Raw genomic sequence first — 57,671 nt, 5'->3', positions numbered from 1 at the left:
ACTATTTGTAAGCTATTTTGATAAATTCTAGATTGTATTTCACTTAAAAGGACTTAAATCAATGAAAATACAATTGGTAATATCGGCATTAGCTATTTTATTGTTTCCGCCACTCGCGCTAAGCAATCCAACTAGTAAAATGCAAAACAACATAACTGAATGTCAATCTCAAGAGTGTACTAACCGATTTTTACAATATAAGCGCCTATCTAAAGCTGGACATTCCGATGCAATGTTTATGTTAGGCGAATTTTATTATCGCGGCTATGGCACAATTCAGAACACGAATTTGGCGTTAAAATGGTATCGAAAAGCAGCTAAGTTTGACTCTCCATTAGCTCAATATCGTGCAGGATTAATTTATATTTCTGATGTTGATTATCAAGATACACCTAAAGGTATTCAATATCTGGAACAAGCTGATAAAAATCACATGTCAGCAGCATCGCATTTATTAGGTTTGCTGTATTTTGAAGGTATTAAAGTCTCTCAGAATACCCAAACTGCGAGTGAATATTTCTCACACTCATACCAACTCAATTACCCCGAAACTCAAAAATTTATTACACAAAATAAATCAATCAAAGAGTTTAGTACTTTATCCCAAAGTCAGATTGTAAGTGATAATACTTCCGCTCCTACAAATGAAATGGAAACCATTCAGGTAACATCCCCAACCCTAGAAGAATTATTTGATTATCAAGTGGCTTTTTTAGAAAACACACTGCCTGATGCTGCGGTTTCAACTGGCTCTCGTATAGCCGGCAGAAATTGTAATGAATTGATTTCTTGCGGAACCCAAATGAACCGACACAGAATTCAAGACTTCCTAATGATAATGTGGTTTTAATCTGTATTAAGCAAGATGGTAAGTCTTAATTAAGGCTTACCATCTATCTAGAGCTGGCCACACTTAATTTTACCCAAAAACCAAATAACACACTTAACACTCAGCATAAATAATCCCCCTTGCTATCGAATTAATCCGCTCAGAACATCGCTAATAGCTAAGATCTGTTGCCCTAAAATGCCGAGTAAAATACAATGCGGCAACATATTTAACACTTTTTACACGGATTGTTTCATGCTACGTATTTTATATCTTACTTATATTATTCACTGTACAGGCCTTTGCCAGCCCATCTATTAAAAATTTCAGCGCTGATGCGGAGTTTTCAGAAGTAAAAATTTCACCCGATGGTAAGCATCTAGCTGTCATTCTTATCGAGGATGAAAAGCGCACATTACTAATTTTAAACCTCGAAAAAATGCAACCTACCTACGCTGTAAAATTTGATGGCGAAGAAGAAGTGGGTAGTTATTACTGGGTCAATGATGAAAGGATTGTTTTACAAAAACTTTATAAGAAACCTCGTCAAGAGTCATCTGTTTATTACGGTGAGCTTTTAGCTGTTAACTACGGTGAGCTTTTAGCTGTTAACTACGATGGCAGTAAATCAAAATACTTGTTTGGTTACAATGGTCGGGGAAGTTCAGGCAGTGCCAACATGTCTGATAACGAGTCTATTCAGGCAAGTGCATTCGTGTTAGATACGTTAAAAGATGATGATAAATACATTTATGTGATGGCTTATCCTTGGAATAGTCTCAACTATGTATATACCCTTGTTTACAAAGTAAATGTCTATTCAGGCAAGCGCAAGCGCATCACCACCTCCCCTGTCGCTAACGCTGGTTTTTTAGTAGATAACAATGAAGAAGTGCGTTTTAGCTTTGCTCGTGATAGCAAAAATAATGACCAATTATTTTATTATGATAATAACGAATGGATTGATGCCAGCAGAATTAAAGGCAATTTAACTGATTTTTATCCAATTTCATTTACCGAAGACAACAAATCAATTTACGCAATAGCCAATAGCGAAGGGGCGACTCGCGCGATTTACGAAGTTGAACTTGCCAGCGCTAAACATAAAAAAATTATTCAGCATGATGTTGTCGATCCATTGAAAACCTGGATAAGCGATCAAACAAATACACTTTACGCGGTTGAGTTCGAAAATGGTTACCCTGAATATCGTTTTATCAACACCGAAAGCAACAAAGCTAAAGTATTACAGCAACTCATGGCTGCTATTCCCGATCATAGAATCCGAATTGTTAGTGAAACAATTAATGGTAATACACTTATCGTCATGGCGATGAATGACAAAAATTCTGGTGACTATTACTTATTTGACCGTCAAAACCTCAAGTTAAAGTTTCTATTCGCAGGAAATGCCGTACTTGACCCTAATGAGATGTCAGAAGTTCGCCCAATTAGCTTCGTCAATCGTGATGGTGTAACCATTCATGGTTATTTAACTTTACCCCGTGGTATTGAACATAAAAACATGCCGCTTGTAGTTAATCCCCACGGTGGACCGCACGGCCCTCGCGATTTATGGGTATTTAACCCCGAAAATCAATTATTAGCACAAAACGGTATTGCTGTATTACAAGTGAACTTCCGTGGCTCTGGTGGATATGGAATTGATTTTGAGGAATCAGGTTATCGTGCATGGGGCAGTAAAATTCAATACGACATTATTGATGCAACACAGTATGCAATAGACCAAGGTTATGCCGATAAAAATAGAGTGTGTATCTCTGGCGCGAGTTTTGGTGGGTATTCTGCTTTAATGAGTCCGATGCTCGCCCCCGACATGTTCAAGTGCGCTATAGGTGTTGCTGGAGTATATGATTTAGAGCAAATGTTTGAAACGGGTGATGTTCCAGAATCATACGGTGGTAAAGCATTTTTAAAAGAAGTGCTTGGCAGTGACGTAGCACAATTACGTGCGATGTCACCAACTCATAACGTTGATAAGCTTAAAGCCAATGTGTTATTGATTCATGGCGAAGAAGATGAACGAGCACCAATAGAGCAATTTGAAGCGATGGAAAACGCATTAAAACAAGCAAATTACCCATACCAAAAACAAGTATGGGATAAAGAAGGACATGGTTTTTACAATGCTGAAAACCGTGCTAAGTATTATGAAATTATGCTTAAGTTCTTAAAAGAAAACTTAAATGTAAAATAACCTTTTGAGTTTTAAATCCCCCCTCCAAAGCCGATACTTGACTAAAAAGGTCGGCTTTTCTATTTCAACAATACTATTTTAAAGCAAATAGCGTTATGATCCCCGCCCTGCTGCAGTTAGCAGCACCCTCATTTTTATCGTACACTGATGTGATACTTGTTGTTGGAGAATGTGATGGCACTATCTGAAGCCGCAAAGAAAGTTCAAGCCGCCTTAGCTGACCGTGGGCTAGAAACCCCAATGTTGCCAAAAACGTCAACACCAGAAGAACGTAAGGTCAAAATTGAACACCACATGCGTGAAATTTTAACACTCATGTCATTAGACTTAAGCGATGACAGCCTTGCTGACACGCCTCGCCGTATTGCTAAAATGTATGTTGATGAGATTTTTTCTGGTCTAGATTATGAAAACTTCCCCAAAATCACCGTCATCGAAAACAAAATGGGCGTTGATGAAATGGTCAGGGTACAAGACATCAGCTTAACTAGCACCTGCGAACACCATTTAGTGACGATTGATGGCTTTGCTACCGTTGCCTACTTGCCACGCACTAAGATTATCGGTCTATCTAAAATTAACCGTATAGTGCGATTTTTTGCTCAACGACCACAAGTGCAAGAACGATTAACCCAGCAAGTGTTAGTGGCATTACAAACCTTGTTAGAAACCAAAGATGTGGCTGTTAAAATGGATGCGGTGCATTATTGCGTTAAATCTCGTGGCGTAATGGATTCGACTAGTTCAACCACAACCACAGCATTAGGCGGAATTTTCAAATCTAACCCAGCCACCCGTGCTGAATTTTTGCATCAGGTTAAATAACTTTAGCCTCGGATAATAACGTTTTATCGATTTGTCATCGTTAATGCCACAATAAAAAGCTGCATCAATATCGCTATTGAGCAGCTTTTTTAATAATCAACATTGTGATGAAATGAATTAAATTCCGTATTGTTGGCGATACGCGCTAACTGATGCTAATTCGGCTTCCATTCCAGACTTTTCAGATAAGTAACTAATCAAATCAGCCAGTTTGATAATTGATACTATGTCACAACCAAAATCACGCTCAACTTCCTGAATAGCCGATAGCTCACCTTTACCTTTCTCTTGGCGATCTAACGCAATCAACACGCCCGCAAGCTGCGCATTATGGGCATTAATGATTTCCATTGACTCACGGATCGCGGTGCCAGCAGTAATCACATCATCAACCAACATCACCTTGCCTTTAAGCTCGCTTCCCACAAGACTGCCGCCTTCCCCATGAGTTTTAGCTTCTTTACGATTAAAACAATAAGGCACATCAACGTCATGGTGATCACAAAGTGCCACTGCCGTTGTAGTGGCAATCGGAATGCCTTTATAAGCAGGACCAAATAATAAATCAAACTCAATACCCGCATCCATTAATGCTGCGGCGTAAAAGCGTCCTAAGCGGGCTAAATCCTTGCCTGTATTAAACAATCCAGCATTAAAAAAATACGGGCTAGTACGGCCAGATTTTAAGGTGAACTCACCAAAACGTAATACTTGGCGTTCTAGGGCAAATTCAATAAACTCGCGTTGATAAGCTTTCACTTTTAATCCTCTATTGACTATTTTTACTTAAAAAAAGGGACCGTAAACGGCCCCCTAATTTTGGAATTGATTTTAGCTCAATGCGGCTTTTTGCACATCGACAATTTCACGAATACTGTTTTTAGCTAGCCCAAGCAGCTCAATTAACTCTTCATGGCTAAATGGCTCACCTTCTGCAGTACCTTGAATTTCAATAATCTTGCCTGTTTCAGTCATCACGACATTCATGTCAGTTTCAGCGGCACTATCTTCGATATACTCTAAATCGCTGATCGCTTCGCCTTCAAAAATACCAACGCTCACAGCAGCAATTAAAAACTTAAGTGGGTTAGCTTTAATAATACCTTTACCGCGCGCCCAGTTTAACGCATCAACTAAAGCAACACAGGCTCCAGTAATCGCCGCGGTACGTGTGCCGCCATCAGCTTGAATAACATCACAATCGATAACAATGGTATTTTCGCCTAGTAGCTTCATATCTACCGCGGCACGTAACGAACGACCGATAAGACGTTGAATTTCTTGCGTACGACCAGATTGCTTACCACGAGCAGCTTCACGATCCATACGGCTATGGGTTGAACGCGGTAACATACCGTATTCAGCCGTCACCCAGCCTTGACCCTGGCCTTTTAAAAAGCGCGGCACACCTTCAGTAAAACTGGCGGTACAAAGTACTTTAGTATCACCAAACTCAACCAATACAGAACCTTCTGCATGGGCAGTAAAGTTACGGGTAATAGTAATAGGGCGAGTTTGAGCGGGTGTACGATTGCTTGGGCGCATGAAAAGTCCTGTAGTCGAATTCGTATTTAATTTGGGACGATATTATAGTCGTATAAGCTTACATATGCCATGCAAAGGCATCATTCTGTGAAGGAATCCTTTAACCCCTGGTGATAAAGCCGCTATAATCGGTAATCAATTTGATAAATCACACACAGGACACTTCATGATCCAAAGCATGACAGCGTATGCTCGCATAGAGCACAAAGCACAATGGGGTACCGCCTCATGGGAAATCCGTTCCGTTAATCAGCGTTACTTAGAAACCTACCTACGCTTGCCTGAACAGTTTCGCAGCTTTGAACCTGTACTGCGTGATCGCCTTCGAAAACGCCTAAACCGCGGTAAAGTAGAAGTTAACCTACGTTATGAACTAGCCGACAATAGCAGCAATGAATTACAGCTAAACCAAGATCTCGCCAAGCAATTACTTAGTGCCGCTAACTGGTTAAAACAAGAAGCAGGCCAAGGTGAACTTAGCCTCACCGACGTACTACGCTGGCCTGGTGTATTAGCATCGGCAGAACAGGACATGGATTCGATTGGCGCTGAGTTGATGAAAGCCTTTGATAGCGCTATAGATCAATTTATTGAAGCGCGAGGCCGTGAAGGTTCCGCCATTAAAGACATGTTACTTACGCGCTTAGATGGCGTAATGGAGCAAGTCAACATAGTACGTGAGCACATGCCAACCGTTATGCAATATCAACGGGAAAAGTTAACCAACCGCCTAGCAGAAATTCAAGGCGAGCTAGACCCTGCACGCATTGAGCAAGAAATGGTATTATTGGCTCAAAAACAAGATGTTGCAGAAGAGATGGACAGGTTAGAAGCCCATGTCACTGAAGCTCGCAGAATCCTTAAAAAAGGCGGAAGTGAAGGTCGCCGTTTAGACTTTATGATGCAAGAGTTTAACCGCGAATCAAATACCCTAGCCTCAAAATCTATCAGCGCAGAAATCACTTCTGCTGCGGTTGAATTAAAAGTGTTGATAGAACAAATGCGCGAGCAGATCCAGAACGTGGAATAAGATTTGAGTTTTAAAACAATAAATACAAAAAAACCTGCCGTGGCAGGTTTTTTGTTGAACATTATAAATGTTAGATATCCATGCAGCTTTTAAGCTTATTCATGGCATTTTTTTCTAACTGTCTAATGCGCTCTGCTGAAACCTGGTAAGTATCGGCAAGCTCTTGTAGCGTCACTTTATCATCGTCTAACCAACGCGAGCGCAAAATGTGCTGGCTGCGTTCATCTAAGGTTTTAATGGCTGATAATAATCGATTCTGTGAATCCGACTCCCAGTTGTCATCTTCAATGTTTTGAGCGACGTCTGATGAATGATCTTCCAAATACAAAGCTGGGGCAAAATCGGTTGCGTCATCATCACTGTCATTGGTTAAATCAAATGCAGGATCTTGAGCCGCCATGCGTGACTCCATTTCGGTCACATCGGACTTAGACACACCTAAGTTTTCAGCTACCATTGCTACTTCTTCTTCGCTAAACCAGCCTAAACGATTTTTAGATTTACGAATATTAAAGAATAGTTTTCTTTGCGCTTTGGTAGTGGCGACTTTCACGATACGCCAGTTTTTTAAGACATATTCATGAATTTCAGCTTTAATCCAATGAACAGCAAATGACACAAGACGAACGCCAACATCGGGATCAAAACGTTTTACCGCTTTCATCAAACCAACATTGCCTTCTTGAATTAAATCCGCTTGTGGTAGCCCATAGCCTGAATAGCCTTTGGCTATGTGAGCTACAAAGCGTAAATGCGACATAATAAGTTGTTTAGCCGCTTGAAGATCGCCGGTTTCTTGTAAACGCTTGGCAAGATCAAACTCAGTCTTAGCATCTAACATTTCAATTTTAGATACTGACCGAATATAAGCTTCTATGCTGCCACTGCTTTGTGGTAACGCTAGCGCCATTGATTGCGTTTGATAAGTCATTCGCTCTCCTACTACTTATTCTTTGGATAAAACATGCTATAAAATCTTGTAATTCAATGAAATAAGTTAAAAAACTTACAAGATACTAGCTAATGAACCTACGGTATCTAAGACATCTTATGTCAAAAATAGTTCATTCGAGACGTTATTTAACCCGTTAATGCACTACTTTGCAAGTAAACAAAGTTTCATATGCTTATTATAGCCCGATTAACGCTATCGGTTATTCCTATTGAGATATCTAAACGTTTGAGTTTGTTCAAAACACATTTAGCATGTTATGAAGGCTCGATTTTACGCAAGTGTTGACGTACAGACAGATACGACCCTAACCAGCCTAAAAATGACGCGAGTAAGACGAGCTGCCCCAACTCTGCAAAGGTCAACGACTCTAAACTTAGCTGGCTGCCATATAAACCCATCAAATCAGCCAACGCGCCATCTAAATACCACACAAGTAAATTGATAATCAGCCAAGCCAATAAACCGCCGATAACGCCATACCAAATACCAGTATAAAGAAAAGGTCGTTGAATGAAGGCTTCGGTCGCACCCACTAATTTCATGATTTCAATTTCTGTTCGACGATTCATAATAGCCAAGCGAATCGTATTACCAATGACCAAGACCACGGCTAGAACCAATAAAGCCGCGATGGCTAGGACAGTTTTTTCTAGCAAGCGAACCAGCGCCTGTAAACGCTCAAGCCATTCTATGTCTAAACGACCAAAGCTCACTTCAGGTTCGCGTTCCAATTTACGAAGGAGCTCACGTGCACCTGTGGGACTTGAATACTTTAACGAGGGGGTCACGCTGACGACTGCTGGCAGCGGGTTTTCATCTAAATAAGATAATGCTTCACCAAATCCTGATAAGCGCTGAAACTCTTCCAGTGCTTGTTCTCGACTAATGTAATCAACTGAGGCGACTTCACGGAATGATTTTATCCGTGAAATTAAACTTTGAATCGACTGCTCGCTTCGTCCTTCATTAATGAATAACGATATTTCGGCAGCACTGTTCCAAGATTGAGTGATATTTTCAGCATTTTTAACCAGCACTTGTAGTGCAGCAGGTAAGCTTAAGCTTACCCCTAACACAGCCATGGTCATAATCGATGAGACTGGGTTGCGCCATAATTCACCAATACTAGACATACCTTGCTGCACGTGGCGAATAAAAAACATCACAATTCGACCTGAAATTGGCAGCTTACTTTGGGTTATATCATTTTGCTTGGCCATTAAGCACCACCTACTCGACTCGTGTGCTGCTCACCACCAATCATTTGTCCTTGTTTTAACGTAAATGTGCGGTATTTCATCCGTGCGATTAAGCCTAGGTCATGGGTGGCGATTAGTACACTGGTACCCGCATCGTGAAACGTTTCGAATAACCGTAAAATATCCATAGAAAGTTTAGGGTCCAAGTTACCCGTCGGTTCATCCGCTAGCAAAATAGGCGGCTTATTCACAATCGCTCTGGCAATACCCACACGTTGCTGCTCACCACCGGACAACATTATAGGATTATGGCGCTCTTTGCCGTATAGCCCGACCATATCTAAAGCACCAGCAACCCTTTTTTTAATTTCACCATGGGAGAAACCTTCAATAACTAGAGGTAACGCCACATTATCAAATACGGTTTTTTCCAGTAACAAATGATGATTTTGGAAAATCATTCCAATATTACGGCGTAAATAAGGGACATGTTTAGGACTAACATTGGCGATATCATGTCCGTTGATTGACACTCTGCCTGCGGATGCTCGCTCAATAACAGTGATCAACTTAAGCAGCGTACTTTTACCTGCGCCTGAATGACCGGTTAAAAAAGCCATCTCACCTTGTCGTAGGTGAAAATTAACATCCAGCAAGGCTTTTTGCCCGCCTGGATAGACTTTACTTACCTGCTCAAATTGGATCATGTGTTATTTTTCTGCCTTTTCTTGACTAAATAATGCCTCGATAAAATCATTGGCATTAAAAGTACGTAAATCATCAATTTGTTCGCCAACACCAATATGACGAATTGGAATATTAAATTTATCTGCAATCGCGAAAATAATACCGCCTTTAGCAGTACCATCAAGCTTACTTAATGTTATGCCGGTTACACCAACCGCTTCCTGGAAAAGTTGCGCTTGGCTAATGGCATTTTGGCCGGTGCTGGCATCAAGGGTGAGCATGACTTCATGTGGTGTATTAATATCGAGTTTTTTCATCACTCGAACCACTTTCTTCAACTCTTCCATTAAATGGCCTTTGTTCTGTAAGCGCCCCGCCGTATCGGCGATTAATACATCAACCTTACGTGCTTTAGCGGCTTGCAAAGCATCAAAAAGCACCGATGCGCTATCTGCACCAGTATGCTGAGCCACTACGGGAATATTATTGCGTTGCCCCCACACTTGTAACTGCTCAACTGCTGCAGCACGGAAAGTATCACCCGCGGCTAACATGACAGATCTACCTTGATTTTGGTACTGTTTTGCTAATTTTCCTATGGTGGTGGTTTTACCAACACCATTAACGCCCACCATTAATATTACAAAAGGGCCATCGGCATTATCTGGGACCAAGGGGATAGCTACAGGCTCTAACATCTTGTGCATTTCATCGCGCATAAGCTCATAAAGTGCTTCAGCATTTTTCAGCTGTTTGCGTGATGCTTGTTCCGTTAGGCTATTAATTAATTTAGTCGTGGTTTCAACACCTACGTCAGCGATTAACAATTGTTCTTCAAGCTCTTCAAATAAGTCATCATCGATTTTCTTGCCACGGAATAATCCGATAAAGCCTGAACCAATGTTTTCGCTTGTACGCATTAAACCGCGCTTTAAACGAGCGAACATGCCTTCTTTTTTCGGCTTTTCCTGCGGCTCAGGTTCAATCTGACTAACCACGCCTTGAGCGTTATCTTCTGCGGCTTGCGCTTCTGCAGCAATACGAGCAGCTTCCGCGACCTGTGCCTCTGCTGCAACACGAGCAGCTTCCGCGGCCTGTGCCTCAGCAGCAATACGAGCATCTTCTGCGGCTTGCGCCTCAGCAGCAATACGAGCAGCTTCTGCAGCCTGTGCCTCAGCAGCAATACGCGCAGCTTCTGCAGCCTGTGCCTCAGCAGCAATACGCGCATCTTCAGCAGCCTGTGCCTCAGCAGCAATACGGGCATCTTCTGCGGCTTGCGCCTCTGCAGCAATACGAGCAGCTTCTGCGGCCTGTGCCTCAGCAGCAATACGAGCAGCTTCTGCGGCCTGTGCCTCAGCAGCAATACGCGTATCTTCTGCGGCTTGCGCCTCTGCAGCAATACGGGCATCTTCTGCAGCCTGTGCCTCAGCAGCAATACGGGCATCTTCTGCAGCCTGTGCCTCAGCAGCAATACGGGCATCTTCAGCACTCGTATCAGATGGCGCCTCATGGGTTACATCTTGAGTTGTTTCTTTCGAAACCTGTTCAACTTCTTGCTCACTCTTATCTTTACGGAACCAAGAGAAAAAACCTTTCTTTGCCATGTTTGCTACCAGTGCTAAATATAAAATAGGATCAATAACAGCTAATTTTGCTCGCCAATATAAGGTATTGGAGAATACTCAGTAATTTTGCTGAGTTTAATATAAAATATCAGCTGTTTAAGGTGAGCATAGTCTACCACTTTCTTTTTCTTTGTTCAGGCAAAATCACGAGGAACACATGGCGCGACAAAATACCAGTAGCGGGCAAGTCAGAATTATTTCAGGACAGTGGCGCTCTCGTAAGCTTCCCATCCATGATTTAGAAGGTTTACGCCCAACCACTGACCGTGTGCGAGAAACACTTTTTAACTGGTTATCAACTGATATTCGTGGTGCTAGAGTATTAGATTGCTTTGCGGGAAGTGGAGCGTTAAGCCTAGAGTCTTTATCGCGTTATGCTGAATTTGCCTTAATGTTTGAATTGCAAAAAAGCGCGGCTAATCAATTAACTAAAAATCTCCAAACATTAAATTGCACCAATGCAAAAGTGGTTAACGGAGATAGCTTACAATTATTAGCCAAAGGAACAGACACAGGTTTTGATGTGGTGTTTATCGATCCTCCTTTTCGTAAAGGTTTAGCTAAACACACGATTGAACTGTTGATGACCCATGGTTGGCTAAATAATGATGCACTCATCTATCTTGAAACCGAAAATGATGTTGCTGATATTGTGTTGCCTGCTAGCTGGCAGCCATTAAAGGAAAAAAAGGCCGGCCAGGTCAGTTATCGCTTATTTACTTATCAAGCTGAGCGTTAATTGATGGCACAACTGATTAAGTGTGGTTATGCCACCACGGCCATAGCTTGGTTAGTTATGGTTTATAATCTGGTGCACCCGTTTGAAGGCTCGATTGGTTTCGCCTTTACGATATTGTTGCTGCTAACCGTAATAATGCATGCTTTACAAATAGTCATATTTCACATGATGTTTAAAGATACGCTCACTTTAAAACTTAAAGACTATTTAGTGGTGTGTTTTTTTGGGCTGTTTGGATTGTTAGCTTATCGGCAAAAAGTATTACAACAATAATCTATGATTGCTCTGCGGAATATTAAGCATAAAAAAACCTCGTTAAATTAAACGAGGTTTTTTATGTTGTCGGTTCAATCTACTTACTTTTTAGGGTAAGGATGTGCGACACCTTTGTGACAATCTACACAAGTTTTTCTATCTTCAGGCGCTTTCTTGAAGTTGTTTTCATGCATCTTCTTGGCCATTTTCTTCATGTCTTCAGGCTGATTCTCATAAATACGAGTATGACAGTGACGACAGTTAGCTGAGTCATTAGCCTTAAAATACTTTAACGCGATATCAGCTTGCTCTTTACGATTCTCATCTAACCAAGCCTGAGTGTTAAAGTCATCGATCATTATGAAACCATATAAGTCTTTTGATACGATGATTTTTTTGATCAAGTAATCAACTGGACCATGAGGTAAATGACAATCTTGACATTGAACAGTAATACCTGCTTTACCGCCACCATGGGCAGAAGCCAATACTTCATCTTTTAATGAATGATTGCTATGACAAGACATACAGAATTCGTCTGTACTTGTTGCATGTAAAGTTTGCTGAGTCGCAAAGTAGCCAACGACACCCAAAATCACACCGACAACAATCAGTACAATAATGGAATATTTCGCGCTTGGTTTAAATAGTGCACGCCAGTTCATCACACATCTCCGTTTTACAGAATTTTACGTTTTTAATTTTCGGCAAGTGTAGAGTGTTTTGGCGCCAAAAAAGCAGATATGACTCTAGGTTTAAGTGTATTGGGTTGTACAAATAACTTAAACTTTGAAGTCGATCAATAATCGACTGAGTTTATTCACTCCAAACTTAAATTAAACTTAATACATAAAAGGCGATTTAACAACAAAACACAAAAAATCAACGGCATAATTGCAACGCAGATCTCAAATAGGTCATTATTCTTGCAATAATTTATACATCTGTAGCGAGGAGGCTCTTTTTCTCCATGCCGAGCTTAAACATATTCACCGCGCCCCAGGCCATGATTACTCCACCGACTACCAGCATGCTGTAAACAATAGTTTGGTCGGCTAACATAGGTAAAAAATCGTTGCCAAAACCGACGAAGATACCGTACAAACCTAAACCGAACAGTAAACTACCAGGAAAATCGATAATGCCAACCAACAGCATTTTTCTTTCAATTTGTTTCATTTTTTGTAGCTTATTATCTGTCATATAAACCTCATCCATGATCAAAAAAACAACATAGCAAATTCAACGCAGACACAACAGTAGCGTTCAGGTTCTAAGCAGTTTATTTCCACCGTAGGGCTATTGATGCAGGTTCCCTTAATAATAACAGCGCAAGTCAATATCAATTGATTCAACTTTGGTTCATTTGATCAAGCAAATGCCTTTTCATTCGCTATAAAATAAAAAAGTCTTCCGTAGAAGACTTTTTTACTTTTGAAGCGCTTATTTATAAACAGGCAAAATATCCGCCATGGCAAGCAAGTGACATATTGCCGTCACAGCACCAAACATCACCACGATAACGATTAATGCATTTCCGCCAGGTACTTTAAACCCTTGACTGTCTGGATATAACTGACGCGTTTTATACGCCAATAATGCCGGTACAATCACTGCCCAAATGGTCGCAGCTAACGCAGCAAAACCAATCGCCATCAAAAAACCATTAGGGAACAATATTCCCAATACCGTAGGGGGGATAAACGTTACTGCAGCGGTTTTTAAACGACCTATACGTGTGTCATCAAAACCGAAAAGATCGGCAAGATAATCAAATAAACCTAAGGTTACCCCTAAAAATGAAGACGCTACTGCCAAATTTGCAAACAGGGTTAACACGCGGGATAAGTTTTCACTTGAAATCGATTCAGATAATGCACCGACTAACACCCCCATATTACCGCCTTGGGCAATAATATCCGAGAACATTCCACGAGAAATATTACCCATAGTGACCACTAACCAACAGGCATAAATCACCAACGCGATTGACGTGCCTAACACTAACGCTTTTACAATGGTCTTAGCATCTTTGCCGTAATACTTCACCAAACTAGGTACATTACCGTGATAACCAAAGCTGGCTAAACCAAAAGGCAGCGCAGCTAACATGTAAGGTAAATAGCGGGTTTCGCCATCAGGCTCAAACAAACGACTGGGCTCGATTTCAATCAGTAAATTACCCGTCGCCAGAAAGAAGGTAATGACCATACCTCCCAGCATAATAGTGGTAATTCTATCAACCGCTTTGGTACTGGTTAACACAATCAAGGCTAACACTGCAGCAAACACCAAACCGGCAATACTTTGCGGCAGCACAATACCAACGGCCTGCAAGCTATGGTTAACAATTGAGCCACCACCACTAATGTACGCATAAGTTAAAATATACAATACAAACGCAATTGATAAGCCGTTCACAATACGCCAGAACTGGCCTAGCGTATCGCGGGTTAATGTGTCAAAACTGGCGCCAGGCTCGAAATGAAGATTAGCCTCTAACAGTAATAATCCTGACATCAGCATACAAAACCAAATGCCGACCAACATCATCATTGAATAACTAAACCACATTCCGGCACCAACAACCGGCAAAGAGAACATCCCTGCACCAACGGTTGTTCCTGCAATAATCATCGCACCGCCAATAAGCGATTTACTTTTGGGGCCATTTTTTGCCGCATTCATATGGTTGGCCATTAACTTAAATGCTCCGCATTGACGCTATCTTGGATGGTTTGTTTAACAGATGAGCGTAATAAGCTATTAGCATGATCACGAATACGAGAGACCTCGTCTAAATGCTCATTACTGCTTAAATAACCTAGCTCTTTCAATTTAACACTTAAGGTGTTGTATAATTTTTTGTCATAAAACTCTGGCGCAGTAATACCGTGTAAAGCACCTAAACGTTGCGCCAATACATGACTCTCACACTCAAGCTCTGAGCGTTCTAGATGAGGTTTTATCGCCAAAAGGTTGAAGATGATGGCATAACGCTGCATTGTTTCACTGACGGTTTCAGCGAGAAGCTCTAATTGAGTAATGTTGGCATCAACGACAATACAACTGTCACCGCAAGTCAGCAGGTTCTCCGCCACCATCTGTGCCAACACTTGATCGACATAAATTGGAAGATTTTCGATACCCATAAATAATTCGGCTTTCAGCAATGGATAAAAATCTTCCACTACCGCCAATATTTGCTCACGATTACATTCTTCATAGCGCACCAAGCAACTGGCGATCAGCGAAGGAATAATCATTAAATGGATAATGTTATTACGGTAATAACTTAAGGTGATGGCATGTTTTGCATCAAGTGCAACAATGTCACCTAAAGGATCGGTCTCAAGGGTGAATTTATTTAAAGATAAACAATGCTCCACAATCGAGGCACCATTGCCTTCTGCAACCGAAGTGTAATTAGAATACGGGGCATTTTTGAGCAGTTTGAGATAAAAATCTAACTGACGCTCTAATTGATGACGTTCTAATGCATTTTGTTCAGAAGCCAATAACACTAGGCTGGTTAACGTCACAGAACTTGCCGCTGCCGCGCCATTAATTTTAGTCATCACCTGATTAGCTAAAAGGTTTACCGCAGGCGTTACCCATGAAGGCTTTTGTTCAGGGTCTTTAGCCACTTCTTCACGCCAATCTGGCGCTTGTTGCTTTAAAAAGTTTTGTAAATTTATTGGCTCACCAAAGTTGACATAACCTTGACCAAAATTACGTAATTTTCTGATTGCCCCAAACACTTGCCAAACAGATTCTTTTTCTTTTTTCTTACCGCTTAATTCTTTATGGTAAGTAGCCACTTCCATCACATGGTCATAGCCCAAATAAACTGGCACTAAAGTAACAGGACGTTCAATACCACGTAATACACTATTGATTGTCATCGCCAGCATACCCGTTTTAGGCGCGAGTAATCGTCCAGTTCGAGATCGTCCCCCCTCAGTAAAGTATTCGACTGAATAACCTTTTGCGAAAAGTTGATCTAAGTATTCACGGAAAATGGCGGTATATAACTTATTGCCATTAAAGCTGCGGCGAATAAAGAATGCGCCACCACGGCGGAACATTGGCCCCGCAGGCCAAAAATTAAGGTTAATACCCGCTGCAATATGCGGTGGTACCATACCTTGATAATATAAAATATAAGACAGTAGCAAATAATCCATATGGCTTCGATGACAAGGCACATAGACAATTTCATGGCCATCATGGTGTAACTGACGTACTTGTTCGGCGCCTTTAATGTTAATACCGCTGTATAGTTTGTTCCAAAGCCAAGTAAGGAACCGCTCTGCAATGCGCACTAAACTGTCAGAATAATCAGCAGCAATTTCATCCAAATATTCAATCGCGGTTTCACGTGCTTTTTCTTTAGATATCTTTTTATTGGTAGCTTCTTCTTCAATCGCTTTAATAATGGATTCAGACGCTAATAACGAAGCAAACATGGCCTGACGATTAGGCAATTGCGGTCCTGTCATCACTTTGCGTTGTCGACGAAAATGCACACGCGCAACACGAATTAATTTGTGCGCAATGGCTTTATCAGTGCCATGCTCATCCGCCATGTAACGTAAAGACATGGCATTAGAAAACTGCACAAAGCTATGGCGACCTAAAAAGAGAATCATTAACCATTTGCGAAGCCAAGTTGGGCTTTCACGCTCAAGCACTGCAGCTTTCATGGTGTCATCTTCTTTACCTGGGGTGCGCCCCCAATAAAGACTAACCGGCACTAGCTGAATATCGAGTTCAGGTTGTTGACGATGAAGGGCTAATAAACTGGTAAAACAGCTTAAAAACTTTTCACCGCCTTCACGTTTACCGATTATCGGCTTACGACCTTCTAAGCAAACCACTCGAGGCACTTTCAGTCCATCAAGCTGTAATGGAGAGTATGGGCTAGGTAATCCTAGATCCTCAGTCATCTCACTTAACGCTGCAGTGTCACTAATCGACTCTGTTTTCATCACATAAACAATAGGTTTTGCTGGATCAAAATTTAAATCCGCAAACGGATCTTGGGGTACCACGATGGTATTTACCATCAATTTTTGAACCCAACGCAATAGCCTAAGTATGATTGAATCTGGTTTTGACATAGTAATATTCGCAATAAAGCCCTTTTAATATGGGCGCATAGAATACCAGAAACTGGTTGCCTTTCACTAACTGCTGTACAAACCAAACTCAGCTTTGCAAGCATAATACATTTTTTACACTCTATACCTATGAAATATATAACAAAAAAATCACATTTAATTATAAAATTAAAAAATAATTGGTGAATACTTGCGCAAAACAAAACACTGTATATAATGACAGTTACTGTATAGAAAGACAGGAAGCAACATGAGACCCTTAACACCACGCCAAGCTGAAATTTTAGAGCTGATTAAAAACAACATCTCTGAAACTGGGATGCCACCTACTCGTGCTGAAATTGCCACACGCTTAGGTTTTAAAAGCGCCAATGCGGCTGAAGAGCATTTAAAAGCTTTGGCTAAAAAGGGGTTTATTGAAATTATGCCCGGCACGTCTCGTGGCATTCGCCTGACCCAAGAGGATGAACCAGAAGAAAATGGCTTACCGTTAATTGGTCAAGTGGCTGCTGGCGAACCCATTTTAGCCCAAGAACACGTAGAACAATACTATCAAGTCGATCCAAATATGTTTAAACCTGCCGCTGACTTTTTATTAAGAGTGCGTGGTGACAGCATGAAGGATATTGGCATTTTAGAAGGCGATTTATTGGCTGTACATAAAATGCAACAAGCCCGAAATGGTCAAGTTGTTGTTGCGCGTGTTGAAGATGATGTCACAGTGAAACGGTTCGAGAAAAAAGGCAATGTGGTTTACTTGCATGCTGAAAACGAAGCGTATTCACCAATTGAAGTGGATTTAAGTTACCAAAGCCTAACAATTGAAGGGCTTGCTGTTGGTGTTATTCGTAATGGAGAGTGGTTATGAACAAACTAATGGGCACAGCCCCGCGTCATCCTGGATTATGGATGGATATGCCATCAGCAGATATGAATCTGGCACAACCCATTACTACGCTTCAAACTCAGACCCACGGCAAACTAGAACTAAGCCAATATGCTAGCCAGTTAGCACAATTAAGTCAGCAAGGACGTTGGATAGTGCTCATCAATCCAGCCAACATCAGTTACAAACAGATGCTAGCCAGCGCTGGTGTTAGGATGGATAGAGTGCTTTTGGTTCATACCAAAGATGAGATTGAAACCCTATGGGCAATGGAGAAAGCATTAACTAGCGGCACATCAAGTGCTGTGATTTCATGGACACAACCTTTAGACGCTCGCGACAGTCGCCGTTTAGAGTTAGTCGCCAAAAGTGCCCGCGCCTTAGGCATTGTAATTGAAGATGCCAGCACAGACTTAAATCATGATTTAAGTACTAAAACGATGCTTTCAAATCAAAATAATGCGGTTAATACAATTAATTTCACCTCGTTTCATTAATTATAATTGCCGTATTTACTGAGCCCTGCCCATGTGCAGGGCTTTTTTGTACAATTTTTCAGCTAATTAGCTGTAAAAGTGATCTTGATCAATGTTTAATCTACAAGTAATGTACTTAACAAGGTTGAAACATTTTCAACCTTACTGAAACGCTACAGTCTAGATTTTATCTGACAGATAAAAGCGTCAAATCAGAATTGATAAGTTCAGTTGTAAGTACCAGCGTGGTGCACATTTAATAAAAACCAGTAAGCCGAAACGCTTACAACCACCAGGGTACTTTGGAGTCATCAAACTTTTTTGGGAACCGAAGAGTTTGCATAGAGCAGAGACTTACTGTGTGACTCTTCTTTGTAGTTGCTATTCGCAATTGGCAGAGGAGAAGTCTTGTGAAGCAATGGTTGTATTGTGTAATGGCGGTGTTACTGGCACCTCCCCTTGGGGCAAACGAAATGCCCCTCAACATGACAAAAGGTGTAACGAATATTAGTGGTCAGGTTTACGACCTCCACATGATTATTCTATATATCTGTTGCGCTATTGGTTTAGTGGTGTTTGGGATCATGATTTATTCCATGATTTATCACCGAAAATCCAAAGGCGCTGTCGCGGCAAATTTTCATGAAAGTACTAAAGTGGAAATTGCTTGGACTGTCATTCCATTTGTCATTCTTATTGGAATGGCGATTCCAGCCACTAAAACCCTAATAGCGATGGAAGATCCGTCAAATGCGGATTTAACCATTAAAATTACCGGTTCGCAGTGGAAATGGCATTACAGCTATTTTAATGAAGACGTCGAATTTTATAGCATTCTATCCACTCCACGAGATCAAATTGAAGGAGACGAAACCAAAAGCGATACTTACTTATTAGAAGTAGATAAGCCTTTAGTTTTACCTCTTAATCGTAAAGTTCGTTTCTTAATGACCTCTGATGATGTTATTCACTCGTGGTGGGTACCCGCATTTGCAGTAAAAAAAGATGCGAATCCGGGGTTTATTAACGAGGCGTGGACGCGTATCGACAAGGCAGGAACTTATCGCGGCCAGTGTGCTGAGCTATGCGGTAAAGATCATGGCTTTATGCCGATTGTTGTGCAGGCATTACCTGAAGCGGAATATGATGCTTGGTTATTAGACCAAAAACAGCAAGCGAGTAACGCAGCTGAAGCTGCGAAAGCCGCCTTATCAGAGACTCTTTCAAAAGAAGAGTTAATGGCAAAGGGTGAGCAAATTTACCTCTCTACCTGTGCAGCTTGTCACCAACCCAACGGAGCAGGTTTGCCGGGCGTATTCCCATCGCTTATTGGCAGCCCAATCATCAAGGGACCAATTAATGGCCATATTGACATTGTCCTTAATGGTAAGCCTGGAACAGCCATGCAGTCGTTTGCTAAACAGTTGAGTGCGAAAGATATTGCGGCGGTTGTCACCTATGAGCGTAATGCTTGGGGTAATGATTCTGGTGATGTCATTCAAGCAGTGGATGTGAGTAATGCCGCTAATGGTGGCAACGCTGATAACAGTGCCTCAGCTCCTCAACCTATGACTTCTGATAGCCCAATGGAGTCGGTTCCAACTGATGTTCAACAGGTTGTCGCAACGGTAATGCCCATTGATTTAACCGAACTGACCCACGAAGAACTAATGACTGAAGGCTTACAAGTGTATACCTCAACCTGTGCTGCTTGCCATCAAGCCACCGGAGCGGGGTTACCAGGCGCTTTCCCATCATTAATCGGCAGCCCTGTTATTAAGGGACCTGTAGAACAGCACATTAATATTGTTCGTAATGGTAAGCCAGGTACCGCTATGCAAGCTTTTGCAAGTTCATTATCACCGCGCCAAATGGCTGCAGTGATTACTTACGAGCGCAATGCATGGGGTAATAACACTGGCGATACAGTGCAAGCAAATGATGTTAATAGCCATGGACAGTAGGGGATAATAATGAGTACAACTACGCACGATACTGCTGCAGTCCATGACGATCATCACCATGGTGCCCCAAAAGGCATTATGCGCTGGCTGCTAACCACCAACCATAAAGATATTGGATCGTTATATTTATGGTTCAGTTTTATTATGTTTTTAACTGGCGGAGCCATGGCTATGGTTATCCGCGCCGAGTTATTCCAACCTGGATTACAACTGGTTGAACCTAACTTTTTTAATCAAATGACCACAGTTCATGGACTTATCATGGTGTTTGGTGCCGTTATGCCTGCCTTCACTGGCTTAGCTAACTGGTTAATCCCTATGATGATTGGTGCGCCAGATATGGCACTACCACGAATGAACAACTGGAGTTTTTGGATATTACCTTTCGCGTTTGCTATTTTGCTTAGCTCGCTATTTATGGAGGGCGGCGGCCCCAACTTTGGTTGGACATTCTATGCGCCACTATCGACAACCTATAGCCCTGATAGTACAGCTCTATTTGTATTCTCGGTGCATATTATGGGGATCAGCTCAATCATGGGTGCAATCAATGTGATTGTAACCATTGTCAATATGCGTGCCCCAGGCATGACATGGATGAAGCTACCCTTGTTTGTTTGGACATGGTTAATCACAGCTTTCTTATTAATTGCTGTGATGCCAGTGCTTGCTGGTGCAGTCACCATGGTACTGACGGATAAGTTTTTCGGCACCAGCTTTTTTGATGCTGCGGGTGGTGGTGATCCCGTCATGTTCCAGCATATCTTCTGGTTCTTTGGGCATCCGGAAGTGTACATTATGATTTTACCGTCGTTCGGTATCATCTCTGCCATCATTCCAGCGTTCAGCCGTAAAAAGTTATTTGGTTATTCATCCATGGTATACGCAACGGCCAGTATTGCGATTCTGTCATTCTTAGTGTGGGCACACCATATGTTCACCACAGGTATGCCGGTATTTGCTGAATTGTTCTTTATGTATTGCACCATGTTGATAGCGGTTCCCACAGGGGTAAAAGTCTTCAACTGGGTTGCCACAATGTGGCGGGGATCGATGACGTTTGAAACGCCAATGCTTTTCGCCCTCGCCTTTATCATTCTGTTTACCATTGGTGGTTTTTCAGGATTGATGCTTGCAATCACCCCAGCAGATTTTCAGTACCACGATACTTACTTCGTTGTTGCGCATTTCCATTATGTGTTAGTAACTGGGGCGGTATTCTCCATTATGGCAGCGGCTTATTATTGGCTGCCTAAATGGACTGGGCATATGTATAGCGAAACCTTAGGTAAATGGCACTTTTGGTGTTCGGTTATTTCAGTCAACGTGCTGTTTTTCCCGATGCACTTTTTAGGCCTTGCGGGTATGCCGCGTCGGATACCTGATTATGCAATTCAATTTGCTGATATCAATCAAATTGTATCCATTGGTGGATTCGCCTTTGGCTTGTCGCAGCTAATTTTCTTAGCCGTGGTCATTAAATGCATCAAAGGCGGAGAAAAAGCACCAGATAAACCATGGGAAGGCGCTGAAGGATTAGAGTGGACAATCCCAAGTCCTGCGCCTTATCACTCGTTTACAACGCCACCAGAGGTGAAATGAGATGAGTCAGCCAACCAAATCAAACCGTAAGTTACTCACCATGCTAACACTTGGTGCTGTGGGCATGTTTGGTTTTGGTTTTGCGCTGGTGCCTCTTTACGATGTGCTATGTGACACTTTAGGTATTAATGGAAAAACCCAAAATACTGCAAGTACATACGAAGCTGTCATTGTTGATAAAAGTCGCACTGTTACTATAGAGTTTGTTGCCCAAATACAGCCCGGCATGCCGTGGGAGTTTTCTCCCACGGTAAATCGCATTCAAGTTCATCCAGGTGAACTAACCCATGCTAAATTTCATGCCAAAAACCTGTCAGCAAACAACACCATTGGCCAAGCAATACCCTCAGTATCGCCTGGTCAAGGTGCTGCCTATTTTAATAAAACAGAGTGCTTTTGTTTTAATCAACAACCACTAGCGGCATCAGCCAGTGCTGAACTCCCATTGATTTTTTACGTGGATCCCGATTTACCGGAATCCATTAACACCTTGACTCTCTCTTATACCCTTTACGACATTACCGCTAAAGTCGGTAGTGGCTTAAAGCAAGGAGCAGCAAAATGACCACAAAGCATGAAGCCTATTATGTGCCAGCACAAAGTGCCTGGCCTATCATTGGTGCCATTGGCCTTTTCTTAATCGCCTTTGGCGCAGGCAGTTACGTACAACAATTATCAACAGAAGAAAGTTATGGCGGTTATATTCTTATTGCCGGTATAGCTGTAATTTTATTTATGATTTTTGGTTGGTTTAAAACCGTCATTGATGAATCAATGGCAGGTTTATACTCAGCCCAAATGGACCGTTCATTCCGTCAAGGAATGAGTTGGTTTATTTTCTCGGAAATTATGTTCTTCGGGGCTTTTTTTGGCGCGTTATTCTACGCCAGAATGGTTGCGGTACCTTGGTTAGGTGGCGCGTCAAATAATGCCATGACCCATGAAGTTTTATGGCCGGCATTTGAAGCCATTTGGCCTTTAGTCACCACACCTGATGGCACCAAAACAGAAGCTATGCCATGGACCGGGTTACCATTAATCAATACGATTTTACTGTTAACCTCTTCTGTCACATTGCATTTTGCTCACACCAGTTTAGAAAAAGCCAAACGCACACCATTAAAAATTTGGTTAGCGCTGACCATTTTATTAGGTATCGCCTTCTTGGTTTTACAGGTAGAAGAGTACAGCCACGCTTATCATGAAATGGGCTTAACGCTTGAGTCGGGGATCTACGGTAATACCTTCTTTCTGTTAACCGGCTTTCATGGCGTGCATGTCACTTTAGGAACCGTGTTCTTAATTGTATTGCTATTACGGGTGTTAAAAGGTCACTTCACAACCGACAAGCATTTTGCTTTCCAGGCAGGCAGCTGGTATTGGCATTTTGTTGATGTGGTGTGGTTATGTTTATTTGTGTTCGTTTACGTTCTGTAAACACGCTGATTAATAAGGCCGTGGGTTAGGTTGAATAATGCCTAATGCCATGGCCAACAGCAGTAAAATAACAACAAGGGCAGAAAACATCACTCTTCGACCTAAAAAAGGACTCATAGATTGTTTGTTTTCTCCTTTAACCATAATAAATAATGCACGGGCTAAATTAAACATAATGAATACAAGCAGTAGCACTAAAACTAACTTAACTAACAATGGGGCTGTCACAGGCAATCCTCTTGCGGGTTTAGGTTGGGCCGCGTTTGTTTTTATTGTCATCACTGTGGCGGTGTTTAGCATTTTGGTCAAGTTAGGATTATGGCAACTGGAACGTGCAGAATTCAAACGTGTATGGGATATCACGTTAAGCGAGCGGCAAAACCAAGCAGCAATAAATTTTGATTCATTATTGCAAGTCATTGCGGAGCACACATCAAACGCTAATTCAGAACAACAAACCTTAACAGGATATCGCATTGCCGTATCGGTATCACCGGTATCGAAGCAGGTACTACTGCTCGATAATCAAATATACATGGGTCAGGTAGGTTATTTGGCTTATCAGGTGTTTCAAGTCAACGCCTCGTCACCGCATTTATTAGTTGAACTCGGTTTTGTGCCCGCCGATAAAGACCGCCGAATTTTGCCTGACATCAGCGCGATTTCATCGGGAAGATACAAGCTGATTGGACGCATTTATCAAAAACAGACCAATCCATTAAGCGATCATTTAATGGCTGAAACAGGTAACCCAATGCGCTTCCAAAATTTAAATATAGATGAATTATCGCAGCTGCTGGGGTATCCATTATTACCTGTGGTGTTGCAACCAGATAACGTACCTGATTTAAGTTTGCCACAACCGTGGCAACCTATTCCGTTATCAGCACAAAAACATCAAGGATATGCTTTACAGTGGTTCACTATGGCCGCGGTATTTTTAGGGTTAATGGCATGGCTGGCACACAAAAAGTGGCAAGCTGGCGCTCATTAAGCATTTTTCATCAACATTAAGCAGTAAGAAGAGGAGCTAGAATGAACTCCCAGCCCAAAAGAAGTAATAAAACACTCATCATATTGTTAGTCGTTTTTGTACTGCCCGTTGCCTTAGCCAAATTGGTATTAAGCTTAGATCTCTACCATGGCGGCGCCACCAACAAAGGGGCATTGTTAAATACCGAGCTGACCTACAGCGCGTTAAATATGGTGAATCCGAAACCACATCTGTGGCAAATGGTGTACTTGCTGCCTGAAAAATGTGACGAGCAATGTATGGATAGACTCTATGTGATTAACCAAAGTCATATAGCGCTAGGACGAGACCGAGACCGCGTTAGCCCAATTATATTACTGCAAAATAACAGCGACCTAGACGCACTTAAGCAACTCCATATTCAATTTGAAACAGCCCCCAGCAATGCACAAATAGCCGCATTATTAACCCAACAACAGATGATCATTATCGATCCGTTAGGCAGTCTAGTTATGCAATACGATGGCGTATCGGGTCGTGAGGCCAGCATAGCTCAAGGCAAATCAATGATTGCCGACCTGCGTAAAATGCTGAAGTTGTCGAGGGTTGGCTAATGCGCATTCCTCATCTCATCAAATTTACCCTAGTGTTCACCTTAATGGTGATTCTAATGGGGGCTTACACTCGATTATCTGATGCAGGTTTAGGCTGCCCTGATTGGCCAGGCTGTTACGGTCATTTAACCGTGCCGAATGAAAGTCATGAATTAGCGAAAGTGGAAGCGCACTTTCCCGAACATACCGTTGAACCTGAAAAAGCCTGGCTTGAAATGATCCACCGTTATATTGCGGGCACCTTGGGGTTACTCGTTTTAGTCATTTTGATTTTATGTTTAAAGCAACCTTCTGCGCCCAAAAAGCTCCCGATATTGATATCCGCTTTAATCATTTTTCAAGCGGCACTTGGCATGTGGACGGTCACCATGAAGCTGATGCCGATTGTGGTAATGTCACATCTTATAGGTGGGTTTAGTTTATTTTCATTATTATTCATTCTCTATTTACGTACCAAGCCCTTAAGGATCCCGGGCGGCGACTTATATGCCAGAAAGCTAGCCCCTATCGCCGCATTTGGGCTTGCAGTGTTGGTGATACAAATTATTTTAGGCGGCTGGACCTCATCAAACTACGCGGCCTTAGCCTGCACTACATTGCCGATTTGCGAAGGTAATTGGGTTGATAACTTACGCTTTGCCGATGCTTTTTCACCTTTTCAAGGCAACCATCCCAGTTTTGAATTTGGTGTTTTAGATTATGCGACCAGAATGACAATTCATATTAGCCACCGTATTTGGGGGGTATTAACCGCCATTATTTTAGTGTGGATTGCGATAAAACTATTAAAAGCACAATCATCCACAATGCGAAAAAGCGCCTTTTTACTAATTTTGTTAGTGATAGCGCAAGTGGCACTTGGGATCAGCAATGTAGTGATGCACTTACCATTAGGCATCGCAGTTTCTCACAATGGCGGCGCGGCATTACTGTTGCTAACCATGGTATTTATCAACTACGCCCTATGGCGTAAAGCGTAACCAGAGGACATAACAATGACAAAACCAATCATCCTCAACCCCCCCCATGAGGCTGTTACATTTCAATGGCGTGCCTATTTTGAAATGACCAAACCTAAAGTCGTCGCGTTAATGCTGCTCACTGTATTGGTCGGCATGTGTTTAGCGGTACCCGGCGTAGTGCCACTTCAGCCTCTTATTGTCGGCATGGTTGGCATTGGACTAATGGCTGGTGCTGCGGCAGCATTTAATCACTTAATAGACCGTCGCATTGATGGCTTAATGGCCCGCACTTATAACCGCCCTTTACCGAAAGGGAAAATCTCAGGCACCAAGGCTGCGGTATTTGCTGTATCCATTGGGTTGATAGGATTTGTCATGCTTTACGCCTGGGTAAATCCACTGACGGCCTGGCTAACCTTTGCCAGTTTAATCGGTTATGCCTTGGTTTATACCGCTTATTTGAAACGTGCTACCTCGCAAAATATTGTCATTGGCGGGTTAGCTGGCGCAATGCCACCACTATTAGGCTGGACAGCAGTCACTAACGAATTACACGGCCATGCTTTACTCTTGGTTATCATCATTTTCACCTGGACGCCGCCGCACTTTTGGGCATTGGCGATTCATCGCAGAAAAGAATATGCCAAAGTCGACATTCCCATGCTGCCAGTTACCCATGGTGTTGAATTTACTAAAACGTGTATTTTGCTTTATACCATTCTTCTTGCTATCGCGTGTTTACTGCCGGTATTAGTCGGCATGTGTGGTCCGGTTTATCTGGTCGGCTCAACGCTACTCAGTTGTGGGTTTATTTATAAAGCTTGGCAGCTTAAATACCATGACTATCAAGGCTTAGCGATGAATGTATTTAAATTTTCTATCTATCATTTGATGGTGTTATTCATCGTTTTGTTAGTTGATCACTATTTGTGGATTAACTAAATCCTGTTGCAATAAAGCTTGTTTAATAAGAATGACACTCATAACCAAGGGCGTGCTAAATGCGTAAACGCAGTATCATTGTGGCACTGATGGCGGTGGCGATAGGCGGTATCACGGCCTATCAATGGCAAACACCACCGGCCAATTCATCCACACAAATGCATCAATCTCAGTACAAAAATATCGAGCTGGCTACTGGCTTTATTTACGATAACCCAAGAAAACTAGCGACTTTTAGCCTCAGCGATCAACACGGCAACCCATTCACAAATCAAGATTTACAAGGTAAGTGGAGCCTCTTTTTTATTGGCTTCACCTCTTGCCCTGATGTCTGCCCAACCACATTAAATAAGCTAGCTGCCGCCTACCCTGAGCTGCAGCAAATCTCTGCCGATATACAGGTTGTTTTTGTGTCCGCCGATCCCCAACGCGATACCCAAGTTAAACGTTTAGACTACATCAACTTTTTTAACCGCGATTTTAAAGCCATAACGGCAGAACATAGCCAGTTGTTTCCTTTCAGCCGTGATCTCGGCTTTGTTTATGCTATGGTTGGGGAAGGAGAAAATTACCAAATCGATCACAGTGCTTCTTATGTACTGGTCTCCCCCACAGGCGAAAAAACCGCAGTGTTTAGGGCTAAGCCGAAACCCGGTTTACCACCTCAAATACTCAATGAAGAGTTAATTGCTGATTTTAAAAAGATTGTTAATAATGCATAAGCCGATTTAAGATCGGTTTACAATACTCGATTTGATCAGTAACGTGTGCTCTTGTGTTTAATACTATTTGAATTCACGCTTACAATTAGCTATACGCTATCCGCTAACTCTGCCCGTGAACCCGACTGCAACACTTGGTTTATAATAATCTACGTAAAACCATGATTAATATTGCTCAAATAGTAATAAAGGCTATATTTTAATAAGTTGCTGTTAACGGTTGGAATACTGCATGACTGAAACCACTCTAGATTTAGGCGCGGCGATTACAATTCGTAATATACAGCCAATATATTCTCAGCTTGCTAATCATTTACAGCAAACCACACCATTTATTATTGATGCCAGCAAACTGACCAAAGTGGATACTGCCGGAGCGCAGTTACTGTTTTTACTGCATCAAACCTGTATCAAACGGTCACTTAATGTTACTTGGCTTCCAGCCGATAAAGAGATATGCAAGCAATTAGCGTTACTCGCGATTACAATACCACCGCTAATTGGCTCAGTTTAAAGGACAGTTTTAATGAAAAAAATTCTGGCAGTCGACGATTCCACCTCCATGCGACAGATGGTCAGCTTTACCTTGCAAACAGCAGGATATGAAGTGCATGTCGCCGCTGATGGCAGTGAAGCTTTGACATTAGCCAAGCAAACTCAGTTTGATCTAGTGATCTCTGACATTAATATGCCCGTGATGGATGGCATTACGCTGATTAAAGAATTACGGGCGCTTGACCAGTACCGCTTTACGCCGTTATTGATGCTGACCACTGAATCTAGCCCAGAAAAAAAACAACAAGGGCGCGCCGCTGGTGCCACAGGCTGGATAGTTAAACCTTTTAATCCGGAACAACTTTTGGCAACCGCAGCCAAAGTACTCCGTTTTTAGTGATAAGCAGAGAATAAATGGATATTGATCTCAGTCAATTTAGCCAAGTTTTTTTTGAGGAAAGCTTAGAAGGACTCTCTAAAATGGAGTCTGAGCTATTGGCGATTGATATAGAAAATTTTGATCAGGAAAGTATCAATACAATATTCCGTGCTGCTCACTCCATTAAGGGCGGTAGTGCGACCTTTGGTTTTACCGAAGTAGCTAATTTTACGCATTTACTTGAAACGCTGTTAGACGAGATCCGCGAACACATCAGGCCAATGCAACCACAGCATGTTGAAATGTTGCTGGCATCGGTCGATGTAATACGCAATATGATTGATGCTTTAATGAAAGATCAAGCCTGCAATGATCCCGCATTTGCACCATTGATGAAGCGATTTGAACAAACCCTCGCCCAACCGTCAAATGCCAACATCAGCGCAGAAACAGACACGTTAAATGAACCACAATCATCTCCTAGTTTCCCTGTGTCAGAGACAGGCCTGGATCCGGATTTAACCCTTTGGCAAATCGACTTTAGCGCCGGCGAAGATATTTTACGTTGCGGTAACGATCCCATTTACATGTTTACTGAACTGGCAGAACTGGGGCAACTAAAAGTCACCTTAAAAGATGTCGCTTACCCAGATGTTGACGAATACGAAGCTGAAATTTGTTATCTGCAATGGCAATTATTGCTACTAACGGACACATCAATATCCCGCATTAAAGAAGTGTTTGAATGGGTAGAAAGTGAATGTGACATTCAATTTAATCAGCTTGAACGAACCCCCGAAACCGATGCCCAGTTTCTGTCGCCACTTGATGCAAAAGCTCCAGAAGAAGCCAATAACCAAGATGCTGTCAAAGAAGACTCATTCGTTATAACAGACGCCCCTGCGCCAACCCTGACAGAACCACAATCAGCCGCAGAACCAGCCAATAGTTTTGATATGACAAGTGCCTTGGCTGAAGCATTTGAACAACAAAATCACCCTAGCGCTCAAGCATTACCCATCGAACAAACCACTGTAAATACTGCAGATGTGCAGGCACAGATTGAAGTAAACGAGCTCCAAATAAGCAACACAACCACCTTTACCTCGACAAGTGAACAATCCAATAAATCAGTCGTCACCAAGCCTAGTTCACGCTCGACCGATATCAATCAAAGTTCAATACGGGTCAACATAGAAAAAGTCGATCAACTGATCAATATGGTCGGTGAATTAGTCATTACTCAAGCCATGTTAGGTCAAATAGGCCAACAAGAAACTATCAACCAAGAAACCCTTATTACGCTGCGATTAGGCTTAGAACAGTTGGCATCACACACCCGTGAATTACAAGAAAATGTAATGCAAATTAGAATGATGCCCATTTCATTTGCCTTCAATCGCTTTCCTAGGTTGGTGCACGACATTAGTTTGCAACTGGGCAAGAAAGTTGATTTAGTGTTAAGCGGCGAAGAAACCGAGCTCGATAAAACCGTAATGGAAAAAATTGTCGACCCACTGGTACATCTCGTGCGCAATTCATTGGATCACGGTATAGAGCTTCCCGAAAAAAGACGCGAACAAGGTAAACCTGAATTAGGCACAATCCAACTGAACGCATTTCACCGTGGCGGTAATATTATTATTGAAATCATTGATGATGGCGGTGGTTTGAATACAGACAAGATTCTCAGTATTGCGCGTAAAAAAGGCTTGGTTGCTGACAACGAACACCTGAACACAGAAGAGATCCACCAGCTCATATTTAAACCCGGCTTTTCAACTGCTGAGAATGTCTCAGGTCTTTCTGGCCGCGGTGTCGGCATGGATGTCGTTAAGCGAAACATCACCGAGCTGAATGGCGATATCAACCTAGCTTCAACACCAGGTAAAGGCAGCCATATAACGATTCGTCTGCCATTAACCCTTGCCATTTTAGATGGCCAATTAGTGCGAGTAGGTAACCATGTCTATGTCGTGCCACTGATGTCAATTCATGAGTCATTGCAGGTTTCAGAGCGCCAAATAAATTACCTAGGCAAAGATCAACAAGGTCATCGCCAAGAGGTTATTCATCTCCGAGAAGAATTCATTCCCATTGTTAAAGTATTTGAGCAATTCAATCATCAGGCCGATGCCCAAAAAATTGAAAAAGGTATCGTAATGATTGTCGACTGTAACAACAAAAAAGTCGGTTTACTGGTTGATGAACTCCTGTCGCAACAACAGGTGGTGATTAAAAATTTAGAAGTTAACTACACCAAAACACCCGGCATATCAGGGGCAACCATACTCGGTAACGGTGAAGTGGCACTGATCATAGATGTTATCAGCCTGACACATCTTTCTGGCATCGGCCATCACAAAGAACATGCGGCATAAAGGAGCGAATTAACGTGGATGTTTCGCATCAGCAATCGCAAGCAACTCAGGGTGATGTTAATCAACAATACTTAACATTCATTATGGGACCTGAAGAATACGGGGTAGAGATACTCTCAGTACAAGAAATACGCGGTTGGCAAAAAACCACTGCTATTCCCAATGCACCAGAATATGTCAAAGGGGTTATCAACTTGCGCGGCAATGTCGTGCCTATCATTGATTTGCGCCAACGTTTTGGGCTTAGTGAGCTTACCTACGGTCCAACAACCGTTGTGATTGTTGTTAAAGTTAAAATAGAAAAAAACAGTAAAGTCATTGGCATTGTGGTTGATGCGGTTTCCGATGTGATTATTGTCGACGATAAAAATTTAAGACCAACACCAGATTTTGGACTCGACACTGACGTTAGATTTATCAAAGGACTCACTAGTCTCAGCGACAAAATGGTGATTATTTTGGATGTACACAAACTATTAGGCAATGAGGTGTTACCCAGTGCTCAGCAGCTGTCTAGCATCATAGAACAACTCGAAATACCAGCAGCCTAAAAACATTTGGCCACGATAAGAATAAGTAAACAGAGGACGTAAACATGCCAGAAAATCAATCATCGCCAACCAGTGGCCTTCATCCTCTTGCATTTGGAGCGCCGCTATTGTGTGCACTCGCATTAGCATGCAGTTTGGCAGGGCTTGATGCTTTATGGGTAAACGCATTAATGCTATTAACCTTGTTGAGCACCCTATTTGTCATATTCCGACTACAGCAAAAAAATCAACGTCTTGTGAAAGCCACCCAAGATATTGCCAGTAGTTATGACACGGATCACACAGTTAATTTAGCTGAGTTTGAGGCGCCACATTGGCCACAACTACAGTCCGCGCTAAATCAATGGCATCAAGATACAATCAATAGCCGCTTTTACATGCAAGCATTAGATGCCTGCCAAGGTAATATCATGGTGGCAGATGAACATTACGACATCGTTTATCGTAACGAGTCGCTGTACAAAATGTTCAAGTCAAATGAACAAGTATTACAAAAAAGCCTGACTCGTTTATCTGTCGATGAATTGGTGGGTTCAAATATGGATATCTTCCATCAGCACCCAGAACACCAACGTAAGCTGATGGATAAGCTCACCACGCCTTACTGCACCAGATTTGTGATTGAAGGGTTATCTTTTAGATTAACCGCCACGCCTTTATTTAAAGATGATCAACGTATCGGTACGGTTGTTGAGTGGTTAGACATGACCGAGCAAGTAGCGAAAACACATAAAGAACACATGCTGGCCGCTGAAAACACCCGCCTAAAACAAGCATTAGACTGTGTCAGTGCCTGTACCATGGTGGCAGATAATGATAATCGTATTATTTATACTAACGATGCACTGCAAACCATGTTTGAAGATGCAGAAGAAGATGTAAGAACGGGCCTACCTAACTTTAATGCCAAACAGCTTGTGGGCGAACACATTGACGTTTTCCATAAAAATCCATCACATCAGCATAATGTGATTGCAGCGCTAAAAACGACCCACCGAGCCGAATTTGCAGTTGGAAGCCGAGTATTCAAATTTACCGCCAACCCTATTCAGGATGGGGAAGATAACCGTATTGGTACTGTGGTGGAGTGGGAAGACCGTACCGCTGAAGTCATGATTGAAAAAGAATTACACCAATTGCTTGGCGCTGCCAACCAAGGTGACTTAAGTCAACGATTAAGCTTAGAAGGTAAAGCCGGATTCTTCTTGTCACTATCTAAAGACCTCAACCAATTGCTCACGGTATCAGACAATATTTTATCAGACGTAGTAAAACTGTTTGACGCTTTGGCTCAAGGCGACTTAAGCCGTCAGCTTGAAGGATCTTACTCAGGTCAGTTTAACAAACTCCAGCAAGACGCCAACACCACAGTTGATCGCCTTACTGAGGTGCTCAGTGAAATTAGTGATGCCGCCAATACAGTTACCTCCAGTGCAGAGGAGATAACCCAAGGCAACATTGATTTAAGCCAGCGTACCGAAGAGCAAGCGGCATCATTAGAAGAAACCGCTGCCAGTATGGAACAAATGACCGCTACCGTTAAGCAAAGTGAAAACAACGCCTTGATTGCCAATAACCTTGCCATTGAAGCCAATCAAAAAGCAGAACAAGGTGGTAATGTGGTTAAACAAGCGGTAGTGGCAATGGATGCAATTACTGAGTCAAGTAAACGTATCGCTGACATTATTACCGTAATTGATGAAATTGCTTTCCAAACGAATTTATTAGCACTAAATGCCGCAGTAGAAGCCGCTAGAGCGGGTGAGCAAGGTCGTGGATTTGCAGTGGTCGCGGGTGAAGTGCGTAATTTGGCACAGCGCAGTGCTGGTGCCGCAAAAGAAATTAAAGAATTAATCAGAGACAGCGTTAATAAAGTCACTGACGGTACTCAACTTGTTAATCAGTCTGGTGAAACACTCAAAGACATTATGCTTTCTGTAAGCAAGGTAGCAGAAATGATCGCCCATATATCGATTGCAGCAGAAGAGCAGTCATCAGGTATTTTTGAGGTGAACAAATCTATTTCTCAAATGGATCAAATGACACAACAAAATGCGGCCTTGGTGGAAGAAATTGCCGCAGCAGGTGACACCATGACCGAGCAAGCACGTCAAATGAAGCGCAAACTGAGCTTCTTTAACACAGGTAATGCTGAAGTCGCCTTTGAAACTCAAAGCAAACAAAAATCGAAAATTAAACATATGGCCATTCAGGTAAGTAACGAAGATTGGCAAGAGTTCTAACGGCCTAAGTTTAATCATGCGATTAACCCCAAGTGTCATGCTTGAGGTTAATATTGTTTACGTGACACATTCGAAATGCTTAAGGGATTACATTTGTGGATAAGTGGCAGCAACAAGAATTCCCAATGAGCATAGCGGATTTCGATTTTTTACGAAATTTAGCTTATTCGCAAACAGGTATTGTGCTGCCAGAACGCAAAAAGCAGATGGTGTATTCGCGGTTATCCAGACGTGTTCGCACTTTGAGGCTGAGCACCTTCAGCCAATATTGCCACTACCTAGAAAATAACACCCAAGAGCTCCCTGAATTTATTAATGCACTCACCACAAATTTAACGGCCTTTTTTAGAGAAAAGCATCATTTTGTTCATTTAGATAAACAGATTTGCCCGCAGTGGCTGGCCGGTAAACAAAAAAGAATCCGTATTTGGTCAGCAGCGTGTTCGACAGGAGAAGAGGCTTACAGCATAGCGATGACACTGTATGGCCGAATTGATTTAAACCTATTTGATGTAAAAATTTTAGCTACTGATTTAAACACCCAGGTACTTGAAACGGCAAAAAAAGGCATTTATTCTGCGGAAGTATTACCTACAATACCTGCTAATTTTTCCGCAAAATACATAAAAACCTTACCCAATACTGAACAATTCTCCATCAAGCAGCGTATCAAAGATTTAGTACACTTTAAGCAGCTTAATCTACTACAAACTTGGCCGATGTCGGGGCCTTTCGATGTCATTTTTTGCCGAAATGTGTTTATCTACTTCGATAGTGATACAAAGCAGAGAATTATTAAAAAATTTAGAGCATTATTAAATGATGGTGGTTATTTAATCATAGGTCACGCTGAAACTATCAACGATTTTGCTGCTGATTTTGAATTTGTAGGACACACAATTTACCGCGCCCGAAAGCGTAAGGTGCCATTTTCACCTTTATTTCAACAACAGGAGGCTGAATGATTAAAGTACTCGTCATAGATGATTCAGCCTTCATGCGTCAGTTGCTGACCCATATGTTAGATGCTGACGACAACATTATTGTTGTAGGTGAAGCGGAAGACCCATACGAGGCCAGAGAGTTAATCAAACAACTTTCTCCCGACGTGCTAACACTTGATGTCGAAATGCCTAAAATGGATGGTTTAGCTTTTTTACGCAACTTAATGCGCTTAAGGCCCATGCCTGTGGTGATGGTGTCATCATTAACCCAAAAAGGCGCTGATGTTACCCTAGAGGCGTTATCTTTGGGTGCAATAGATTACGTTGCTAAGCCTAAAAACAATCATCAAAATAGCCTAGCATTATTTCAAAATAATTTAATTTATAAAGTCTTAGCTGCTGGGCAAATCACTTTTGATGCTCCACCACCTGTTCGCCATAATCTACAACCGAATTCAGACGTTAGTCATAAATTCAAAAACCGCTTAATTGCTATTGGTGCCTCAACCGGAGGCATTGAAGCGATACAAACCCTGCTAACGCCTTTACCTGCTAACCTGCCTCCAGTAGTGATTACTCAGCACATACCACCGGTTTTCAGTACCTCGTTTGCAGTCAGGCTGAATAAAAACTGCAACCTTAATGTGATTGAGGCTAAAGGGGGTGAAAAACTTACCCCAGGCTATGTGTATATTGCCCCTGGCGACAAGCATTTAGTGATCATCCGTGATGGTGCCCATTTTAAAACAAAATTATTGAATAGCGATCCCGTTAATAGGCACAAACCTTCAGTTGATGTGCTGTTTAACAGCGTGGCTGAACATGCCGCTAAAACCTCAATTGGCATCATACTAACCGGAATGGGTAATGATGGCAGTCAGGGCTTATTGAATATGAGGCAAAAAGGGGCGTATACCATCGCCCAAGATCAAGCCTCATCCGTTGTTTGGGGGATGCCTGGCTCAGCAGTAGAGATTAATGCTGCAAATGAAGTTTTACCTCTTGCCGATATCAGTAGTAAATTACTGACCTTACTGACAATCAATTAACGCGTCTTAGCAAGTTATGGCTTGAAGCCAGTTCATGGATTTGGTGCAATATTGTTCCAACCGATAATAAAACCACTTTAAAGTACAGTACCTTGCATATGTCCTTATTTAGCGCTCTCTCAAATGGTGATAAAAATCGCCAGCTAATGGCATTAGCCATTCCGATGATTTTATCCAATATTACCATTCCACTGCTTGGGTTGGTCGACACCGCCGTCATTGGCCATCTTGGTGAAGCGTATTATTTAGGCGGAGTTGCTCTTGGCAGCACCATAATCACCTTAATGGTGTGGTTGCTGGGCTTTTTACGTATGTCGACCACAGGCCTTGTTGCTCAAGCCTATGGTGCACAAGACGATCACACTCAACAGCAGTTGTTGGTTCAAGGTGTTTGTTTAGCACTTTTACTTGCCACAGGCGCTTTGGCATTACAACAGCCCATCTTGTCCTTGGCGCTACACTTAACCGAAGCTAGCGCTCAGGTACAATATTATTGTCGCCAATATGTTGAAATCCGTATTTGGGCACTCCCCTTTGCTCTCACAAACCTTGTTTTACTTGGCTGGCTACTGGGTAGGCAACAACCCAAAGCCGCCATGTGGCAGCTGATCATTGCTAATATCGCCAACATTATTTTGGATGTGGTGTTTGTCATTGGTTTTCAATGGAACGTACAAGGGGCGGCGTTAGCCTCTGTCATTGCCGATATATGCGCCTTCACAGTTGCTGCTGTCATGATCACACGCCAGCTTAAACAACAGCAAAACCATTTTGCTTGGTCACAATTGCGGCAACACCTTAAATTTGCAGGGTTATCACGCCTACTTACTCTGAACCGTGACATATTAATTCGCAGTTTATGTTTACAAGCCGCCTTCAGCTTTATGGCGTTTTACGGTGCAGGATTAGGTGATACCACCTTAGCAGCCAATGCGGTGTTGCTAAATTTATTGATGTTAATTTCATACGCGCTTGATGGTATTGCTTACTATGCAGAGGCCGAAGTAGGCCGAGCGGTCGGCCAACGCAACCCCACTCTGCTATTTGACTCCGTCAGTCTAGCGTTTGCTTGGTCGGCAATTATCGCCATCATATTTAGCGGCGGCTTTTGGCTGTTTGGCAATCACATCATTCATTTACTGACAAACATTCCCAGCGTACAACAAACGGCACAGTCATACTTATTTTGGCTAATTGCCATGCCCATTTTAGCCTTTGGCTGTTATCTATTTGATGGGGTTTATATAGGTGCAGCACAAGGCCAGGTAATGCGTAACAGCATGATTTTGGCAACCTTTGGAGTATATTTCCCGCTTTGGTGGAGCCTGCAATCATACGAAAACCATGCTTTGTGGAGCGCATTATGTGCATTTATGTTGTTTCGTAGTTTGAGCTTGGGGTGGCACTATCAGTACCGACTCAAAGCCCAATTGGGGTAAATTTTTTTAAATGCAATCAACTTCAATCAACCACCATCCCATATGATTACAATAAATGACATAGTGATTATCAAAACGTAAACTCGCAGCCTTAAATATGTTGATATCAACTGTTATGATATCTGCATACTGCTGAGTTTTTGCCCAGCGACGGACATCAAATAATTAATAAGACACTCTATGACTTCATCAACATTGACAGATTTAATCATCAACGACACCCAAATAGGAACAGGTAAAGCGGCAGAAAAAGGCGCACTTATTACCTGTAAATATACTGGCAAACTAGCCGACGGTACTGTGTTTGATAGTTCAGATACATTTCAAGTGGTGATATCCGCTAAGCGGGTTATTCAAGGTTGGTATATGGGCATTATTGGAGACAATCCTATGTGCGTTGGGGGTAAACGTCAGCTGTCAGTGCCAGCAAACCTTGGTTACGGCGAACGTCAAATTGGCGAGAAAATCCCGCCTCATTCAGATTTGTTTTTCGACATTGAATTGCTTGAAGTGTTAACCCGTGATGATTAAGTCACGCCTATAATGGTCCCGCACCCACCACATCGTCCTCTGCAACACGCCGTAAACCCATCCATGGGGGCTTGACGAAAACATCCTGTTTTCAACAGTTGCATATGCCGATTTGGTAGGCTTACCCTACTGCTAATTTTGCAGCTTCATGCCACATAATGTCTGGCATAGGCGTCATTAATTTCCAAGTAATATTCATCGGTTGTATCCCCGAGTGCGCCATGTAAACTACTTCGCCAAAATTGACAAAACCCATGGTGCGGCCGTTTTCATCTTTAGCTTGCTCACGCACAAACAAAATCAATTTACGGCCCTCTTTTTCATGCTCAATGTAACCCAGACCTCGGCCATGTTCGGGTCTTGCACTATTTTGAGATTGCCAATGGAATAACGATTCATTGATTGCGTAATCATGGTACATGGTCGTCGGCGAAAATTGTTTGACTGACTTTTTCAAGGTCACAAACAACAGCTCAACATTAAGTGCTTTAAGGACTAAAACGCCTTCACGGGCAGTCGATTTTTTGCTAAAAGAACTTGCGCCAGTGGCTGCGAGTATTTGCTCTCTGGTATACCTTGAATGCACTTTCAAAGATGGGATTCCAGGGATAAGCATTTCAAATTCATTATGATGTATACGCTCAATAAGTAACGATATGACATCAAGGAGTTCAGCTTGTAACTGAGCATGTCTCAACGCCGCAACACTTTGCTTAAGGCTGGTAAAACCTAGCTCGGCGCCCGACTTATCCCAAAAATTATAATGGCACATTAATGCAAATTGACACTGGGTTGCATCCATATCGTCGAAGCTGAAATTATCGATAATTAGCTGCTTTAAAAACTGTAAATATGAGATAGAACTGCAGGCAAACAAATGATTATTTATCGCGCGATAGTAGGCTTTCGCCAGACTTCCATCTAAATTTGGCTCATTTATTTGGTTTTTATGTGCGCTCTCAACGAGTTCTAACCAACTCATTTTTAGCTTATAAATATCTTCTAGCTGAACGTTAGGGTTAAAGCGTAAAAAATTAACCAAGCTTAAGGTAAGCGTACTTTGGTGCTCGAAATTATTAATGAGCTGGCGCAGCCTGCTAGCATTCATGGTTGCACGACTAATATTCCGTAAAATCATTGCCTGAGTCTGTTCTTCTAGCTCGATCCGACAGCCTAATGGCAAGTGAGGAAAATCATTGGTTATCTCATCTTTAATCGATTGATTCGTTTTACCAACCAACGCGCGAAACTTTTGTGAAAAGTCATATTCATCACGAGAATTACCCACAAAGTCCAATACCGTGCAGCACTGTTTATCATCAGTTAATCGCAATCCTCGCCCTAACTGCTGCAAAAAGATGGTTAAGCTTTCGGTTGGACGTAAAAACAATAATGTATCAACGTCTGGAATATCGACGCCTTCATTGAAAATATCCACCACGCATAAAATGTGCACATGACCACTGACTAGACTTTGGCGCTTTTGTTGCCGTTCATGGCTATTATCACTAGTAAGAACATCTGCACTAATACCGGCTAAGTTAAACTTCTTTGCCATATACTCTGCATGTTCCTTACTAACACAGAAAGCCAAGGCTTTTATCTGACGAATGTCAGTGACTGTGTCATTTAGGCTTCTAATAATGCGAGTAACTCGTTGTTCATTATGAGTATAAAGATGGCTTAGCTCTGCGATATCATATCGCCCTTGATGCCATTTAATTTTGCGAAGGTCGGTATCATCATCAATTGCAAAATACTGAAAAGGACATAAATAGCGCTGATTGATGGCTTCAGGCAAACGAATTTCTGCAGCGATTACCCCACAAAAGTCATCAAGGATATTTTGCCCATCATGACGCTCCGGCGTGGCGGTTAACCCCAATAAAATCTTGGGTGAGAAATGCGCTAGTAATCCTCGATAACTACTTGCTGCAATGTGATGTACTTCATCGATCACAATATAATCATAAAAATCAGCGGTGAGTGGCAAGCTTTCTAATTGCAGGTTTAAGCTTTGTACCGAAGCAAACAAATGCCGGTAGCTATTAGGCTTGTGCTCAGCAACCCACAATTCACCAAACTGATTATTCTTCAATACTCCACGATAGGCAGACAAAGCTTGCTTAAGGATCTCTTGTCGATGAGCCACAAATAAAAAATTAGCTTCTGGATGCTGTTTATAAAAACGGGCAAAATCAAACGCTGAAATAAGTGTTTTACCGGTGCCCGTTGCCGCAACGACTAGATTTTTATACCGCTGATGAACTGTGCGCTCAACATCCAGCTGCTCAAGGATTTCTCGCTGATGTGCAAAGGGCTTTATATCAAAATGAAATGCACTGTCGTCACTGTAACCGCCCTTAGCTTCCCGCAACGCCTCGTGAAGTTTGTTTTTAGATTCAATATCACCCTTAAACAATTCAAATTCACTCGATTGCCAATAGGATTCAAAGGTGTTGAGAGATTTGTCTATGATGTGGGGGATTTCTTGGCTGGTTATTTTTAAATTCCATTCAAGGCCACTGGTCAGTGCAGAATGCGACAAGTTAGATGAGCCGATATATCCAGTGTGGAACCCTGTATTACGCAAAAACAAGTAGGATTTAGCGTGCAAGCGTTCACGCTTAGTGTTGTAACTCAATTTAACTTCTGTATTTGGCAGGCTTGCTAAAAACTCGACCGCTTTAGCATCTGTCGCCCCCATATAAGATGTCGTGATGATCCGCAGCGTTTTGCCGCTGCGAGTGAACTCTTCAAGTTCATTCTTAAAAATCCGAATACCGGCCCACTTAATAAAAGACACTAACCAATAAATTTTGTCTGCTGAGCGGATCTCACGTTTAAGCTCTGTTTCAAGTGAAATACCCGCATTGCTGCCACAAAACAATTCACTTTGACTTAAACCTGTTAGAGGATAAATGGCCTTCGTAAACTCTGGGAAATCGGTTGATATTGGGTTTTGCTTTTCAAACAACGCCGTCAAAATACGGCCTTTACTATCAAGCAAGTTTTCAGATATCAACTGATCATCACTGACATGATCTTTTAGCCAAAAAACCAATTTGTTAGCAAGACTAATTTGATTCGCTAACTGGTCATCGCCTTTTGGAACGGCTTCTATCGCATACTTAATGATGTTTGTTAAAAATCTGGATAACCAGATACTGGCTTCAGCACTATCAAGCGGCCTTTCTCCTAAATAGAAAACATCACGATCTATGTTTTTATCAATAAGTTGAGTAATGAGCTTTTCATAAATACCAACTTGATCCATGTCGGATATGCCTTTTGAAAGTACAGAAGATAAAAATATACTATAACAACACTCATGTATGAGTAATCTAAATTTTAATATTTATCAATTGAATACAGAAGCGTATACAACAATCACAGCACCAACACATACCTTGTACTTCTGCCGCCCGCGTCGGTTTTGGCCAAACATTGTTACTCTACAAGCTGGGCCAAATGTCGGGTTAGATTATTGCGGCTGACTTTGGCCACGCTCTGAAATTGCCGACAACTGATTGCGTCACGTAAAGCCCCTCCCCTGAGTAGCTATAGCACACTTTTATGCGCATAAAAGTGTAACCTAAGCGCACTTTTACGCGCATAAATGTGTAACTTATGCGTGTTTTTATGCTTATAATGGTCACTAACATTAATTACCGTCGGTTAGAGGCTTTATGAAACGTACCTTACTCAATTCGTTAATGACGTGGAAAAATCAGCCTATGCGTAAACCATTACTGATTGATGGTGCTCGCCAAACCGGTAAAACGTTTCTCCTGCAATTACTGTTTGGTAAAACATTCGCCAATACGCTGCGTATCGACTTTCTAGAAAACCCTGCTTTTAAAGAGGCTTTTGATAGTTCACTCGCACCAGACGAGTTATTAACAAACATTGAACTGATCACTGGCCAGAGCTTTAACCCAAAAACAGACTTGCTTATTCTTGACGAAATCGGCGAGTGCGAGCGCGCTGTCACATCACTCAAATATTTCGCTGAAAAAACCCCGACTTACTTTGTCGCTGCAAGCGGATCCAACATTGGATTATTAAATACTTTCCCTGTTGGGAAAGTTGAACAATACTATTTACGGCCGTTAACGTTCAAAGAATTTATTTATGCCTCCGAAGAAACTGCGCTAATTAAGGCATTTGACACCCAAGCAAATTCGACGACCGCACACCACATACTAACGGACAAACTCACTGATTATTTCTTTACCGGTGGTATGCCAGAGGCGGTGGCAGTTTGGTATCAATATAAAGATGCCAGCATATTAGAACGTGTTGCAAAGGTCTCGAAAATACATGCTGACTTGGTAGAAGGTTACCGACGAGATTTTGGTAAATACGCGGGTAAAGTTGATGCGACCTTGATTGAGTCAGTGTTTAGCAGCATACCTGCACAACTCTCTATCGTGATGGATGAGTCGGTTAAGCGCTTTAAATTCAAAAATGTCCACCAACGTAAGTCACGTTATAGCGATTTTGAAAACGCGATCCACTGGTTACTTCGTTGTCGCTTGGCACTGGCTAACTATCCGATTGAAGGGGCGCCTAAATCACCACTTGCCGCTTACAAAAAAGACAATATGATTAAGCTATTCATGTTCGATATAGGGCTACTCAGCCATATGCTTGGCTGTAGTTATAAAGAAATAAAACAGCAAAGTTATGAGTACAAAGGGTATATTGCCGAAAACTTTGTCCAGCAAGAACTGGCTGCTATGGGTGTTGACCCTAGCTACTCTTGGAATGATGCTCGAGCAGAAATAGAGTTTATTGTGACTAATAATGCTGGCAGCATTTTCCCTATCGAAGTCAAAAGTGGTAAACGTACGCGTGCTAAATCTCTTGCGTCATATATCGAAAAGTGCGATCCAAGCAAAACATTCAAGCTTACCGGCACACAAGGATCATCAGCACTAGAGAAAGAACATATCGTCATGCCGCTATATTACACTCAATATTTACCGACAAAATGGTAGCGTTAGGTGACTAATCATAAATGGTGTAACCGGTAATTTATATGACTGACTGACTAATCAATAAGTTTACCTTTCAATAACCCAATGCGACGGTAATTAATGACATCCAAGCTGACTGAAGTATCGACATCACCACAAGCCGCTAAGCCTAAACCCACTGTGGCAAATAAAGTGTTTATTATTGGCCTGCCACGAACAGGTACGACTAGCGTGAGTGTGGCGTTGCTTGAGCAAGGCTTAACGGTTGCTCACCAGGCCTTTACTAAGCAGGCGTTTATGTTGGCTGATGCAGTGTCGGACGCGCCCTGCTTTAGCGACTATCAACAGTTGGATAAGCTGTTTCCTGCAGCTAAGTTTGTTTATTTAGATAGGCCGTTGGATAAGTGGATCCCGTCGATGCAAATGTTGCTTGGGCGCATGTTGGTGCATTTAGATAAAGACAATGGCCGCTTTCATCCGATAATGAAGCGGAGTTTTCAACACAGTTTTAAAATTTGGGATTTGGCAGAGCCAGCTGATGCAGGTCATTTACGCAGATGTTATTTGACCCACCAGCAACAGGTTAGTGAGTATTTTGCTGGTCGAGATAATTTTATCTCACTCGATATTAGTCAAACAGGTGCGCTAACTCAGTTGTTGGAATTTATCGGATTGAATAACCCATTAACTTCGGCTAAAAAACTTAATTTTCCGCAGCTGAATATTGGCCGTAATGTGGCGAGCTGGGATGAATATAAACACCCCAATAAAGTTAGCGCCAATGCTTCTGGGCCTGAAAGACGTCAGTTTTTTAGCTATTCACTTGAAACGATATACGATTAACGATAAACGCCACAAATATAGGGCTGATATTAACCTGTAGCGATACCTAAGGTTTGCTCAATGGTGTTAACGCCATCAGCCACTTCTTGGGCAATTTGATGACTTTGCGCTGTCGCGGTTTGTGCATGGCCTTTTAAGGTATCCATTGCCAGGGCAAATTCATTTAAATAGTTTACCTGCTGGCTAGCATACCCCGAACCTTGTTTAGCGGTTTCCATCATTTCACTGGCTTGATGCTGAACCGTTTGGGCGACTTCAAGTAATAGGTTTACCCGCTGCTGCTGGCTTTGTGTTGCTTGTCCTATTCCGTTTACGCTGTCAGTTAAACTGGTATTTGATAGGCTTAACTGATTTAAAATACGCATAATGTCTTTTAAAGAAGATTGGGTACGATGCGACAAATTGCGCACTTCATCGGCCACCACGGCAAAGCCCCGGCCTTGCTCACCTGCACGCGCCGCTTCAATGGCGGCATTTAACGCCAGCAAGTTAGTTTGCTCTGCAATATTACCGATCACATCAACAATTTGCGTCACACTCGTCACCGAGGTCGATAATTCCGCTAACGATGCCTGACAATGATCAACCGCCTGTTGTGATACTTGAGTTGCTGTCAACACTTCAACCGCTTGTTGCTGGCTTTCTTGCATATGCTGCATGGTGATGGTGGCACTGTATTCCACCTTCATTGAAGACTGTTTTACTTCATCTGCAAGGGACATAATCTGAGACGTTTGGGTTTGGGCCACATTAACTACGGCCTGGGTTTGTTCGGTATTGGTTGCAATACACTTTATTCGGTCAATCAGTAAACCCAATGAATTTGACACTGCTGTCACTTGTTGGCGCTGCTGATCATCCTCTTGTTCAAACCGTAACAGTAGCTGGTTAAAATGGCCTGCTATTTGGCCGGTTTCATTGCGACTGGCAATCACTAGCGGCTCACGACTATTAGACTCACTTAATTGCATAAATGCGCTATTTAATCGGGTTAAGGGCATGACTACGCTTCGATGTTGCAGCCACAAATAGCCAATGGCAAATAAACTGATAATTGTCACTATGGCGTACAAAATCGTTTGCAGCCACTGCTTTAATTGCTGATCAAACTCCGCTTGAATACTGCCCAGTGCAAACAGCTTGGCTTCCACTTGTTGAGTATCATCCGCAAGCTGTGCCTGCACGGCTAAATTATCTGTTAGCATCTGATAAGTATTGGCAATTTCTTTTTCATAACGTGCACTTAAACTAAGCAGTTCGCCGCGGTATAGATCACCAATTTCGACTTGTTCAGGCTCATCATCCCCCAAAGCAAATTCATCAACCTCTTGCTGTTGATACATGCCAATTAATGGCAATAAATTTAACTGCTCATGCCAAGTACTAAGCTCTGCAATGCTGGCTTTCAAACCAGACTCAAGCCGATTGTCTTTCCCTATCAAATATCCTTCTGATTGTTGTGACAGCCGATAAACCACTAGGGGTAATTTTCGAGTAAGGGATAAATACTGTCGGGATAATGAGGGATTGATTGTCGCGCCTTGCTCAGCATAATCAGCCAGGCGTTTATTATTATCCAGCATTTCAGATTCGGCATAGGCAAGTAATTGGCGTGGATTGCCCGCCAGCTTCCCGGCTGCGCGATAGCGATTATCTAGGTTATTAACCAATTCATTTAAAAACTGCGTGGCTGCAGCAATTTCAACCTGCGCTGTAGCCAAGTTTAACTTAGTAATGCGTTCAGCAATCTCGGCTAAATATTGACGAGCTTGGGTCAGGTTATGACTGTCTCCCGTCTGCAAATAAGCGCTGATATTGGGACGCACCTCTAGTAGAAAATCTTGCTGAATATCCAGTAATGCTTTGGCTTGGGAGTCGACTTCACTGCGTTTATCTGTACTCCATAACACTGCAGTAGCAAGTAAACCGGCTAATAACAATAAAATGGCCGATGCGGTTAATGAAAGCGTCGAAATTTTCATGGCAGGGTTCTAATAGAGAAAAATGATTTACCTCATAATATTAAGATCTTATGACAAAAAGATGACAATTAGCTCGACAGTGTTACGGTAAAAATATCCCAAAATGAAATAAGCCCTGCTGATGTCCACCAGCAGGGCTTGTTGATAAATAACGCTATGTTTACGCCTTTTTAGCGGCGATAGCAGCCTTAACTTGATTCAATGCTGTGCCACCCAATACATCACGTTTTTCTAAACAGGCTTCAATGGTTAAGTTAGGGTAAACATCGTCGCTAATCACCTTTGCAAACTGCTGGAGTTGCGCGACAGTTAACTCTTCAATTGGTTTTTGCTCACCAATGGCAAACACAACCACTTCACCTACCACATGGTGCGCTTCACGAAAAGGCATGCCTTTAGCTACTAAGTAATCCGCTAATTCGGTCGCATTGGCATAACCTTGTTGCGCCGCAAGTAACGCTTGAGGGCGATTCACTTTTAAGCCTGACAATACTAATGCTGCCATGTCTAAACAAATTGCCCAGCTGTCAACCACATCAAATAAGCCTTCTTTGTCTTCTTGCATGTCTTTGTTGTAGGCCAAAGGTAAGGCTTTCATGGTGGTTAAAATACCCACTAAACTGCCATAAACACGACCCGTTTTACCACGAATAAGCTCTAATGCGTCTGGGTTTTTCTTCTGTGGCATGAGTGATGAGCCAGAGGTCACCTCGTCCGCTAATGAAATAAAGTTAGCTTCGCCTGAGTTGAAGAAAATTAAATCTTCAGCCATGCGGCTTAAATGCATCATGCTAATAGACGCTGAACTACAAAGCTCAACCACGTGATCGCGATCTGATACGGTATCTAGGCTGTTAAGTGTCGGCCGAGCAAAGTTAAGTGCGGTAGCTAACGCATGACGGTCAATCGGGTAAGCCGTGCCAGCTAATGCACCTGAACCTAATGGACAAGAGTCCGCACGGTTAAGGGCATCTTGTAAGCGGCTAATATCACGCTCAAACATTTCAACATAAGCTAATGCCCAGTGACCAAAGGTAACAGGTTGCGCACGTTGTAAATGGGTATAACCCGGCATAACCGCGTCGACTTCTCGCTCGGCTACCGCGATTAATTCAGCGTGTAAGGTGCCCAATTTAGCCAGTAAAGTTGCACCTTCTTTTTTACACCATAATTTTAAGTCAGTTGCGACTTGGTCGTTACGTGAACGTCCTGTATGCAGCTTTTTACCTAAATCGCCAACTTTGGCAATCAGCTTTTGTTCTACAAAACTATGAATATCTTCTGCACCTGTGCTGATAATGGCTTGTGGATCATTACCGACTTCAACTAACAATTCATTTAATGCCGCTTTCAAATCTGTGCATTCTTGCGCGGTAATAATCCCGACACTTGCGATGGCATCAGCCCAGGCAATTGAACCAACAACATCCTGTTCAAATAAGCGATAATCAACGGGTAGCGAGTCATTAAATAATTTGAAAAGTGCACTGGTCTCGCCCTGAAATCTTCCGCCCCATAATGCCATGTCGGTATCCTCTTTTTAGCTGTAGCTATTCAATTAAGTCGATTCTATGAGTATTTACTTCTGGTAAGCACTCTTTGCAAAACAAAAGTGATTACAAGAAGGGCGCCTAATCAGCGCCCTAATATCATGAGCTTTATGCTTATTTGCTATTTAGCGCACGAATACGGCTAGCTAAAGAATATAAGCGGATAAAGCCTTCAGCGTGCTTTTGGTCATACACATCATCTTCACCAAAGGTGGCAAATGATTCTGAATATAAGCTGTTTGGCGAGCGCTTTTTAACTGGGGTTGCCTGACCTTTATAAAGCTTGATCACCACATCACCATTGACTGATTCAGCTAAAGACTCTGATGCCGCAATAAGCGACTTACATAAAGGCGTAAACCAACGACCGTCGTATACTAAATGCGACATTTGGCCGGCAATTTGTTCACGCCAAGTACGGCTAGTTTTATCTAACACTAACTCTTCAATGGCACGTAAGCCAGCAAACATTACTGTGCCGCCTGGTGTTTCATAACAACCACGAGACTTCATGCCAACTAAACGGTTTTCGGTAATATCGATACGGCCTACACCATGTTTACCAGCAATATCATTTAGCTTCATTAATGCTGCATAAGGTGACAAAGCTTCATCATTGACATGGGTCACACGACCATTTTTAATGGCCAGTGACACATATTCTGGTTCATTCGGTGCATCTTCTGGCGCAACAGTTAACGTCCACACACCTTTTGAAGGCTCGTTCCACGGATCTTCTAACTCGCCGCCTTCATGGGAAATGTGCCATGCGTTAGCATCACGGCTATAAATTTTAGTCGCTGAGGCGCTGGTTTTGATGTCACGCTCTGCCAAATAGGCAAGCAAGTCTTCGCGACTACGCATTTCCCATTCACGCCATGGCGCAATCACTTTTAAATCTGGTGCTAGCGCAGCAAAACAACCTTCAAAACGCACCTGATCATTGCCTTTACCTGTACAACCATGACATACCGCATCTGCACCCACTTTACGTGCCACTTCTACTTGCGCTTTAGCAATAATAGGACGCGCCATAGACGTACCTAACAAGTAAGTACCTTCGTAAATGGCACCGGTAGCGATAGTGGGGTAAATATAATCTGCAACAAACTCTTCTTTTAGATCAACGATGTGACATTCAGAAGCACCTGAAGCGATGGCTTTTTCATGTAAACCAATTAACTCTTCTTCGCCCTGACCTACGTCAGCACAAAATGCCACGATTTCACAATCATCATAGGTTTCTTTTAACCATGGGATGATAGCTGAGGTGTCTAACCCACCAGAGTAAGCTAAGACGACTTTTTTAACGCCGGTTTTTTTCACTGCACTAGACATGTTTTCTTCCTACAATCTGCGACTAAACGCTGTTCAATTTAACGATTAATACTGCTGACAGTATTAACTTAATAAGGTGACTAATACGGCATTTTGAGCATGCATACGATTTTCAGCTTGATCTAAAATTAACGATCCTTTGCCGTCCATCACTTCATCTGTGACTTCTACGCCACGGTGGGCGGGTAAACAATGCATAAAGTATTTTGCCCCCGCTTTTGCCATTAACTCAGCATTCACTTGGTATGGGCTGAAACGTTCTTTAATTTCGGTTAAAGAGGTGTCATCACCCATTGAAATCCAAGTGTCGGTATAGATAGCATCGTGGCCTTCTATTTGATTAATATCAGCTGATAATGTCAGCTTGCCGCCATTTTGTTTTGCTAAAGCTTGTGCCTCTGTTACCACTAAGGCATCAGGGAAATGCCCTTCAGGACAAATCACTGTCATGGTTAAACCTAAAATGGCTGCGCCATAAATAAGTGAATGTGTCACATTATTACCATCACCAACATAAGCTAATTTTGCTTTGCTGACATCATCAAACTGCTCAGACAATGATAAAAAGTCAGCAAGCGCTTGGCATGGGTGATACAAATCAGATAAGGCATTAATCACAGGTACACTGCCATGCTTAGCTAATTTTTCAATGGTGGTATGTGAATAGGTTCTTGCAACAATTGCATCCGCCCAGCATGAAATGTTGGTGGCAAAATCTTCTACCGATTCACGCTTACCTAAAGCACCATTTTGTTGATCAAGGTATAAACAATGACCACCTAATTTATTAATGCCGATATCGAAGCTCACTCGAGTGCGCAGTGACGGCTTTTCAAAAAGCATCACAACGCTTTTTCCATCTAAGGCGCGACGGTACTCAGCTGGGTTTGCTTTAATTTTTTTAGCTAATGCTAAAATATCCAGTAACTGAGTTTGAGATAACTCTTTTATCGACAACAGGTGCTTCATAAACTACTCCATTAAGGCTGTATTTGAGTCCCGATGGACCCGCCTTGTGCTAATGTTTTTAACTGTTCGGTTTCTAGCCAAGAAGCGACTAAAACGGGTTTCCCCATCCATTGTGCGACTTCTAAAGCTGCTTCAACTTTTACTTTCATGCCTTTTTCAATAACACCCTCTGCAACCAAGGTTTCTATTTGGCTTTTGTTCAAACTTTTTATCACTTGCTTGTTAGCATCCCACACTCCCGCAACATCAGATAACAGCACCAATGTGCCATTAACTAACTTAGCTAATGCCGTTGCGGCCTGATCTGCATTCACATTTAACATTTCACCGGCATCAGACACCGCGATAGAACTGCAAATGGGCAACCAGCCTTGTTGTAAAATAAAGTTCAAATAGCTGGCGTCATTTGGGGTCACTTCACCCACTAGACCTAAACGTTCATCTTTAATGTTGGCGTTAACCACATTACCGTCGCCCAAGCTCATGCCGACACTGACGACACCCGCTTTTGCTGCCGCAGCTTGCAGGATTTTGTTTGAGGTGCCCGCTAATGCGCCGACAACAATACCGATTTGATCGGCTGGGGTAACGCGTAAACCGTCAAGCTTGATAATCTCTTTACCATTAGCGGTTAATTGCTCATCAACTAAGCAACCACCACCATGAACCAATACAATTTTCTGACCCGTTGCCGTCATGTCTTTAATCGCAGACATTAAATTAGCCATACCGGTTTCAGTTTGTAATAACGCGCCGCCAACTTTCAGCACTAAAACAGAATGAGTTGTCACTTTTATATCCTTGTTTTATTAGCCGTTACACGCCGAAGTGGATTTTGATACATTGCAAACCTTGGCTTGCTGCACCTTTCATTAAATTATCGATAGCACTTGCGACAACAAGGTAGCCACTATTGGCATCGTATTTCCAACCCAGATGACAATTTGGGGTTAATACCACATCGTCGACTTTTGGAAATTGATTATGCTTGACCGTCACAATTGGCGAGTTGTCATACACACTATATGCTTTTGCTACATCGGCTTCTGTCGTGCCAGATTTTAGCTGCACGGTAATGGTCGCGAGAATGCCTCGTTTAAAATTGCCCAAATGTGGGGTAAAAATAACTTCCTGACCTAATTGAGTCGCTATTTCAGGTTGATGTCTGTGACCTAATACACCGTATGGCGTTAAGCTTACCTCACAAAAACTGGTGTGCAGCTGTGCTTTACGTCCCGCGCCCGTAACACCACTCACGGCATTAATCACCGGATAAGCTGATGTTAAAAAGGATTTTAACGGCTTTAACGCTGTTAATGATGCCGTCGGGTAACATCCTGGTACGGCAATCATTTTAGTTTGCTTAATTTGTTCAGCATTCCATTCTGCTAATCCATAAACCGCATCGGCTAATACTTCTGGATGCGTATGTTCAAAGCCATACCATTTAGGATATTGGGCAACATCAGCAAAACGATACGCGCCGCTTAAATCGAATACGGCTAAACCTTTTTTATAAAATTCAGCGGCTAGCTCCAAACTAATTGAATGCTCAGTGGCTAATACCACCGCATCGGCTTCTGCGACAATTTGCGCTTTAGCTTCAGCCGTTAAAGGTGACAGCACATAAGGCATGTGGCTGTATGTAGGATACAAGTCCGCCAGTTTGCGACCTTTATCTAAACTGTTTTCTGAGACATACAATCCCTGCACTGATAAATTAGCATCAGCATTGATCAAAGACGTAATTTGTGCGCCGGTGTAACCACTAGCACCTATAATTGCGATATTTTTCATTGTGTTGTTGTCTTTTTTTGTCATAAATGGAAGTGTTAGCATAAAGCATTTTAGACGGAGGACGTCTCATTTGGCGCTATCGTCGCAGGAAGTTCGCTTTAATTATTGATATATTGGATTTCACAGCAAATTTACGCATATTTATTTTCATTTCTTACAGTCAAGTTGTAGTGCCTTAGTCATCTGTTTGCTAGACTAACACACAATATTATTTATGCAATATTACTGAATAAGTATTTTATTGTTTTTCTACTTAGGATCATAAATGAGCACACTACCTCACCTTAAAGATGCGTTTTCACAGTTAATTAGCACACCATCTATTAGCGCGCTCGAACCTGAGCACGATATGAGTAATCATGCAGTTATAGGCTTGTTGCAAAACTGGTTTAGCGGGTTAGGTTTTAGTTGCGAAACTCCTATAGTGGCCGACTCACGTAACAAGCAAAATTTAATCGCTCGCCTAGGTCAAGGTGAAGGCGGGCTTTTATTGGCAGGCCACACTGATACTGTGCCATTTGATGAAGGCCGTTGGAGCCAAAGCCCATTTGAACTCGTTGAAAAAGATAATCGCTGGTATGGTCTAGGCACCTGCGACATGAAAGGTTTTTTTGCGTTAGTCCTTGAAGCATTGAAAGATATGCCACTTAAAGACTTTAAACGCCCATTAACCATTTTTGCCAGCGCCGATGAAGAGACTACCATGAGCGGTGCCAAAGCGTTTGCCGACTCAAAAGCCATTGCGCCTGATTATGCTGTGATCGGCGAGCCGACCAGCTTAAAACCTGTATATATGCATAAAGGTCATTTAGCTCAGGGAATTCGGGTAATCGGTCGCAGTGGTCACTCTTCAGATCCCGCAAGAGGATTAAATGCCATTGAAGTGATGCATAAGGTCATCAGCCAGCTAATGAAACTGAAACAGCATTTAAGTGAAAACTATCGTGAAGATGCCTTTACTGTACCTTATCCAACCATGAACTTTGGCCATATTCATGGCGGTGATGCGGCAAACCGAATTTGCGGCTGTTGCGATTTACACCTTGATATTCGCCCTCTTCCGGGCATGGAACTGGCTGAGCTTGAATTAATGGTATTGAATTACTTAAGTGATATTAGCAAAGAGTATCCTGGCAGTATTAGCGTTAGCACGCTCTACCCTGGCGCTGAATCATTTGCCGGAAAAGCCGACAACCCATGGACCAAACTCGTTGCTGAGTTATCCGGCCATGAAGCAGAAGTGGTTAACTATTCAACCGAGGCGCCATACATTAATAAATTAGGCTGTCAGACTCTGGTTTTAGGCCCTGGCAGCATTAATCAAGCGCATCAACCTGACGAATTTATCGGTTTAGAATACCTTACACCGACGGTAGAATTGATCAAAAAAATGATTTATCACGCATGTATTAAGTAGAAATCACTAAATAAGCGCTACAAATTGCGCAGAGTGAAAGTTTTTAACGAAATAAAATTACAAAACACAGTGTTGGTGTATTGACCGAATACTGTACGATGGTTATTGTGATAGCCAGGCAATTTAAACGAGTGACTTTGGAGTATGTATGGCAGAGCAAGTGGCAGATATGTATGCCTCACTAAGATCAAACGTGGGACATTTAGGCCAAATTTTAGGTGAAACTATGCAAAGCCATCTTGGTGATGCATTTCTTGAGAAAGTTGAACAAATCCGTATTCTCGCCAAACAAGCTCGTAAGGGTGATGAAAGCTCACGCGAGCAAATGTTAGCCCTGCTAACATCTTTGCCTGATGAAGAGTTAGTCCCATTTGCCAAAGCCTTTAACCAATTTTTAAACTTAGCCAACATTGCTGAGCAATACCACACCATTAGTCGCAACTGCGATGAGTTAGTATGTGTTCCCGATCCTGTTGAACAGCTTCTGGGCAGAATATTAAATACCGATTTAGACGAAAATGATGTGATCAATTGCTTAAAGCAACTGGAAATCGATTTAGTGTTAACGGCGCATCCAACTGAAATCTCTCGCCGCACATTAATTCAAAAATACTCTGCCGTAGTTGATTGTTTAACTGACCAAGAAAATAGCCAGTTATCTGATAGAGAACGCAGCCAAAATAGTTTACGGTTACGCCAGTTAATTGCCCAAATATGGCATACCAACGAAATACGTAGCGAACGTCCAACGCCTGTTGATGAAGCGCGTTGGGGATTAAGCACCATTGAAACCTCTTTATGGCAAGCTATTCCTGATTTTCTACGTCAGCTAAATGATCAAGTTGAGCAACGTACCGGTAAAGAGCTACCTATTAATATCGCGCCAGTGAGATTTTCTAGCTGGATGGGCGGCGATCGTGATGGTAACCCATTTGTTACCCACAAAGTGACCCAAGAAGTATTAGATAGAAACCGTCATGCCGCTGCACGTCTTTATCTAAAAGACATTGTGGCATTGGTTGGCGAATTATCAATGGAGCAAGCTACACCTGAATTATTGGCCCTTACCGAAAACAGTAACGAGCCATATCGTGTGGTGTTACGCAAGTTACGTTGCAAATTGCGTAAAACAATCGACTATTTAAACGAACGCCTTGAAGGCCGTCATCCTGATATTGATACCAGTGACATAGTCTGGCACCAAGCAGACCTACAGGAGCCACTAGAGCTTCTTTACAATAGTCTGTGCGATAGCGGTATGAAGCTTATAGCAAACGGTTTATTACTCGATATTTTACGTCGTCTTGCAAGCTTTGGCATTCATATGTTACGTCTGGATATCCGCCAAGACTCAACTCGCCATAGCGATGTGATTGCTGAGCTAACCCGTTATTTAGGTTTAGGCGACTATAACGCTTGGGACGAAAACGAGAAACAAGCTTTCTTGTTACGCGAATTAACTAGCCGTCGCCCATTAATCCCTGCTAACTGGCAACCAAGCGATGATGTGGCAGAAGTCATTAAAACCTGTGCACTTATCGCAAAACAACCTAAAGAATCTTTAGGTTCATACGTGATTTCGATGGCGGGTAAACCGTCTGATGTATTAACCGTGTTACTGCTATTAAAAGAAACCGGTTGCAGTCATCCAATGCGCGTTGTGCCATTATTTGAAACATTAGAAGATTTAACCAACGCGGCAAGCTGCATTGAGTCATTATTAAATATCGATTGGTATCGTGGCTATACTAAGGGTATGCAAGAAGTCATGATTGGCTATTCCGACTCAGCAAAAGATGCCGGTGTAATGGCAGCGGCTTGGGCCCAATATCGTGCACAAGAGCAATTGGTTGCGGTATGTAATAAAGCTAACGTTAAGTTGATGCTGTTCCATGGTCGTGGTGGTTCTATCGGACGTGGGGGCGGACCGGCTCATAAAGCAATTCTATCGCAACCTCCTGGTTCAGTTGATGGCCGTATCCGCGTAACGGAACAAGGCGAGATGATCCGCTTCAAGTTTGGCTTGCCTAAATTAGCCGTACAAAGCTTAGCTTTATATACATCGGCCGTGATGGAAGCGACGTTATTACCGCCTCCAGAACCTAAAAAGGCTTGGCGCGATTGTATGCAACGTATTGCTGAAGAATCGGTATTACATTACCGCGGTATTGTGCGTGAAGAAAAAGACTTCGTGCCTTATTTCCGCTCAGCTACACCTGAAGTCGAGTTAGGTAAACTACCGTTGGGTAGCCGACCTGCAAAACGTAAAGTCGATGGGGGTATTGAAAGTTTACGTGCTATTCCATGGATTTTTGCTTGGTCACAAAACCGCTTAATGCTACCTGCCTGGTTAGGCGCAGGTGAAGCTTTAAATGCAGCAATTCAACGTGACGAGCTAACATTACTTCGTGAAATGGAAGCTGAATGGCCATTTTTTGAAACGCGAATTTCTATGCTAGAAATGGTCTATATGAAAGCTGAGCCAAATTTAGCGCGTTATTATGAAAACTGCTTAGTGAAACCTGAACTACATCATTTAGGTGAAAAGCTGCGCCAAAGATTACAACTCGGTATCGATACTGTGTTATCACTAACTGAATCAGATCAGTTAATGTCACACACACCGTGGAACCGTGAATCAGTAAAACTTCGCAATCCATACATTGATCCATTAAACTTCCTGCAAACCGAGCTATTAGCCCGTACTCGTAAAGAAGCTGAACCTTCTGAGCACGTACAATTAGCGCTAATGCTGACTATCGCGGGTGTTGCCGCTGGCATGAGAAACACGGGTTAATGAAAACATTACAACTGATATTAGTCAGTGCATTGCTACTACTGACTGGCTGCGCCAGTCAGTACAGCATTACTGAAAATGAAATAGAAAATTACCTCAATAATGAGATGCATTTTGAGGTCAAACAAGGCAACCAGATTATCGGTATCAATCTGGTGTTAAATGATATGCAAGTTAGCTTAGGCGACAAACCTAACATTATGGGTTTAACGGCGACGACAAAAGTCAGTATCCGCAATCCGCTAATGCCAATCAGCGCTAAACTTAAAACGACATTTGAAGCACAGCCTTGGTACGACAGCCAAACTAAAAGTGTCTATTTACGTCAGTTAAATTTAGTCAATGTCAGTGCTGAACCCGCCGAGATTGAACAAACACTCTCAACAATTACGCCACAAGTGATGACTTTTTTACGTGGTTTTTTAGAAAATCAGCCAGTGTATACGCTTGATATGAATGACACTAATCAAGCATTAATGGCTAAAATGACCAAAGAACTTGCGGTAGAAAAAGGCAAGTTAGTAGTAAAGTTTTAGCTGAAACATCTCTTAAAAATAAAGCGCTATAGGCGCTTTATTTTTTTGTCTAATATTAATCAGAGTTACAGCGAACTAACCAAAAACCGATTAAAGATATGTAGCAATCCATTAATAATCTTCAATAAAAACATTATCTCAGCAGCTAGAAATCGTTAGTGGTAACAAGACTAGTTTACCCGTCAATCGCAGGTCTATAGCAAGCTTGTCCACGCAATTAGCGTTAAATAGCCGCTGAAGATAAATTCCGGTTACTTATCAAAGCGACCAATTGAAGGATAATCAACAATCACGGCTTCATCAAGCAATGCTCGGCGCAACATGTCATAAGCTACAGCAGCACTTAAACTTCTCACTAACTGACGAGAACGTCTAGGCAATTTAACCATTTGGCTATACACGCCCTGCTTGGTTGCCAATGCAATAGCGACTGTTCCGACAGGTTTATCATCAGTGCCTCCATCAGGGCCTGCGATACCACTGGTAGCCAAAGCAAAATCACTATCCAAAATCTTACGAGCACCATCTGCCATCGCCTCAACTGTCGCAATGGAAACGGCACCATGATCGTCCAAAATCTGTGGGCTTACGCCCAACACTTTCACCTTAGACTCATTACTATAAGTAACTAATCCATGATGTAAGTATGAGGAACTGCCAGCAAAAGCAATCAGCTGACTAGTGATCATGCCACCAGTGCAAGACTCTGCAACACTGAGGCTAAAACCCGATTGAAATAAACGACCATGGATCTCTTCGGCTAACGTAGCTTTATTCTCAGCAACAACCGCGGTACCTAAACATTGTTTCACAGCTTTAGTCACCTCTGGTAGCGCGCGGATCGCTTTATCGCCTCTGGCAAAGATTTTAATTTCAATGTGTGGCATTGAAGAGCGGTAACCTAATTCAACACCATCAGGGAGTGAAAGTGTTGTTAACATATCCGCTAATGCTGATTCGCCATAACCTATAGTGAGCAATTTATGCAATTGTGTATTGTCAGCCAAACCGAACTCTTGTGTAATAAACGGCACAAACTGCTCTGTAAACATATGCTTTAGTTCAAAAGGCACACCAGGGGTAAAAAACAACCACGCATTATTTAACTTAACTCTAAAGCCACAAGCTGTACCAACAGGATTATCAACCATAACTGCAGACTCGGGTAACATGGCTTGCTTCAAATTACTTTTAGCCATCACTCGGCCACTTTTAGTAAACCAATCAACTAAATGTTCTCGCCATTGGACGTTTTCAACTAAGGCCTCCCCTTTGGCAACTGCCATAGCCAGTGCAGACATGTCATCGCTAGTGGGCCCTAAACCGCCATTAACCAATATCACATCTGCATGTTTGCTTCGCTCCTGAAACACAGCAACTAGATCATCTAAACGATCACCTACCGTTGTCCGTTGTTGCATTTCAATTCCAAGGGACATCAGCTCGTTAGCTACCCAAGCGGCATTGGTATCAATAATCTGGCCAGATAATACTTCTTCACCAGTACAAATCATCTCTAGCTTCATTGCTAAATCCTTTAATGCAGTAATTGCCCCATAAGTTATGGCAACCAATATGGCAATAGCAAGAAAATAGTTCGATTAATCAGAATGCTTTCCACATTAAACCAATAACCTTTTTGAAAAACAGTGAATATAGCGCTACATAATGGACTTTATTGTAGTGGAGTAAAGATGGGAAAAAGATCAGATCGTTAGCATGCTAATAAACTAAATAAGAATCTATATTTCGCTAAATCAGCAAAACGAAAAAAGCCCTAGCATTGCTGCTAGGGCTTTCATCTTAAGTTGGCGGAGCGGACGGGACTCGAACCCGCGAC

50 protein-coding genes are annotated in these 57,671 nt (G+C 42.3%); 31 read left to right on the top strand and 19 right to left on the bottom strand.

What is annotated here, in order from left to right:
* The first annotated feature begins 61 nt into the window (after positions 1–61).
* The 3 genes from ORI98_RS16295 to folE all read left to right on the top strand — a co-directional run bounded on the left by ORI98_RS16295 (position 62) and on the right by folE (position 3,872).
* The gene (locus tag ORI98_RS16295) at positions 62–850 is read left to right on the top strand and encodes a tetratricopeptide repeat protein (protein ID WP_261297726.1); all 789 of its coding nucleotides are present in this window, start codon (positions 62–64) and stop codon (positions 848–850) included.
* A gap of 418 nt (positions 851–1,268) precedes the next feature.
* Positions 1,269–3,047: a S9 family peptidase gene (locus tag ORI98_RS16290; protein WP_306135932.1), complete on the top strand. Its 1,779-nt coding sequence runs from the start codon at positions 1,269–1,271 to the stop codon at positions 3,045–3,047.
* A 174-nt stretch (positions 3,048–3,221) separates the two neighbouring features.
* A complete protein-coding gene (gene folE / locus ORI98_RS16285) occupies positions 3,222–3,872 on the top strand; it encodes a GTP cyclohydrolase I FolE (RefSeq protein ID WP_261297728.1) in 651 nt (216 codons plus the stop codon).
* Positions 3,873–3,989: 117 nt separating this feature from the next.
* On the opposite strand, the gene pyrE is transcribed toward folE, so the two are convergent.
* Both pyrE and rph read right to left on the bottom strand, forming a co-directional pair.
* Entirely contained in the window at positions 3,990–4,631 is a 642-nt protein-coding gene (gene pyrE / locus ORI98_RS16280; RefSeq protein WP_261297729.1) for an orotate phosphoribosyltransferase, read from the bottom strand.
* Positions 4,632–4,703: 72 nt separating this feature from the next.
* Positions 4,704–5,417: a ribonuclease PH gene (rph, locus tag ORI98_RS16275; RefSeq protein ID WP_188842163.1), complete on the bottom strand. Its 714-nt coding sequence runs from the start codon at positions 5,415–5,417 to the stop codon at positions 4,704–4,706.
* A 166-nt stretch (positions 5,418–5,583) separates the two neighbouring features.
* Between rph and ORI98_RS16270 the strand changes: the two genes are divergently transcribed.
* On the top strand, positions 5,584–6,447 hold the full coding sequence (locus ORI98_RS16270; RefSeq protein WP_261297730.1) for a YicC/YloC family endoribonuclease: 864 nt from the start codon (positions 5,584–5,586) through the stop codon (positions 6,445–6,447).
* Between the two features lie 70 nt (positions 6,448–6,517).
* On the opposite strand, the gene rpoH is transcribed toward ORI98_RS16270, so the two are convergent.
* The 4 genes from rpoH to ftsY form a co-directional block, all read right to left on the bottom strand.
* Positions 6,518–7,378 carry an RNA polymerase sigma factor RpoH gene (gene rpoH / locus ORI98_RS16265; protein ID WP_261297750.1) on the bottom strand — a complete coding sequence of 287 codons (861 nt, stop codon included), beginning with the start codon at positions 7,376–7,378 and terminating at the stop codon, positions 6,518–6,520.
* Between the two features lie 278 nt (positions 7,379–7,656).
* Entirely contained in the window at positions 7,657–8,622 is a 966-nt protein-coding gene (gene ftsX / locus ORI98_RS16260; RefSeq protein ID WP_261297751.1) for a permease-like cell division protein FtsX, read from the bottom strand.
* Positions 8,622–9,308 carry a cell division ATP-binding protein FtsE gene (ftsE, locus tag ORI98_RS16255; RefSeq protein WP_261297752.1) on the bottom strand — a complete coding sequence of 229 codons (687 nt, stop codon included), beginning with the start codon at positions 9,306–9,308 and terminating at the stop codon, positions 8,622–8,624. The genes ftsX and ftsE overlap by 1 nt, the downstream gene beginning before the upstream one ends.
* A 3-nt stretch (positions 9,309–9,311) precedes the next feature.
* Entirely contained in the window at positions 9,312–10,892 is a 1,581-nt protein-coding gene (gene ftsY / locus ORI98_RS16250) for a signal recognition particle-docking protein FtsY (protein WP_306135931.1), read from the bottom strand.
* A gap of 178 nt (positions 10,893–11,070) precedes the next feature.
* On the opposite strand from ftsY, the gene rsmD reads away from it, so the two are divergent.
* Positions 11,071–11,652 carry a 16S rRNA (guanine(966)-N(2))-methyltransferase RsmD gene (gene rsmD / locus ORI98_RS16245; protein ID WP_306135930.1) on the top strand — a complete coding sequence of 194 codons (582 nt, stop codon included), beginning with the start codon at positions 11,071–11,073 and terminating at the stop codon, positions 11,650–11,652.
* A gap of 3 nt (positions 11,653–11,655) precedes the next feature.
* Complete coding sequence (locus ORI98_RS16240; RefSeq protein WP_261297755.1) at positions 11,656–11,925, top strand: DUF1145 domain-containing protein; 270 nt, start codon at positions 11,656–11,658, stop codon at positions 11,923–11,925.
* Between the two features lie 83 nt (positions 11,926–12,008).
* On the opposite strand, the gene ORI98_RS16235 is transcribed toward ORI98_RS16240, so the two are convergent.
* The 4 genes from ORI98_RS16235 to plsB form a co-directional block, all read right to left on the bottom strand.
* Entirely contained in the window at positions 12,009–12,572 is a 564-nt protein-coding gene (locus tag ORI98_RS16235) for a NapC/NirT family cytochrome c (RefSeq protein ID WP_261297756.1), read from the bottom strand.
* 271 nt (positions 12,573–12,843) lie between these two features.
* Positions 12,844–13,110: a hypothetical protein gene (locus ORI98_RS16230; protein WP_261297757.1), complete on the bottom strand. Its 267-nt coding sequence runs from the start codon at positions 13,108–13,110 to the stop codon at positions 12,844–12,846.
* A 240-nt stretch (positions 13,111–13,350) separates the two neighbouring features.
* Positions 13,351–14,607 carry a tryptophan permease gene (gene mtr / locus ORI98_RS16225; RefSeq protein ID WP_261297758.1) on the bottom strand — a complete coding sequence of 419 codons (1,257 nt, stop codon included), beginning with the start codon at positions 14,605–14,607 and terminating at the stop codon, positions 13,351–13,353.
* Positions 14,607–17,030, bottom strand: a complete 2,424-nt coding sequence (gene plsB / locus ORI98_RS16220) for a glycerol-3-phosphate 1-O-acyltransferase PlsB (protein WP_306135929.1) — start codon at positions 17,028–17,030, stop codon at positions 14,607–14,609. The genes mtr and plsB overlap by 1 nt, the downstream gene beginning before the upstream one ends.
* A 250-nt stretch (positions 17,031–17,280) precedes the next feature.
* Here plsB and lexA point away from each other — a divergent pair, with 250 nt between their 5' ends.
* The 6 genes from lexA (at position 17,281) to ORI98_RS16190 (ending at position 23,395) form a co-directional block, all read left to right on the top strand.
* Positions 17,281–17,898, top strand: coding sequence for a transcriptional repressor LexA (lexA, locus tag ORI98_RS16215; RefSeq protein ID WP_188842126.1), 618 nt, complete (start codon positions 17,281–17,283; stop codon positions 17,896–17,898).
* A complete protein-coding gene (locus tag ORI98_RS16210) occupies positions 17,895–18,413 on the top strand; it encodes a cell division inhibitor SulA (RefSeq protein WP_261297760.1) in 519 nt (172 codons plus the stop codon). Before lexA ends, ORI98_RS16210 begins: the two co-directional genes overlap by 4 nt.
* A gap of 389 nt (positions 18,414–18,802) precedes the next feature.
* Positions 18,803–20,356, top strand: a complete 1,554-nt coding sequence (gene coxB / locus ORI98_RS16205) for a cytochrome c oxidase subunit II (protein WP_261297761.1) — start codon at positions 18,803–18,805, stop codon at positions 20,354–20,356.
* Between the two features lie 9 nt (positions 20,357–20,365).
* Positions 20,366–21,958, top strand: a complete 1,593-nt coding sequence (ctaD, locus tag ORI98_RS16200; protein ID WP_261297762.1) for a cytochrome c oxidase subunit I — start codon at positions 20,366–20,368, stop codon at positions 21,956–21,958.
* A 1-nt stretch (position 21,959) separates the two neighbouring features.
* Positions 21,960–22,523 (top strand): cytochrome c oxidase assembly protein, encoded by a 564-nt coding sequence (locus ORI98_RS16195; protein WP_261297763.1) that lies wholly within the window; start codon positions 21,960–21,962, stop codon positions 22,521–22,523.
* Positions 22,520–23,395 (top strand): cytochrome c oxidase subunit 3, encoded by an 876-nt coding sequence (locus tag ORI98_RS16190; RefSeq protein ID WP_306135927.1) that lies wholly within the window; start codon positions 22,520–22,522, stop codon positions 23,393–23,395. The genes ORI98_RS16195 and ORI98_RS16190 overlap by 4 nt, the downstream gene beginning before the upstream one ends.
* A 9-nt stretch (positions 23,396–23,404) precedes the next feature.
* Here the strand turns inward: ORI98_RS16190 and ORI98_RS16185 are convergent, their stop codons facing one another.
* The gene (locus ORI98_RS16185) at positions 23,405–23,569 is read right to left on the bottom strand and encodes a DUF2909 domain-containing protein (RefSeq protein WP_261297765.1); all 165 of its coding nucleotides are present in this window, start codon (positions 23,567–23,569) and stop codon (positions 23,405–23,407) included.
* A gap of 1 nt (position 23,570) precedes the next feature.
* Here ORI98_RS16185 and ORI98_RS16180 point away from each other — a divergent pair, with 1 nt between their 5' ends.
* From ORI98_RS16180 to ORI98_RS16115, 14 genes are all read left to right on the top strand, one after another.
* Positions 23,571–24,389 (top strand): SURF1 family protein, encoded by an 819-nt coding sequence (locus tag ORI98_RS16180; RefSeq protein WP_371931183.1) that lies wholly within the window; start codon positions 23,571–23,573, stop codon positions 24,387–24,389.
* A gap of 41 nt (positions 24,390–24,430) precedes the next feature.
* Positions 24,431–24,982 carry a hypothetical protein gene (locus ORI98_RS16175; RefSeq protein WP_306135926.1) on the top strand — a complete coding sequence of 184 codons (552 nt, stop codon included), beginning with the start codon at positions 24,431–24,433 and terminating at the stop codon, positions 24,980–24,982.
* Positions 24,982–25,962, top strand: a complete 981-nt coding sequence (locus ORI98_RS16170; RefSeq protein WP_261297767.1) for a heme A synthase — start codon at positions 24,982–24,984, stop codon at positions 25,960–25,962. The genes ORI98_RS16175 and ORI98_RS16170 overlap by 1 nt, the downstream gene beginning before the upstream one ends.
* 15 nt (positions 25,963–25,977) lie before the next feature.
* Positions 25,978–26,886: a heme o synthase gene (gene cyoE, locus ORI98_RS16165; RefSeq protein WP_306135925.1), complete on the top strand. Its 909-nt coding sequence runs from the start codon at positions 25,978–25,980 to the stop codon at positions 26,884–26,886.
* Positions 26,887–26,945: 59 nt separating this feature from the next.
* The gene (locus ORI98_RS16160) at positions 26,946–27,608 is read left to right on the top strand and encodes an SCO family protein (RefSeq protein ID WP_306135924.1); all 663 of its coding nucleotides are present in this window, start codon (positions 26,946–26,948) and stop codon (positions 27,606–27,608) included.
* A 232-nt stretch (positions 27,609–27,840) separates the two neighbouring features.
* Positions 27,841–28,122, top strand: a complete 282-nt coding sequence (locus ORI98_RS16155; RefSeq protein WP_261297770.1) for a lipid asymmetry maintenance protein MlaB — start codon at positions 27,841–27,843, stop codon at positions 28,120–28,122.
* A gap of 12 nt (positions 28,123–28,134) precedes the next feature.
* The gene (locus tag ORI98_RS16150; protein ID WP_261297771.1) at positions 28,135–28,500 is read left to right on the top strand and encodes a response regulator; all 366 of its coding nucleotides are present in this window, start codon (positions 28,135–28,137) and stop codon (positions 28,498–28,500) included.
* 17 nt (positions 28,501–28,517) lie between these two features.
* A complete protein-coding gene (locus tag ORI98_RS16145) occupies positions 28,518–30,863 on the top strand; it encodes a chemotaxis protein CheA (RefSeq protein WP_306135923.1) in 2,346 nt (781 codons plus the stop codon).
* A 14-nt stretch (positions 30,864–30,877) separates the two neighbouring features.
* A complete protein-coding gene (locus ORI98_RS16140; protein WP_261297773.1) occupies positions 30,878–31,414 on the top strand; it encodes a chemotaxis protein CheW in 537 nt (178 codons plus the stop codon).
* A 44-nt stretch (positions 31,415–31,458) separates the two neighbouring features.
* Positions 31,459–33,657, top strand: a complete 2,199-nt coding sequence (locus tag ORI98_RS16135) for a methyl-accepting chemotaxis protein (RefSeq protein ID WP_306135922.1) — start codon at positions 31,459–31,461, stop codon at positions 33,655–33,657.
* A gap of 95 nt (positions 33,658–33,752) precedes the next feature.
* Positions 33,753–34,622, top strand: a complete 870-nt coding sequence (locus ORI98_RS16130; protein ID WP_342454493.1) for a protein-glutamate O-methyltransferase CheR — start codon at positions 33,753–33,755, stop codon at positions 34,620–34,622.
* A complete protein-coding gene (locus tag ORI98_RS16125; RefSeq protein WP_306135921.1) occupies positions 34,619–35,650 on the top strand; it encodes a chemotaxis response regulator protein-glutamate methylesterase in 1,032 nt (343 codons plus the stop codon). The genes ORI98_RS16130 and ORI98_RS16125 overlap by 4 nt, the downstream gene beginning before the upstream one ends.
* Before the next feature lie 98 nt (positions 35,651–35,748).
* Positions 35,749–37,089, top strand: coding sequence for an MATE family efflux transporter (locus tag ORI98_RS16120; RefSeq protein WP_306135920.1), 1,341 nt, complete (start codon positions 35,749–35,751; stop codon positions 37,087–37,089).
* Positions 37,090–37,269: 180 nt separating this feature from the next.
* Entirely contained in the window at positions 37,270–37,620 is a 351-nt protein-coding gene (locus ORI98_RS16115) for an FKBP-type peptidyl-prolyl cis-trans isomerase (protein WP_306135919.1), read from the top strand.
* A 121-nt stretch (positions 37,621–37,741) separates the two neighbouring features.
* On the opposite strand, the gene ORI98_RS16110 is transcribed toward ORI98_RS16115, so the two are convergent.
* Complete coding sequence (locus tag ORI98_RS16110; protein ID WP_306135918.1) at positions 37,742–40,897, bottom strand: DUF3427 domain-containing protein; 3,156 nt, start codon at positions 40,895–40,897, stop codon at positions 37,742–37,744.
* Between the two features lie 412 nt (positions 40,898–41,309).
* Here ORI98_RS16110 and ORI98_RS16105 point away from each other — a divergent pair, with 412 nt between their 5' ends.
* Both ORI98_RS16105 and ORI98_RS16100 read left to right on the top strand, forming a co-directional pair.
* Positions 41,310–42,623: an ATP-binding protein gene (locus ORI98_RS16105; RefSeq protein ID WP_306135917.1), complete on the top strand. Its 1,314-nt coding sequence runs from the start codon at positions 41,310–41,312 to the stop codon at positions 42,621–42,623.
* Positions 42,624–42,722: 99 nt separating this feature from the next.
* Positions 42,723–43,445 (top strand): sulfotransferase, encoded by a 723-nt coding sequence (locus ORI98_RS16100; protein ID WP_306135916.1) that lies wholly within the window; start codon positions 42,723–42,725, stop codon positions 43,443–43,445.
* Positions 43,446–43,474: 29 nt separating this feature from the next.
* Here ORI98_RS16100 and ORI98_RS16095 read toward each other — a convergent pair whose 3' ends face one another.
* The 6 genes from ORI98_RS16095 to argC form a co-directional block, all read right to left on the bottom strand.
* Positions 43,475–45,427 carry a methyl-accepting chemotaxis protein gene (locus ORI98_RS16095; protein WP_306135915.1) on the bottom strand — a complete coding sequence of 651 codons (1,953 nt, stop codon included), beginning with the start codon at positions 45,425–45,427 and terminating at the stop codon, positions 43,475–43,477.
* A 160-nt stretch (positions 45,428–45,587) separates the two neighbouring features.
* Complete coding sequence (gene argH / locus ORI98_RS16090) at positions 45,588–46,952, bottom strand: argininosuccinate lyase (RefSeq protein WP_306135914.1); 1,365 nt, start codon at positions 46,950–46,952, stop codon at positions 45,588–45,590.
* Between the two features lie 139 nt (positions 46,953–47,091).
* Positions 47,092–48,315 carry an argininosuccinate synthase gene (locus tag ORI98_RS16085; protein ID WP_188842082.1) on the bottom strand — a complete coding sequence of 408 codons (1,224 nt, stop codon included), beginning with the start codon at positions 48,313–48,315 and terminating at the stop codon, positions 47,092–47,094.
* Between the two features lie 63 nt (positions 48,316–48,378).
* The gene (locus ORI98_RS16080; protein WP_306135913.1) at positions 48,379–49,284 is read right to left on the bottom strand and encodes an ornithine carbamoyltransferase; all 906 of its coding nucleotides are present in this window, start codon (positions 49,282–49,284) and stop codon (positions 48,379–48,381) included.
* 11 nt (positions 49,285–49,295) lie between these two features.
* Positions 49,296–50,075: an acetylglutamate kinase gene (argB, locus tag ORI98_RS16075; RefSeq protein WP_306135912.1), complete on the bottom strand. Its 780-nt coding sequence runs from the start codon at positions 50,073–50,075 to the stop codon at positions 49,296–49,298.
* A 25-nt stretch (positions 50,076–50,100) separates the two neighbouring features.
* A complete protein-coding gene (gene argC / locus ORI98_RS16070) occupies positions 50,101–51,081 on the bottom strand; it encodes an N-acetyl-gamma-glutamyl-phosphate reductase (RefSeq protein ID WP_306135911.1) in 981 nt (326 codons plus the stop codon).
* 265 nt (positions 51,082–51,346) lie between these two features.
* On the opposite strand from argC, the gene argE reads away from it, so the two are divergent.
* The 3 genes from argE (at position 51,347) to ORI98_RS16055 (ending at position 55,831) form a co-directional block, all read left to right on the top strand.
* Positions 51,347–52,498, top strand: coding sequence for an acetylornithine deacetylase (gene argE, locus ORI98_RS16065; RefSeq protein WP_306135910.1), 1,152 nt, complete (start codon positions 51,347–51,349; stop codon positions 52,496–52,498).
* A 148-nt stretch (positions 52,499–52,646) separates the two neighbouring features.
* Positions 52,647–55,295 (top strand): phosphoenolpyruvate carboxylase, encoded by a 2,649-nt coding sequence (gene ppc, locus ORI98_RS16060; protein WP_306135909.1) that lies wholly within the window; start codon positions 52,647–52,649, stop codon positions 55,293–55,295.
* Positions 55,295–55,831, top strand: coding sequence for a DUF1439 domain-containing protein (locus ORI98_RS16055; RefSeq protein WP_306135908.1), 537 nt, complete (start codon positions 55,295–55,297; stop codon positions 55,829–55,831). Before ppc ends, ORI98_RS16055 begins: the two co-directional genes overlap by 1 nt.
* 251 nt (positions 55,832–56,082) lie before the next feature.
* Here the strand turns inward: ORI98_RS16055 and ORI98_RS16050 are convergent, their stop codons facing one another.
* The gene (locus tag ORI98_RS16050; RefSeq protein ID WP_306135906.1) at positions 56,083–57,357 is read right to left on the bottom strand and encodes a CinA family nicotinamide mononucleotide deamidase-related protein; all 1,275 of its coding nucleotides are present in this window, start codon (positions 57,355–57,357) and stop codon (positions 56,083–56,085) included.
* Positions 57,358–57,671 lie beyond the last annotated feature (314 nt).

The organism is Shewanella sp. ULN5 (assembly GCF_030731885.1).
In the GTDB taxonomy this organism is placed as follows: domain Bacteria; phylum Pseudomonadota; class Gammaproteobacteria; order Enterobacterales; family Shewanellaceae; genus Shewanella; species Shewanella holmiensis.
Note: the sequence above shows the minus strand (reverse complement) of the source record. Positions and strands in the feature narration are given on the sequence as shown.

Bases quoted from the DNA above. Each gene is read 5' to 3' on its own strand.
- ORI98_RS16295 (WP_261297726.1), top strand. From the start codon at position 62: ATGAAAATACAATTGGTAATATCGGCATTAGCTATTTTATTGTTTCCG.
- ORI98_RS16290 (WP_306135932.1), top strand. From the start codon at position 1,269: ATGCAACCTACCTACGCTGTAAAATTTGATGGCGAAGAAGAAGTGGGT.
- folE (WP_261297728.1), top strand. From the start codon at position 3,222: ATGGCACTATCTGAAGCCGCAAAGAAAGTTCAAGCCGCCTTAGCTGAC.
- rph (WP_188842163.1), bottom strand. From the start codon at position 5,417: ATGCGCCCAAGCAATCGTACACCCGCTCAAACTCGCCCTATTACTATT.
- ORI98_RS16270 (WP_261297730.1), top strand. From the start codon at position 5,584: ATGATCCAAAGCATGACAGCGTATGCTCGCATAGAGCACAAAGCACAA.
- rpoH (WP_261297750.1), bottom strand. From the start codon at position 7,378: ATGACTTATCAAACGCAATCAATGGCGCTAGCGTTACCACAAAGCAGT.
- ftsX (WP_261297751.1), bottom strand. From the start codon at position 8,622: ATGGCCAAGCAAAATGATATAACCCAAAGTAAGCTGCCAATTTCAGGT.
- ftsE (WP_261297752.1), bottom strand. From the start codon at position 9,308: ATGATCCAATTTGAGCAGGTAAGTAAAGTCTATCCAGGCGGGCAAAAA.
- ftsY (WP_306135931.1), bottom strand. From the start codon at position 10,892: ATGGCAAAGAAAGGTTTTTTCTCTTGGTTCCGTAAAGATAAGAGTGAG.
- rsmD (WP_306135930.1), top strand. From the start codon at position 11,071: ATGGCGCGACAAAATACCAGTAGCGGGCAAGTCAGAATTATTTCAGGA.
- ORI98_RS16240 (WP_261297755.1), top strand. From the start codon at position 11,656: ATGGCACAACTGATTAAGTGTGGTTATGCCACCACGGCCATAGCTTGG.
- ORI98_RS16235 (WP_261297756.1), bottom strand. From the start codon at position 12,572: ATGAACTGGCGTGCACTATTTAAACCAAGCGCGAAATATTCCATTATT.
- ORI98_RS16230 (WP_261297757.1), bottom strand. From the start codon at position 13,110: ATGACAGATAATAAGCTACAAAAAATGAAACAAATTGAAAGAAAAATG.
- mtr (WP_261297758.1), bottom strand. From the start codon at position 14,607: ATGGCCAACCATATGAATGCGGCAAAAAATGGCCCCAAAAGTAAATCG.
- plsB (WP_306135929.1), bottom strand. From the start codon at position 17,030: ATGTCAAAACCAGATTCAATCATACTTAGGCTATTGCGTTGGGTTCAA.
- lexA (WP_188842126.1), top strand. From the start codon at position 17,281: ATGAGACCCTTAACACCACGCCAAGCTGAAATTTTAGAGCTGATTAAA.
- ORI98_RS16210 (WP_261297760.1), top strand. From the start codon at position 17,895: ATGAACAAACTAATGGGCACAGCCCCGCGTCATCCTGGATTATGGATG.
- ctaD (WP_261297762.1), top strand. From the start codon at position 20,366: ATGAGTACAACTACGCACGATACTGCTGCAGTCCATGACGATCATCAC.
- ORI98_RS16195 (WP_261297763.1), top strand. From the start codon at position 21,960: ATGAGTCAGCCAACCAAATCAAACCGTAAGTTACTCACCATGCTAACA.
- ORI98_RS16190 (WP_306135927.1), top strand. From the start codon at position 22,520: ATGACCACAAAGCATGAAGCCTATTATGTGCCAGCACAAAGTGCCTGG.
- ORI98_RS16185 (WP_261297765.1), bottom strand. From the start codon at position 23,569: ATGTTTAATTTAGCCCGTGCATTATTTATTATGGTTAAAGGAGAAAAC.
- ORI98_RS16180 (WP_371931183.1), top strand. From the start codon at position 23,571: ATGAATACAAGCAGTAGCACTAAAACTAACTTAACTAACAATGGGGCT.
- ORI98_RS16175 (WP_306135926.1), top strand. From the start codon at position 24,431: ATGAACTCCCAGCCCAAAAGAAGTAATAAAACACTCATCATATTGTTA.
- ORI98_RS16170 (WP_261297767.1), top strand. From the start codon at position 24,982: ATGCGCATTCCTCATCTCATCAAATTTACCCTAGTGTTCACCTTAATG.
- cyoE (WP_306135925.1), top strand. From the start codon at position 25,978: ATGACAAAACCAATCATCCTCAACCCCCCCCATGAGGCTGTTACATTT.
- ORI98_RS16160 (WP_306135924.1), top strand. From the start codon at position 26,946: ATGCGTAAACGCAGTATCATTGTGGCACTGATGGCGGTGGCGATAGGC.
- ORI98_RS16155 (WP_261297770.1), top strand. From the start codon at position 27,841: ATGACTGAAACCACTCTAGATTTAGGCGCGGCGATTACAATTCGTAAT.
- ORI98_RS16150 (WP_261297771.1), top strand. From the start codon at position 28,135: ATGAAAAAAATTCTGGCAGTCGACGATTCCACCTCCATGCGACAGATG.
- ORI98_RS16145 (WP_306135923.1), top strand. From the start codon at position 28,518: ATGGATATTGATCTCAGTCAATTTAGCCAAGTTTTTTTTGAGGAAAGC.
- ORI98_RS16135 (WP_306135922.1), top strand. From the start codon at position 31,459: ATGCCAGAAAATCAATCATCGCCAACCAGTGGCCTTCATCCTCTTGCA.
- ORI98_RS16125 (WP_306135921.1), top strand. From the start codon at position 34,619: ATGATTAAAGTACTCGTCATAGATGATTCAGCCTTCATGCGTCAGTTG.
- ORI98_RS16120 (WP_306135920.1), top strand. From the start codon at position 35,749: ATGTCCTTATTTAGCGCTCTCTCAAATGGTGATAAAAATCGCCAGCTA.
- ORI98_RS16115 (WP_306135919.1), top strand. From the start codon at position 37,270: ATGACTTCATCAACATTGACAGATTTAATCATCAACGACACCCAAATA.
- ORI98_RS16110 (WP_306135918.1), bottom strand. From the start codon at position 40,897: ATGGATCAAGTTGGTATTTATGAAAAGCTCATTACTCAACTTATTGAT.
- ORI98_RS16105 (WP_306135917.1), top strand. From the start codon at position 41,310: ATGAAACGTACCTTACTCAATTCGTTAATGACGTGGAAAAATCAGCCT.
- ORI98_RS16100 (WP_306135916.1), top strand. From the start codon at position 42,723: ATGACATCCAAGCTGACTGAAGTATCGACATCACCACAAGCCGCTAAG.
- ORI98_RS16095 (WP_306135915.1), bottom strand. From the start codon at position 45,427: ATGAAAATTTCGACGCTTTCATTAACCGCATCGGCCATTTTATTGTTA.
- argH (WP_306135914.1), bottom strand. From the start codon at position 46,952: ATGGCATTATGGGGCGGAAGATTTCAGGGCGAGACCAGTGCACTTTTC.
- ORI98_RS16085 (WP_188842082.1), bottom strand. From the start codon at position 48,315: ATGTCTAGTGCAGTGAAAAAAACCGGCGTTAAAAAAGTCGTCTTAGCT.
- ORI98_RS16080 (WP_306135913.1), bottom strand. From the start codon at position 49,284: ATGAAGCACCTGTTGTCGATAAAAGAGTTATCTCAAACTCAGTTACTG.
- argC (WP_306135911.1), bottom strand. From the start codon at position 51,081: ATGAAAAATATCGCAATTATAGGTGCTAGTGGTTACACCGGCGCACAA.
- argE (WP_306135910.1), top strand. From the start codon at position 51,347: ATGAGCACACTACCTCACCTTAAAGATGCGTTTTCACAGTTAATTAGC.
- ppc (WP_306135909.1), top strand. From the start codon at position 52,647: ATGGCAGAGCAAGTGGCAGATATGTATGCCTCACTAAGATCAAACGTG.
- ORI98_RS16055 (WP_306135908.1), top strand. From the start codon at position 55,295: ATGAAAACATTACAACTGATATTAGTCAGTGCATTGCTACTACTGACT.
- ORI98_RS16050 (WP_306135906.1), bottom strand. From the start codon at position 57,357: ATGAAGCTAGAGATGATTTGTACTGGTGAAGAAGTATTATCTGGCCAG.